At 43.9% G+C, this 56,080-nt stretch carries 63 protein-coding genes, 2 pseudogenes and 1 other annotated feature (1 of these 66 cut by a window edge); of the genes and pseudogenes, 20 read left to right on the plus strand and 45 right to left on the minus strand.

Features of this window, described 5'->3' with window-relative positions:
• The 12 genes and pseudogenes from JV16_RS15910 to JV16_RS04360 form a co-directional block, all read right to left on the minus strand.
• Positions 1-167: pseudogene (locus JV16_RS15910) on the minus strand (ISL3 family transposase); the annotation flags it as partial.
• 293 nt (positions 168-460) lie between these two features.
• Complete coding sequence (locus JV16_RS04310; RefSeq protein ID WP_019418192.1) at positions 461-754, minus strand: hypothetical protein; 294 nt, start codon at positions 752-754, stop codon at positions 461-463.
• A 5-nt stretch (positions 755-759) separates the two neighbouring features.
• Complete coding sequence (locus JV16_RS04315; RefSeq protein WP_019418193.1) at positions 760-987, minus strand: helix-turn-helix transcriptional regulator; 228 nt, start codon at positions 985-987, stop codon at positions 760-762.
• A 295-nt stretch (positions 988-1,282) separates the two neighbouring features.
• Positions 1,283-2,140 (minus strand): DUF421 domain-containing protein, encoded by an 858-nt coding sequence (locus JV16_RS04320; RefSeq protein WP_042534437.1) that lies wholly within the window; start codon positions 2,138-2,140, stop codon positions 1,283-1,285.
• A gap of 2 nt (positions 2,141-2,142) precedes the next feature.
• A complete protein-coding gene (locus tag JV16_RS04325; RefSeq protein WP_003395328.1) occupies positions 2,143-2,349 on the minus strand; it encodes a DUF1657 domain-containing protein in 207 nt (68 codons plus the stop codon).
• A gap of 6 nt (positions 2,350-2,355) precedes the next feature.
• On the minus strand, positions 2,356-2,712 hold the full coding sequence (gene spoVAE, locus JV16_RS04330; RefSeq protein WP_042534439.1) for a stage V sporulation protein AE: 357 nt from the start codon (positions 2,710-2,712) through the stop codon (positions 2,356-2,358).
• Complete coding sequence (gene spoVAD / locus JV16_RS04335) at positions 2,709-3,725, minus strand: stage V sporulation protein AD (protein WP_042534441.1); 1,017 nt, start codon at positions 3,723-3,725, stop codon at positions 2,709-2,711. Before spoVAD ends, spoVAE begins: the two co-directional genes overlap by 4 nt.
• On the minus strand, positions 3,722-4,204 hold the full coding sequence (gene spoVAC, locus JV16_RS04340) for a stage V sporulation protein AC (RefSeq protein WP_042534443.1): 483 nt from the start codon (positions 4,202-4,204) through the stop codon (positions 3,722-3,724). Before spoVAC ends, spoVAD begins: the two co-directional genes overlap by 4 nt.
• 12 nt (positions 4,205-4,216) lie before the next feature.
• Positions 4,217-4,672, minus strand: a complete 456-nt coding sequence (locus JV16_RS04345; RefSeq protein ID WP_042534445.1) for a YhcN/YlaJ family sporulation lipoprotein — start codon at positions 4,670-4,672, stop codon at positions 4,217-4,219.
• A gap of 58 nt (positions 4,673-4,730) precedes the next feature.
• Positions 4,731-4,934, minus strand: a complete 204-nt coding sequence (locus JV16_RS04350) for a DUF1657 domain-containing protein (protein WP_042534447.1) — start codon at positions 4,932-4,934, stop codon at positions 4,731-4,733.
• A gap of 81 nt (positions 4,935-5,015) precedes the next feature.
• Entirely contained in the window at positions 5,016-5,207 is a 192-nt protein-coding gene (locus JV16_RS04355; protein WP_042534449.1) for a phage holin family protein, read from the minus strand.
• A 206-nt stretch (positions 5,208-5,413) separates the two neighbouring features.
• The gene (locus JV16_RS04360) at positions 5,414-5,677 is read right to left on the minus strand and encodes a spore coat protein regulator YlbO (RefSeq protein ID WP_042534451.1); all 264 of its coding nucleotides are present in this window, start codon (positions 5,675-5,677) and stop codon (positions 5,414-5,416) included.
• A 156-nt stretch (positions 5,678-5,833) separates the two neighbouring features.
• Between JV16_RS04360 and JV16_RS04365 the strand changes: the two genes are divergently transcribed.
• The gene (locus JV16_RS04365) at positions 5,834-6,553 is read left to right on the plus strand and encodes a BMQ_0737 family morphogenetic spore coat protein (RefSeq protein WP_042534453.1); all 720 of its coding nucleotides are present in this window, start codon (positions 5,834-5,836) and stop codon (positions 6,551-6,553) included.
• Positions 6,554-6,645: 92 nt separating this feature from the next.
• Entirely contained in the window at positions 6,646-7,320 is a 675-nt protein-coding gene (locus tag JV16_RS04370; RefSeq protein ID WP_021094715.1) for a hypothetical protein, read from the plus strand.
• 21 nt (positions 7,321-7,341) lie between these two features.
• Here JV16_RS04370 and JV16_RS04375 read toward each other — a convergent pair whose 3' ends face one another.
• Positions 7,342-7,674 carry a DUF1360 domain-containing protein gene (locus tag JV16_RS04375; RefSeq protein WP_021094716.1) on the minus strand — a complete coding sequence of 111 codons (333 nt, stop codon included), beginning with the start codon at positions 7,672-7,674 and terminating at the stop codon, positions 7,342-7,344.
• A gap of 93 nt (positions 7,675-7,767) precedes the next feature.
• Here JV16_RS04375 and JV16_RS04380 point away from each other — a divergent pair, with 93 nt between their 5' ends.
• The 4 genes from JV16_RS04380 to JV16_RS04395 are packed head-to-tail and all read left to right on the plus strand — an operon-like array spanning position 7,768 to position 11,462.
• The gene (locus JV16_RS04380) at positions 7,768-8,100 is read left to right on the plus strand and encodes a hypothetical protein (protein WP_021094717.1); all 333 of its coding nucleotides are present in this window, start codon (positions 7,768-7,770) and stop codon (positions 8,098-8,100) included.
• Positions 8,101-8,113: 13 nt separating this feature from the next.
• Positions 8,114-9,385, plus strand: a complete 1,272-nt coding sequence (locus tag JV16_RS04385; protein WP_021094718.1) for a UDP-glucose dehydrogenase family protein — start codon at positions 8,114-8,116, stop codon at positions 9,383-9,385.
• Entirely contained in the window at positions 9,382-10,326 is a 945-nt protein-coding gene (locus tag JV16_RS04390) for an NAD-dependent epimerase/dehydratase family protein (protein ID WP_021094719.1), read from the plus strand. The genes JV16_RS04385 and JV16_RS04390 overlap by 4 nt, the downstream gene beginning before the upstream one ends.
• Positions 10,326-11,462, plus strand: a complete 1,137-nt coding sequence (locus JV16_RS04395; RefSeq protein WP_021094720.1) for a glycosyltransferase family 4 protein — start codon at positions 10,326-10,328, stop codon at positions 11,460-11,462. Before JV16_RS04390 ends, JV16_RS04395 begins: the two co-directional genes overlap by 1 nt.
• Here JV16_RS04395 and JV16_RS04400 read toward each other — a convergent pair.
• The 3 genes from JV16_RS04400 to mgtE form a co-directional block, all read right to left on the minus strand.
• Positions 11,446-11,802 (minus strand): CotO family spore coat protein, encoded by a 357-nt coding sequence (locus tag JV16_RS04400; RefSeq protein WP_021094721.1) that lies wholly within the window; start codon positions 11,800-11,802, stop codon positions 11,446-11,448. The genes JV16_RS04395 and JV16_RS04400 overlap by 17 nt on opposite strands.
• A 93-nt stretch (positions 11,803-11,895) precedes the next feature.
• Positions 11,896-12,672 (minus strand): enoyl-ACP reductase FabI, encoded by a 777-nt coding sequence (gene fabI / locus JV16_RS04405; RefSeq protein ID WP_021094722.1) that lies wholly within the window; start codon positions 12,670-12,672, stop codon positions 11,896-11,898.
• Between the two features lie 90 nt (positions 12,673-12,762).
• The gene (mgtE, locus tag JV16_RS04410; protein WP_042534456.1) at positions 12,763-14,088 is read right to left on the minus strand and encodes a magnesium transporter; all 1,326 of its coding nucleotides are present in this window, start codon (positions 14,086-14,088) and stop codon (positions 12,763-12,765) included.
• A 110-nt stretch (positions 14,089-14,198) separates the two neighbouring features.
• Between mgtE and JV16_RS04415 the strand changes: the two genes are divergently transcribed.
• Complete coding sequence (locus tag JV16_RS04415) at positions 14,199-15,365, plus strand: FtsW/RodA/SpoVE family cell cycle protein (protein ID WP_042534458.1); 1,167 nt, start codon at positions 14,199-14,201, stop codon at positions 15,363-15,365.
• A gap of 38 nt (positions 15,366-15,403) precedes the next feature.
• A complete protein-coding gene (gene prpE / locus JV16_RS04420; RefSeq protein WP_042534460.1) occupies positions 15,404-16,138 on the plus strand; it encodes a bis(5'-nucleosyl)-tetraphosphatase PrpE in 735 nt (244 codons plus the stop codon).
• On the opposite strand, the gene JV16_RS04425 is transcribed toward prpE, so the two are convergent.
• The 4 genes from JV16_RS04425 to JV16_RS04440 are packed head-to-tail and all read right to left on the minus strand — an operon-like array spanning position 16,135 to position 18,831.
• On the minus strand, positions 16,135-17,013 hold the full coding sequence (locus JV16_RS04425; protein ID WP_042534462.1) for an RluA family pseudouridine synthase: 879 nt from the start codon (positions 17,011-17,013) through the stop codon (positions 16,135-16,137). The genes prpE and JV16_RS04425 overlap by 4 nt on opposite strands.
• Before the next feature lie 12 nt (positions 17,014-17,025).
• Positions 17,026-17,817, minus strand: coding sequence for an NAD kinase (locus JV16_RS04430; RefSeq protein WP_042534464.1), 792 nt, complete (start codon positions 17,815-17,817; stop codon positions 17,026-17,028).
• Between the two features lie 6 nt (positions 17,818-17,823).
• Positions 17,824-18,462: a GTP diphosphokinase gene (gene yjbM / locus JV16_RS04435; protein WP_042534466.1), complete on the minus strand. Its 639-nt coding sequence runs from the start codon at positions 18,460-18,462 to the stop codon at positions 17,824-17,826.
• A 12-nt stretch (positions 18,463-18,474) separates the two neighbouring features.
• Entirely contained in the window at positions 18,475-18,831 is a 357-nt protein-coding gene (locus JV16_RS04440) for a UPF0738 family protein (RefSeq protein ID WP_256689421.1), read from the minus strand.
• Positions 18,832-18,958: 127 nt separating this feature from the next.
• On the opposite strand from JV16_RS04440, the gene JV16_RS04445 reads away from it, so the two are divergent.
• The 5 genes from JV16_RS04445 (at position 18,959) to JV16_RS15750 (ending at position 21,828) form a co-directional block, all read left to right on the plus strand.
• Positions 18,959-19,549: a CYTH domain-containing protein gene (locus JV16_RS04445; protein ID WP_042534469.1), complete on the plus strand. Its 591-nt coding sequence runs from the start codon at positions 18,959-18,961 to the stop codon at positions 19,547-19,549.
• The gene (locus JV16_RS04450) at positions 19,546-20,157 is read left to right on the plus strand and encodes a lytic transglycosylase domain-containing protein (protein WP_042534471.1); all 612 of its coding nucleotides are present in this window, start codon (positions 19,546-19,548) and stop codon (positions 20,155-20,157) included. The genes JV16_RS04445 and JV16_RS04450 overlap by 4 nt, the downstream gene beginning before the upstream one ends.
• A gap of 56 nt (positions 20,158-20,213) precedes the next feature.
• Positions 20,214-20,615, plus strand: a complete 402-nt coding sequence (locus JV16_RS04455; RefSeq protein ID WP_009362172.1) for a globin domain-containing protein — start codon at positions 20,214-20,216, stop codon at positions 20,613-20,615.
• On the plus strand, positions 20,602-21,444 hold the full coding sequence (locus JV16_RS04460) for a ClpXP adapter SpxH family protein (protein WP_084220261.1): 843 nt from the start codon (positions 20,602-20,604) through the stop codon (positions 21,442-21,444). Before JV16_RS04455 ends, JV16_RS04460 begins: the two co-directional genes overlap by 14 nt.
• A 219-nt stretch (positions 21,445-21,663) precedes the next feature.
• Positions 21,664-21,828 carry a hypothetical protein gene (locus JV16_RS15750; protein ID WP_042534475.1) on the plus strand — a complete coding sequence of 55 codons (165 nt, stop codon included), beginning with the start codon at positions 21,664-21,666 and terminating at the stop codon, positions 21,826-21,828.
• Positions 21,829-21,858: 30 nt separating this feature from the next.
• Here JV16_RS15750 and pepF read toward each other — a convergent pair whose 3' ends face one another.
• Together pepF and JV16_RS04475 are read right to left on the minus strand one after the other, a co-directional pair.
• Positions 21,859-23,655, minus strand: coding sequence for an oligoendopeptidase F (gene pepF, locus JV16_RS04470; RefSeq protein ID WP_021094734.1), 1,797 nt, complete (start codon positions 23,653-23,655; stop codon positions 21,859-21,861).
• A 37-nt stretch (positions 23,656-23,692) separates the two neighbouring features.
• On the minus strand, positions 23,693-24,877 hold the full coding sequence (locus JV16_RS04475; RefSeq protein WP_021094735.1) for a competence protein CoiA: 1,185 nt from the start codon (positions 24,875-24,877) through the stop codon (positions 23,693-23,695).
• A gap of 223 nt (positions 24,878-25,100) precedes the next feature.
• Between JV16_RS04475 and mecA the strand changes: the two genes are divergently transcribed.
• Both mecA and cls read left to right on the plus strand, forming a co-directional pair.
• On the plus strand, positions 25,101-25,769 hold the full coding sequence (mecA, locus tag JV16_RS04480) for an adaptor protein MecA (protein ID WP_021094736.1): 669 nt from the start codon (positions 25,101-25,103) through the stop codon (positions 25,767-25,769).
• Between the two features lie 57 nt (positions 25,770-25,826).
• The gene (gene cls / locus JV16_RS04485) at positions 25,827-27,332 is read left to right on the plus strand and encodes a cardiolipin synthase (protein WP_042534477.1); all 1,506 of its coding nucleotides are present in this window, start codon (positions 25,827-25,829) and stop codon (positions 27,330-27,332) included.
• 17 nt (positions 27,333-27,349) lie between these two features.
• Here the strand turns inward: cls and spxA are convergent, their stop codons facing one another.
• Positions 27,350-27,760, minus strand: coding sequence for a transcriptional regulator SpxA (gene spxA / locus JV16_RS04490; protein WP_021094738.1), 411 nt, complete (start codon positions 27,758-27,760; stop codon positions 27,350-27,352).
• A gap of 248 nt (positions 27,761-28,008) precedes the next feature.
• On the opposite strand from spxA, the gene JV16_RS04495 reads away from it, so the two are divergent.
• Positions 28,009-28,200, plus strand: coding sequence for a hypothetical protein (locus JV16_RS04495; protein WP_009362180.1), 192 nt, complete (start codon positions 28,009-28,011; stop codon positions 28,198-28,200).
• 100 nt (positions 28,201-28,300) lie between these two features.
• Here the strand turns inward: JV16_RS04495 and JV16_RS04500 are convergent.
• From JV16_RS04500 to JV16_RS04520, 5 genes and pseudogenes are all read right to left on the minus strand, one after another.
• Positions 28,301-29,228, minus strand: a pseudogene (locus JV16_RS04500) (ABC transporter ATP-binding protein).
• Positions 29,225-30,283 carry an ABC transporter ATP-binding protein gene (locus tag JV16_RS04505; RefSeq protein ID WP_042534479.1) on the minus strand — a complete coding sequence of 353 codons (1,059 nt, stop codon included), beginning with the start codon at positions 30,281-30,283 and terminating at the stop codon, positions 29,225-29,227. Before JV16_RS04505 ends, JV16_RS04500 begins: the two are co-directional and overlap by 4 nt.
• A gap of 20 nt (positions 30,284-30,303) precedes the next feature.
• Positions 30,304-31,317, minus strand: coding sequence for an oligopeptide ABC transporter permease (gene opp3C / locus JV16_RS04510; RefSeq protein WP_021094742.1), 1,014 nt, complete (start codon positions 31,315-31,317; stop codon positions 30,304-30,306).
• Positions 31,314-32,243, minus strand: a complete 930-nt coding sequence (opp3b, locus tag JV16_RS04515) for an oligopeptide ABC transporter permease (RefSeq protein ID WP_021094743.1) — start codon at positions 32,241-32,243, stop codon at positions 31,314-31,316. The genes opp3C and opp3b overlap by 4 nt, the downstream gene beginning before the upstream one ends.
• A gap of 104 nt (positions 32,244-32,347) precedes the next feature.
• A complete protein-coding gene (locus JV16_RS04520; RefSeq protein ID WP_021094744.1) occupies positions 32,348-34,000 on the minus strand; it encodes a peptide ABC transporter substrate-binding protein in 1,653 nt (550 codons plus the stop codon).
• A 283-nt stretch (positions 34,001-34,283) separates the two neighbouring features.
• Here JV16_RS04520 and JV16_RS04525 point away from each other — a divergent pair, with 283 nt between their 5' ends.
• Positions 34,284-34,616 (plus strand): DUF3899 domain-containing protein, encoded by a 333-nt coding sequence (locus JV16_RS04525; protein ID WP_216367384.1) that lies wholly within the window; start codon positions 34,284-34,286, stop codon positions 34,614-34,616.
• Between the two features lie 35 nt (positions 34,617-34,651).
• Positions 34,652-34,879 (plus strand) — a binding site (T-box leader).
• 47 nt (positions 34,880-34,926) lie between these two features.
• The gene (gene trpS / locus JV16_RS04530; RefSeq protein WP_009362186.1) at positions 34,927-35,916 is read left to right on the plus strand and encodes a tryptophan--tRNA ligase; all 990 of its coding nucleotides are present in this window, start codon (positions 34,927-34,929) and stop codon (positions 35,914-35,916) included.
• Between the two features lie 29 nt (positions 35,917-35,945).
• Here the strand turns inward: trpS and JV16_RS04535 are convergent, their stop codons facing one another.
• The 7 genes from JV16_RS04535 to JV16_RS04565 form a co-directional block, all read right to left on the minus strand.
• Positions 35,946-36,686 (minus strand): YjbA family protein, encoded by a 741-nt coding sequence (locus JV16_RS04535; protein WP_042534481.1) that lies wholly within the window; start codon positions 36,684-36,686, stop codon positions 35,946-35,948.
• A 76-nt stretch (positions 36,687-36,762) separates the two neighbouring features.
• Positions 36,763-36,969: a YuzI family membrane protein gene (locus JV16_RS04540; RefSeq protein WP_009362188.1), complete on the minus strand. Its 207-nt coding sequence runs from the start codon at positions 36,967-36,969 to the stop codon at positions 36,763-36,765.
• A gap of 55 nt (positions 36,970-37,024) precedes the next feature.
• Entirely contained in the window at positions 37,025-37,747 is a 723-nt protein-coding gene (locus JV16_RS04545) for a DUF2268 domain-containing putative Zn-dependent protease (RefSeq protein WP_021094749.1), read from the minus strand.
• 71 nt (positions 37,748-37,818) lie between these two features.
• A complete protein-coding gene (gene fabF / locus JV16_RS04550; RefSeq protein WP_035063164.1) occupies positions 37,819-39,060 on the minus strand; it encodes a beta-ketoacyl-ACP synthase II in 1,242 nt (413 codons plus the stop codon).
• 33 nt (positions 39,061-39,093) lie between these two features.
• Positions 39,094-40,026 (minus strand): beta-ketoacyl-ACP synthase III, encoded by a 933-nt coding sequence (locus JV16_RS04555; protein WP_021094751.1) that lies wholly within the window; start codon positions 40,024-40,026, stop codon positions 39,094-39,096.
• Between the two features lie 107 nt (positions 40,027-40,133).
• Positions 40,134-41,093 carry a BMP family ABC transporter substrate-binding protein gene (locus JV16_RS04560; RefSeq protein WP_042534484.1) on the minus strand — a complete coding sequence of 320 codons (960 nt, stop codon included), beginning with the start codon at positions 41,091-41,093 and terminating at the stop codon, positions 40,134-40,136.
• An 84-nt stretch (positions 41,094-41,177) separates the two neighbouring features.
• Positions 41,178-41,879: an alpha/beta fold hydrolase gene (locus JV16_RS04565; protein WP_042534486.1), complete on the minus strand. Its 702-nt coding sequence runs from the start codon at positions 41,877-41,879 to the stop codon at positions 41,178-41,180.
• Between the two features lie 138 nt (positions 41,880-42,017).
• Here JV16_RS04565 and JV16_RS04570 point away from each other — a divergent pair, with 138 nt between their 5' ends.
• Positions 42,018-42,197 carry a YjzD family protein gene (locus JV16_RS04570; RefSeq protein ID WP_042534488.1) on the plus strand — a complete coding sequence of 60 codons (180 nt, stop codon included), beginning with the start codon at positions 42,018-42,020 and terminating at the stop codon, positions 42,195-42,197.
• Positions 42,198-42,222: 25 nt separating this feature from the next.
• On the opposite strand, the gene clpB is transcribed toward JV16_RS04570, so the two are convergent.
• From clpB to argC, 9 genes are all read right to left on the minus strand, one after another.
• On the minus strand, positions 42,223-44,805 hold the full coding sequence (gene clpB, locus JV16_RS04575; RefSeq protein WP_042534490.1) for an ATP-dependent chaperone ClpB: 2,583 nt from the start codon (positions 44,803-44,805) through the stop codon (positions 42,223-42,225).
• Positions 44,806-44,890: 85 nt separating this feature from the next.
• Entirely contained in the window at positions 44,891-45,070 is a 180-nt protein-coding gene (locus tag JV16_RS04580; RefSeq protein ID WP_003395421.1) for a YjzC family protein, read from the minus strand.
• An 89-nt stretch (positions 45,071-45,159) separates the two neighbouring features.
• A complete protein-coding gene (argF, locus tag JV16_RS04585; RefSeq protein ID WP_209428832.1) occupies positions 45,160-46,104 on the minus strand; it encodes an ornithine carbamoyltransferase in 945 nt (314 codons plus the stop codon).
• Positions 46,101-49,205 (minus strand): carbamoyl phosphate synthase large subunit, encoded by a 3,105-nt coding sequence (locus JV16_RS04590; protein WP_042534492.1) that lies wholly within the window; start codon positions 49,203-49,205, stop codon positions 46,101-46,103. Before JV16_RS04590 ends, argF begins: the two co-directional genes overlap by 4 nt.
• Positions 49,198-50,265, minus strand: coding sequence for a carbamoyl phosphate synthase small subunit (locus tag JV16_RS04595; RefSeq protein WP_021094758.1), 1,068 nt, complete (start codon positions 50,263-50,265; stop codon positions 49,198-49,200). Before JV16_RS04595 ends, JV16_RS04590 begins: the two co-directional genes overlap by 8 nt.
• A gap of 49 nt (positions 50,266-50,314) precedes the next feature.
• The gene (locus JV16_RS04600; RefSeq protein ID WP_021094759.1) at positions 50,315-51,472 is read right to left on the minus strand and encodes an acetylornithine transaminase; all 1,158 of its coding nucleotides are present in this window, start codon (positions 51,470-51,472) and stop codon (positions 50,315-50,317) included.
• A complete protein-coding gene (argB, locus tag JV16_RS04605) occupies positions 51,469-52,233 on the minus strand; it encodes an acetylglutamate kinase (protein ID WP_035063161.1) in 765 nt (254 codons plus the stop codon). Before argB ends, JV16_RS04600 begins: the two co-directional genes overlap by 4 nt.
• A 7-nt stretch (positions 52,234-52,240) precedes the next feature.
• Positions 52,241-53,467 carry a bifunctional ornithine acetyltransferase/N-acetylglutamate synthase gene (argJ, locus tag JV16_RS04610; RefSeq protein WP_021094761.1) on the minus strand — a complete coding sequence of 409 codons (1,227 nt, stop codon included), beginning with the start codon at positions 53,465-53,467 and terminating at the stop codon, positions 52,241-52,243.
• 14 nt (positions 53,468-53,481) lie between these two features.
• Positions 53,482-54,507, minus strand: a complete 1,026-nt coding sequence (gene argC / locus JV16_RS04615) for an N-acetyl-gamma-glutamyl-phosphate reductase (protein ID WP_021094762.1) — start codon at positions 54,505-54,507, stop codon at positions 53,482-53,484.
• Positions 54,508-54,682: 175 nt separating this feature from the next.
• On the opposite strand from argC, the gene JV16_RS04620 reads away from it, so the two are divergent.
• Positions 54,683-55,366, plus strand: a complete 684-nt coding sequence (locus tag JV16_RS04620) for a Crp/Fnr family transcriptional regulator (protein WP_021094763.1) — start codon at positions 54,683-54,685, stop codon at positions 55,364-55,366.
• A gap of 113 nt (positions 55,367-55,479) precedes the next feature.
• Here JV16_RS04620 and JV16_RS04625 read toward each other — a convergent pair whose 3' ends face one another.
• Positions 55,480-56,080 carry the 3' portion of an alpha/beta fold hydrolase gene (locus tag JV16_RS04625; protein WP_021094764.1) on the minus strand. 167 nt of this gene lie beyond the right edge of the window, so only the last 601 of its 768 coding nucleotides appear in the window; its start codon lies beyond the right edge, outside the window; the stop codon is at positions 55,480-55,482.

A 56,080-nucleotide genomic window follows, 5' to 3' on the forward strand; every position in this document is an offset into this window, starting at 1 on the left:
TGCTTCTTTTTTCCTGTCATTTTGATCGTGCGTTTCAAGCAGACAGGACATAACGGGCATTGTTCAGGTAGAGAAAGTTCGAAAATCCAACGATCTCCTTCTTTTCGCACCTTTTGAATCAAAACATCTGGTAAATCGATGAGTTCTTTGATAAACTGAGAGTACATGCGAATTTTCCTCCAATGGTTTGGTTTGGTCACCTTTACCATACAGGAAAATTCGCATTTTTTGTACCCTCTATTTTCGCTATGCACACCGATCTTAAATCATCAAGTACAACTTGTGGTGAAGAGCCTTTTCAAGGATTTAATAGAATATTTTGGTTCATTATCACAACATGTACTTGACAAATGATACTCTCTCCTGAACAAGAATGTGAAAACATCATTCATTTGCTTATTCTTTCGTATAAATGTCAGTACAACATGTTATAAAAAATGGTGTACAACTTTTATTTTTACTAAGCTGTTTTACTAAGATATATCCAATAAACGAGTCCAACAAAAATGTTCAATGACATTAAAGTAGTGATGCTAACTCTAAGCAAAGTATAATCTATAGTTTTCCACCCTGTCACAATTATAATTAAAGATAGTCCGATCAGCAGGAAAGTAAACAGAAAACTAAACAATTTATAAACCATATATTGTGTTCTTTCATCGTTACCTTCTCGCTTAATCAAAAAAATTAAAACTAAAAAAGCAGCCAGTGCTAATACTGCTAAAATATTAGTAAAATGAACGAAAGTACCCATTATTATCAAACCTCCTCATTTTTTTTAAACTGGAATACATCATTAATGTCCACTCCAAAAGCATTTGCAATTTCAAACGCTAATACTAACGAGGGTGTGTAGTTTCCCTTTTCAATTGAAATAATCGTTTGTCTACTAACCCCTACTTTTTCAGCTAAATCTTTTTGTGTCATTTTCCGTTCGGCTCTTAAAACGTTGATTCGATTGGATAAAGAGCCGTTGTTCTTTGTCATTTATCACACCTCCATTATGCAAAGATTTCTATATACACATAGTAAAGTATTTTTTACAAAATGTAAAGTTTATTTTACATAAAAACGTTACGTTTTTCACCTAGAACTCGTATACTATCCGAAAACAACTTGGCAAAATGAAATGTGCGCATGTGTCAACGTTAAATCGCTTAACCACTACATGCGACAATGACCTATCGTCCACTTTGCTTTCTATTGTAAGCTGAACCATTTCCCCTTAGAAAAACAAAAATACCGCCCCTATGCCTATTCGCATGAGAGCGGTGTTTATCTTTCACATAAGAAACGGCTGCAATTTTTGAATAAGCTGCTGCATATGTTTTGCTTGTTGTTCGTACATTTGTTTCGCTTCTGCATCGTTCGTTTGTAAGGAGAACAGCTCAAAATCAGCTTCTGCCTTTTTCATCGATGCAAGCAATAGTTGCTTTTGTTGCGGCTCTGGTAGTTGAATGCGGTCGTCGTATAGATCGACGGTCAATTGGCCGTACGAATCGACTTGAGCTAAAAAGACGTTTTCAATGGCGACGCCCATTTGATCGAGTTGTTGCTTCAACCAGCCGCGGTTTAAGCGCGCAGTTGCGAGCGGTTCGTCTAAAATTTTGCCGTCCATAATGACCGTTTGGGGTTCTTTTTCTTCTGGCACATACGGTTTGATGTCCCCGATCGTCAGCGGCTGCTTGTCGCGTTTTAATAAAATACTTAAATCACCGTTCGCCTCAAGCGTCGCAAATTCCACATCGGCGACGCGGAACACATCTTTTTTCCGCAACTGTTCAAGCAATTCGTCCGCCGTATATTTCTCTTTTTTCAAATTATCTTCTAAAATTTTTCCGTTTTTAATAAATACGGTTGAATTTCCTTCGACAAAATCACGAAATTTTTTGCTTCGTAACGAAATGTGCGAGATGGCGACGGGGAAAAGCGCCCAAATTAAAATGCTCGTAACCCCTTCCGTTAATCGAATATCTAAATCCATTGACATCGTGCCAGCAATATCCCCGATCGTAATGCCGACGATATATTCGAAAAACGACAGCTTTGACAACTGTTTTTTTCCTAACAATTTCGTAATGATGAACAGTCCGATTAAAATGCAAATGGAGCGAATCGCAACTTCTAACCATGCTGGCATATTTACATCCCCTTATATTGCGGCTCCTCGCGTTCAAGCGTCGATATTCGCCCTTTGAGCGCCGCAATCATTTGTTCCGTTTCAAGCATCGCTTCATGAAACGCCCGTTGCGCTTCCTCGTTTGTCGAAGTGAGCGCCAACTGTTGCAACGTCGCATGAATGGCCTTCATGTTCGCTAAACTTTGCTTTACTTGTGAACCAATGGTCATCTTCCTCTATCCTTTCGGTTTAAATAATAATGCGCCAATAAAACCGAACACGATCGCCGCTGAAATGCCGGCGCTCGTCACTTCAAACATGCCGGTTAACACCCCGACGATGCCATGCTTTTCCGCTTCTTGCATCGCCCCGTGCACGAGCGCGTTACCGAAACTTGTAATCGGAATGGTCGCACCCGCCCCGGCAAAATCAATAAGCGGCTCGTATAAGCCGAAGCCGTCTAAAATCGCTCCGGCGACGACGAGCGAGCTTAACGTATGGGCTGGGGTAAGCTTGAATACATCAAACATCAACTGCCCGATAACACAAATGAGCCCGCCGACGACAAACGCCCAAAAAAACATTGCCATCATCCATGATCGCCTCCATATTCAATCGCCACCGCATGTGCGATGCACGGGATCGTCTCCCCTTGTTGAAACGTGAGCGGCGACAAAAGTGCGCCCGTCGCGACGACGAGCATGCGCCGAATTTCCCCGCGCTTCATTCGGTTAAATAAATGCCCATAGACAACCGTCGCAGAACACCCCGCCCCGCTTCCACCTGACAACACCGGCTGCCCTTCGCGATAAATGATTAACCCGCAATCTTGATATCGCTCTTCTTCAAGCTCCATTCCGTTTTTTCGCAACAAATCGAGCGAGACGGTGCGGCCGATTTTTCCTAAATCGCCTGTGACAATTAAATCGTAATACGACGCATCGACTTGCATATCGCGTAAATGCGCTTCAATCGTATCGACTGCGGCTGGCGCCATCGCCCCGCCCATATTAAACGGGTCGGTCAATCCCATATCGACGACGCGCCCGATCGTTGCGGATGTAATGCGCGGTCCATCACCTTCTTTTCCGACGAGCGCCACCCCTGCCCCTGTCACCGTCCATTGCGCGGTCGGCGGCTTTTGTCCACCGTATTCCGTCGGGTAGCGAAACTGCTTTTCGACCGCTGTATTATGGCTCGCCGCTCCTGTCAATATGTACTTCGCCCCGCTGTAATTGACGATAAATGCGCTTAACGCGAGCGCCTCCATCGATGTCGAACAAGCGCCAAATACACCGAGATATGGGGTGCTAAGCGTGCGCGCCGCAAAGCTTGATGGTGTCATTTGATTAATTAAATCGCCACAAATAATAAACTGCACTTGTTCCTTTTCGATGCGCGCCTTTTTCATCGCTTGAAAAAACGCTTCTTCAAACAGCACTTTATGCGCTTTTTCATACGAATCTTCCCCAAGCCAAAGGTCTTCATGCAATAAGTCAAAATCATCGGCGATCTTTCCGTTCGCTTCAAACGGTCCGCCGACCGTTGCGGTAGCGACGATGACGGGACGGTTTTCAAACACCCATGTGCGATGCCCTTTCATCATCCGAGCCCACCCCATTTCACCGCAATCGTTTTAATAAGCGCCACGACAAACGCCGAAAACGTGCCGAACAAAATGACTGAACCAGCTAGTTTAAACATATTTCCCCCAACGCCAAGCACAAACCCTTCCGTCCGATGTTCAATGGCCGCTGAAATGACGGCGTTGCCAAATCCAGTGACAGGCACAGCGCTTCCTGCCCCTGCAAACTGCGCCAATCGGTCGTACACACCAAACCCTGTCAATAGCATCGCAATAAATACCATTGTCGCCACCGTCGGATTGCCGACCGTTTTTTCCGTAAAGTCGAAAAAATACATGTAAAAATACGAAATCGCTTGTCCGATGGCACAAATCAAACCTCCGACAAAAAAGGCGCGCACGCAATTTTTCAACACCGGACGCTTCGTTTCACGGTCTTGTTCAAATTGATGATACTCTTGTTGGACGGGCGTTAAATTTTTCCGTTTTTCGTTCGCCATCCTCTCACCTCGCTACGTTTGTTCTTCACTTAATTTTTGAATGACTGTCATTTCTTTTTCGATTTCTTTTTCACTTATGTTTTTCGTATCAATTTTTTCTTTCAACGCTTTCGTTTTCCAAAAAATTTTTAAATCGTGCGACGCGATTACTTTTTTGCCAAATGCCTCGTTCAGCGCTTTTCCTACCTCTTTTTCAATTTGTTTCATGCGAAAGCGATGCAAATGTTTCACTTGATACGCAACAAGCAACCGTCCGTTCGCTTCGACTGCGACCGCATCTTTTACATCTTCCCTTTCTTTCAACATGTCGACCGCTCGTTTTGCCTGTTGTTGATCGCTTCGTTTCGCGCTTCCGTCATGGCTCACGTTTGTGATGTTTTCTTGTTGAAGCGATTGTTGTTGTTCTTTTTGTTCATGCGCACAACTCATAAGAAAAAACATACTTATAAGTACAAACCATTTTTTCATGGCGTTCACCTTTCTGTTCATGTAACGAAAGGGCGTCCCGATTGGACACCCAAATGACTTATTGTTTATATTGTGGCTCTTCTTGTTCAATTTCTTGCACGCGCGGAGCAATTAAATCGACGATCGCTTGCGTTTGTTGCGCTGCTTGTTGATACAATTGTTTTGCTTTTTCATTTTCCGTTTGCAAGGCGAACGTTTCAAAACTTGCCTGCGCTGATTTCAATCCCGCTAATGTTTGCTTTACAGAACTTGCAACAGTCATATGAAAACCTCCTTTGTTTTTTCATCCCATAGCATGCGCGGATACGAAAAAGTTATACAAAAAAAATAGCCCCCGAAGGAGCTAACGTTTATCGCGAAATCCGTTTCCAAGCGACGGATTATTTAAAATGCCTGCCATGACTAAAATGCTTAAAAACGCATTCCATAATTGCTCGTATTTCCCTAAATCTAAATCGACGCCAAACGTCTGTAATAAAAGCGGGATAAATGAACCGATCGCTAACCATAGCCCGTAATTTTTAAAGCGCTCCATCTTTTTCCCCTCCCCGCTATTGTTTCAATTTCTTCCCGCATCCGCAACCGCCTGTTTTTTTCACAGGAGCAGGTGACGATGTGTATACTTTCGTTGTTTGTGTTCCGCCAAGAACAACCGGTTTTTTCTTTTCCATAGCAAACCCTCCACACATGTAAGATACAATAGCATATGAAAAAGATGGAGCGAACGACTATGCGTTTTCCCTATTTCTTTTTTTCCGCAAATGAAAACGGCGTCGAAAGTGGCGGTTGCATACCTTGCTTTAACGCTTGTTGGCGTTTGACCGTATGCATAAACCACGAATCCGTCCCTTGTCCAAATAGCTGTTTCGTTAATTGCTCCAGCTGCTTTTTTAGTTCCTCGTTTTCTTTTCTTAATCGTTTAATTTCTTCATAACGTTGTTCGCTTAACGCTGCCAATTCTTTTAACAACACGTTTTCCGCCCGCAATACGTCTATTTCTTGCATATCCCTCCTCCTTTCTACTACATAACAATTCGAAAACGCGCCGATTTATGACAAAAAAATTCCGCACATATCCCTGCACACTTACCTACCTTTCTCATACTATACAGTAGTCCCGATACATGCGACGGGAAAAAATTGAAATAGGAGGAACGAGGCATGACGCATCATAAAGAGCGTAAAGAAAAAGTGTGTATTAAAACACGCAAAGTGTATGACTGGGTTACTCGTCAAGTCGATGTGCCGTTGCGTAGTTTTTCAAATGGGGATTTGGAAGCGATCTTTCCTGAAAGCAAATGTCCACGCCACGGGCAAACGGTTTGTGACTTTTTCGCGTCTAACGGCTTAAGCGCTGGCGACTTCTCGATTCGCTGCTTTTTAACAGACGATGAAGGAAACCGTATTGACCAAACGGTTGACAACAACGCGCTCATCTGCCAAGAAATTTTACAACCAAACGGCCGTCAACCGGTGCACGTCACACTTCCATCCGGAGATACAGTCACATTACAAAAAGTAAAAGCGCTTGTGAAAGGTCACGTCGTCGTGCAAGTCGTCAATGCGAACGGACACGTCGTTTGCGAGTCAAACCCAATTCCATTTGCGACAGCACAAACATTTATTTTATGCGCACCAGAAGGAACGACGCTCGACTGCCACATTTCGTTTTTCGAATGTGACGCAAGCTTAATTTGCACTGACAACTTCTCACAGCTTGATGTATCGATTACATTATGCTTAGAAGTGCAAATGGAAGCAGACGTAAAAATCGAAGTCGAAGCACGCTTCTGCCAACCGCGCGAAGAAATTTTAGAAGCAACACTTTGCCCAACAGACAAATTCCCACCGCAATGCCCAGAAGTATTCCCGGCACATTAATGAATGAAAGGCTGTTGTCGTTCAGCAGCCTTTTTTTATTGATGTTTCCTTCCATGGTTACATATACATGAAATAAAGAAAGGAGGCACAAAATGAACAGCCAACATATTCAACTCCAACAAAAAATTATTCATTACCGCTCGGAAGTGGCAAAATATAAACAGCTATTGCAGCTTGTCGAAACAGAGTTAAAGCGCGAGCAATTGCGCAATCAATATGTGCAAAAAAAACTTGAGCAACTAGACGAATATGAACAAACGATTGAACAGTTAAAACAACAACTTCTTTTTTACGAAGTGGCGCTTGAAGAAGAAAAACGGCGGAAAAAAGAAATTAAACAAGACGTTGTGCGCGCCTATGCTTATTTCACGTACGCTGTCATGATGCCAGAACAAAAAGAGGAAGATGCGACAATTATCGGTGATTTCGTTATCGAAAATAGCGGCAATACACCGCTTAACGATCCGATTATTTGCCTCCGCCTTCGCCCTCCCGATCACGCGCAACTAAGCGGAAAATTTTCATTTCGCCAAATGCAAGAAGAAGGCGGCTGGACGTTCGCGGTCGAACATTGGCGCGAAAAAATGAAAGAAGGGGAATATTGGCTAAAGCCAATCGATGAAACAACGCTTTTACCGAACGAACAACTGCGCTTTCCGTCATTTGAATTACGCATCATCCAAACCGTTGTCGTTGAAGCATTCGTCTATTTTCGCCAACTAAAACAAGGGGTATCATCTTCTAATTATATTGTTGTAAATAAATAAGCAGGCGTTCGCCCGCTTTTTTTATTCGCTCCATTTTTGGACAACCGTTTCCATGAGCGCCGCCACACCTGCAATCGCTAACACCGACACAAGCGGCATAAAGATGCTTGGCGCATAAACCATTCCGACATACAGCCCAGCTGCGCACCATATCCCTGTACACCAATGGCAACTGAGCAACTCCCCGATCCATTTTCTTATTCCTGTCCCTTTTATGACAATATACGTTTCCCCATCTTGTTCAAACTCGTCATGAAACGGAGCCCTCAAAAACGACGTAATGCGATCATATACGATTAAGCGCGTGAAACGAAACGATGCCGCACATAAAAGAAAAAAGTGAAAAACGTCCATCTTCTCCCCTCCTTGCTTTACTTTATGCTTCACCCCTCTTTGTTGTTTCACATATAATGCAATGAGTCAGTTAACGAAAAAGGATGTGAAAACGTGTATAACATTTTTTTCAGCAAACATTTTTTAGCTAAACATCGTCATATGCAACAGTTGTGTGCCGCGCTAGCAAATATAAGCGAAGGAACAGAGCTACATGTGCACACAAACAAAGAGACGTACTACAACGCTCAATTCGTCCAACTAGACGCCGCCACAAAAACATTGACCGTCATCGTCGACCCATTTTACGAAAACGGCGGAAAACGCATGACGATCCACTGCCGTGATGTCGTTGCAGTTGAGTTTCCAGCGGAGGCGCTCGTTGCCGCAACACAACAACAAACGACGACAATCGGAATGACGAAAACAGACGACGAAGACGAATAAAGGAAGTGAAAAGATGAACGTTTGTATCATTGGTGCCGGCTATGTCGGATTAACGACGGCAGCTGTTCTCGCAAAACTTGGGCATACCGTTCATTGCGTAGATGAAAATGAACAAAAAATAGCCGCCTTAAAGCGCGGAGACGTTCCCATTTACGAGCCGGGCTTAGCTGAGCTGTTAACCGACTATGCGAGTCGGCTTTTTTTTCATCACGATAAGCAAACATATGTACAAGAAGCAGAAGTTATTTTTATTTGTGTAGGTACCCCTTCTGATTCGAAAGGGAAACCAGACGTTTCATACGTCAACCGTGCCATTGCCGACCTCACCCCACACGTAAACGATAAGCAAACACTTGTCATAAAAAGCACCGTCCCGATCGGAACGAACGAACGCATATACAACCATTTCAAAAACGAAGGAAAACATATACGTGTCGTATCAAACCCTGAGTTTTTACGCGAAGGCTCCGCCATTTACGACTCTTTGCATCCCGATCGTATCGTCATCGGTTTACGTCACGATGATGATCGCTCACTTTCCGTTATGCAAACGTTATATGCGGGCATTCACGCGCCATATGTCGTGACGAGTTTAAGTGGCGCCGAAATGATTAAATATGCTGCCAACGCCTTTTTAGCAACAAAAATTTCATTTATTAACGAAATCGCCCGCCTTTGTGACGCGTACGGCGTCGACGTTGTCGATGTCGCAAAAGGCATCGGACTTGACGGAAGAATCGGTCCACACTTTTTACAAGCAGGCATCGGGTACGGTGGTTCTTGTTTCCCGAAAGACGTCGCCGCCTTACAACAAATGGCGTATGAACAAAACGTGCGCCCGTATATGTTAGAAGCGACAAAAACAATTAACGATACACAGATCAACTGGTACGTACAAAAAATAAAACGTACGTTAGGACATATGTCTACAAAACGGATTGCGGTGCTCGGCATTGCCTTTAAGCCAAATACAGACGATATTCGCGAATCGCCCGCCGTTTCACTCATTAAAAAATTGCACGCGCATGGGGCAAATGTCATCGCTCATGATCCGAAAGCTGTGCTACCAAATGTCGATGTAAAGCAAGCAAAAACGATAGAAGAAGCGATCGCACAAGCAGATGCGCTTATCGTGGCGACCGATTGGGATGAGTATAAACAATTAAACTGGGCATATGTGAAACAAATGATGAACGGAAACGTCGTCATCGATGGACGAAATAGCTTGCCTCGTGAGGCGATCATGAACGCAGGACTAAACTATATAGGGGTGGGACGCGGATGAACATACTCGTCACAGGCGCAGCTGGATTTATCGGTTCGCACGTATGTGAGGCATTGTTGCCACATCATCACGTCATTGGCATTGACTCTTTGATCGGTCCGACACCAAAAGCAATGAAACAAAAAACGATTGAAACGTTAAACACGTATGACCGTTTCACATGGATCGAAGGGGATTTGTTGTCGTTGCCGCTTGACGATATCGTCCAACAAGCGGATGTCATTTATCATTTTGCCGGCATGCCGGGCGTGCGCACAAGCTGGGGAACATCGTTTGATTTGTATACAACAAACAACATATTAGCGACGCAACGGTTGCTTGAAGCATGTAAACAACATCGGCCAAAACAGTTCATTTATACGTCAACGTCATCCGTATACGGTGAAACGAACGGGCGCGTGCATGAAAACACACCTCCAACCCCTCTTTCACCATACGGCATGACGAAGCTTGCGGGGGAACATTTATGCCGCATATACGAATCAGCATTTCATGTACCGATCACCATTTTGCGCTATTTTACCGTGTACGGTCCACGCCAACGGCCCGATATGGCGTTTCACCGCTTCATTTGGCAAATGTTGTTTGACGAGCCGATCACGATTTTCGGTGACGGCACACAAACGCGCGACTTTACGTACATTTCCGATTGCGTCAACGGCACGCTCGCTGTTCTTGGCAATGAAAAAGCGATTGGCGAAACGTTCAATATCGGCGGAAAAGAGCGCGCATCCGTCAACGACGTCATCGCGATGCTTGAGGCGCTTATCGGAAAACAAGCAAAAAAACAATATGTGAATCAAGCGATCGGCGAGCCGAAGCATACGTGGGCGGACATTTCGAAAGCAGAAAACATGCTTGCCTACGCTCCAAACGTGCCGTTACGGGAAGGATTGCGTCATGAAGTCGAATATATTCGTTCGCTTTACGGGAGGTCATGATGCGCATCGCATTTATTTGTACTGAAAAACTGCCGTCTCCAGCAATAAAAGGGGGCGCCATTCAACTGATGATTGATGGCATCGCCCCGTTTTTTGCTGAAACCCATTCGCTCACCATTTTTTCCATTACCGACCCATCGCTTCCGATGTACGAAATACGTGATGGCATCGAATACGTACGTGTACCAAAAGAACGATACGAACAACATATTGCAAATGAATTAAAAAAACGAACATTTCATGTCATTCACGTCTTTAATCGTCCCGCAAACGTGTTATTTTACAAACAAGCCGCGCCAAACAGCCGCTTCGTCACAAGTTTGCATAACGATATGTTTTCACCGATGAAAATGCCGCCAGACGTTGCAAAACAAGTCATTGCGGAAGTGGACGCAATCACAACCGTGAGCGAATATATGAAACGCACCGTCACAAAACGATACGATGTCCCGAACGATCGTATTCAAGTCGTCTACTCCGGCGTCGATGCAACGCGCTACATGCCGCCATGGACAGACGAAGGAAAACAAATGCGCACCGATATGCGCCAACGGTTTTTTGTTGAAGAAGATGACGTTATTTTATTTATCGGGCGGTTAAGCAAAACAAAAGGGGTACACGTGTTAATTGAAAGCATGAATCACGTATTAGCTAAACATCGAAACGCAAAGCTCGTCATCGTCGGCGGGAAATGGTTTAGCGACAACCGTTTAAACGATTACGTGCGCTTTCTTCATCAACTAGCCAAACCTTACAAAGATCGCATTCAATTTACAAACTACATCCCGTCTGAACATATTCCACACGTATTCACGATAGGCGATGTGTTCGTTTGCAGTTCGCAATGGCACGAGCCGCTCGCCCGCGTGCATTACGAAGCGATGGCAGCAGGCGTGCCAATCATTACGACAAATCGCGGTGGAAATCGCGAAGTGATCGAACATAACAAAAATGGTCTCGTCATTGACGACTATGCGTCACCAAAAGCATTCGCCCATGCGATATGCGAATTGCTAGGGAATAAAGAAAAAGCGCTCGCACTTGCTTACGAAGGACGAAAACGGGCGGAAACGATGTTTTCCTTCGCTAACACAGCCGAGCAGCTAGAACGTGTGTATATTAAGATTTTCCAATAAGCGATACCGATACGATATGTTCGAGCGGGATCGTGATCGTTTTTTCTTCATCGCTTACGATAAAGACGACTTTTTTCTTATCGTACGTTTGAACAATGCCTTCATACGTGCGATTTTTCGTTTTCAATTCACACGTCACCGGCCGAAGTTCATTCGGAAGCGTCGCTAAAAATTCAAGGCGCTCAGCCGTATTCATGTCACGAAAATTCGCAAATGACGGCGGCGGATACGACGGCTTTTCTTTTTTCGTTCGAAACGTCTGTTGCATATAACACGTTTTCGGTCCTAAATTCGGCTGAACAATATACAACAACGGCGCATTTTCCACACGCTTTTTCATTCCCACACCCCTCCTTTTTTACGAATATATGCGCAAAAAGAGAGGGGCATGCCATAATAAAAGCTGTTCGGCAAATGCCAAACAGCTTTTTGATTAGCGCGCTAAAATATGGTAGCCAGAGTCAACGTGGATAATTTCGCCTGTCACGCCGCGCGATAAGTCGCTAAATAAAAACAGTGCCGTATCGCCCACTTCTTCTTGTGTCGTCGTGCGGCGCAGTGGTGCGCGCTCTTCAATTTCTTTTAAAATCGAGTTGAAGTCACCGACACCTTTGGCAGATAACGTACGAATTGGACCTGCCGAAATGGCGTTGACGCGAATACCGTATTTTCCTAGATCGTTCGCTAAATATTTCACGCTCGCTTCTAACGACGCTTTTGCGACACCCATGACGTTATAGTTTTGCACGACGCGCTCGCCGCCTAAATATGTTAACGTGACGATGCTGCCGCCTTCTGTCATTAGCTCTTTCGCCGCTTTTGCCACAGCTGTTAACGAATAAGCGCTAATGTTGTGCGCAAGTAAAAATCCTTCGCGATCGACGTTCATATACTCGCCTTCTAAATGCTCTTTATTCGCAAATGCGATACAATGCGCCACACCGTGAATGACGCCCACCTGCTCTTTGATTTGCGCAAAGCATGAGGAAATTTCTTCATCTTTCGTCACATCGCAAGGCAACACAAGCGCCGTGTCATCTTCTAACGTCGCGACTAATTTTTTTACTTCATTTTCAAATCGCTCGCCAGCATATGTAAAAATTAATCGCGCCCCTGCCGCATGAAGCGAACGGGCAATGCCCCAAGCGATGCTTCGTTTATTTGCCACACCCATAATGACGTACGTTTTCCCTTGTAACGATAATTGCATATTCGTTCATCCCCTTAAATTATGATTTGTTATTAGAACCTAGTATTAATATGATTATAACAAAAAATTCCCTACTTTCAAATAGGGAATTTATAATAAATAGTCCATAAACATTGTCGCTAAGCCAAAATAAATAAGAATGCTAATTAAATCGTTAATTGTCGTAATAAACGGACCAGAAGCAACGGCCGGGTCGATGCGCAGCTTATGCATCGCAAGCGGAATGAGCGCACCAGCGACTGTCGCCACGGTTAATGTCGCAAACAACGCCAATCCGACGAGCACACCTAAGAAAAACTGCTGCTTCCATACGTACACAACAATTGTAATGACGACGCCGCAAGACAAGCCAATTAAAAGCCCCGTTAGCGCCTCGCGCGCAAGCATACGCCATTTCCCTTCTTTTTCTAAATCCCCCATCGCTAAGCGACGCACCGCTACCGCCAATGATTGCGTTCCTGTATTTCCAGACATTCCTGCAATAAGCGGAATAAACACAGCTAAAATGGCGACTTTTTGCAATGTGTCTTCAAAACGGCTAATTAAATTAGCGGTCATCATCCCTAAAAACAACAAAATAATCAGCCATGGCAACCGCTTTTTCGCCGCTTCGAACGGAGTGTATTGAATATCGACATCAGGAACCCCTGCGAGTTTCGAATAGTCGTCTGTCGCTTCTTCGGAAATGACGTCGACAATGTCGTCAACGGTAATAATCCCAAGCAAATGATTGTTCGCATCGACGACAGGAAGCGCTAAAAAATCGTAGTTTTGCATTTTACGCGCCACATCTTCTTGGTCTTCATCAACGAGCACAGAAACGACTTGATCGTTCATGACATCATGAATCATCGCATCGTCATCCGATGTTAACAATTCCCGCAACGACAATACCCCGACGAGCTGCCGTTGTTCGTTGACGACGTACAAATAATAAATCGTCTCCGCATTCGCTGCTTCTCTTTTTAAAATTTGCATCGCCGAACGCACCGTTTGATTCGCATGAATGGCGATATATTCCGTTGTCATAATGCTTCCGGCCGTATATTCTTTATAATGAAGCAACCCTTGAATATCTTTCGCCGCTTCATCATCCATAATCGTTAAATAATTCGCTACTTCGTTTTTATCTAATTCATTCAATACGTCCGCCGCATTGTCAGCATACATGTGCGCAAGCATTTGCGCGACAAACATCGGATCCATTTCCGATAAATAAATTTTATACTCATCTTCTTCAATGTCGAGATGGTCAAAAATTTCCGCCATTTCTGCTGGCGACAAATATTCGTACATGCGCTTTCTAACTTCTGGACTTTGTTCGACGTAAAACTTCGCCCGATCGTACGGATGAAGTTTTAAAAACTGTTTTCGAAATTCTTCCATTTTTTCATCTCGTAATGCTTGTACTAACATGTTTTCCCTCCTCTCGACAAAAATCGCTTTTTTTATTATGCGCGAATCTTTGCCAACTTGCAAGCAACGATGTAAAATGATAATGCACGAAAAAAGCAGGGGGAACTGTGATGGAAAATGAAAAAACCGTTCAATCAAAAATAGATTATCATTTACTATTTATTTTATTTTTAATTGCGATCGTGAGCGCCATCGCCATTGAAAGTGCGCGCGAGACGCTCCCTGCCAAACTGCAACATATTAACTTTGCGCAAAAACAGCTCATGTGGTACGGCGTCGGTGCCGTCGTCATTGCGGTGACGATGCTTGTCGATTATGACCGTCTATTTAAAATTGCTTGGTATTTATATGGTTTCGGGATGATTCTTTTGCTTGGATTAGAATTAAACGTCCCGGGTACATTAACGATTAAAGGGGCAACGAGCTGGTACAACCTACCCGGTGGAAACTTTCAGCCATCTGAACTAATGAAAATTTTTATGATTATCGTCATTAGCCGCATCATCGTCAACCATCGGGAAAAATATCATGACCCGACGTTGCAAGACGACTTGAAATTGCTCGGAAAAATCGCGCTGTCGCTATTGCCGCCGCTTTTTTTACTTGTTCGTCAGCCTGATATGGGCATGTCGATGGTGTTTATGGCGATTGCAGGCTCGCTCATTCTCGTCTCCGGCATTCGCTTGCGCATCATCGCAGCTATTGTCGGTCTCGCCGTCCTCGGAGCGACATCGTTTATCGTGGCGTTTTTATATTTCCCGGATGTGTTAAAAATTCAACAATACCAATTAAACCGTTTTTACGGCTGGCTGAATCCTTACGAATATTCAAGCGACCAAGGATTCCAGCTCATTAAATCGTTGCTCGCGATCGGCTCAGGGGAATTATACGGAAAAGGATATAAAAATTTGGACGTCTATTTACCAGAGTCGCATACCGACTTTATTTTTAGCATTATCGGAGAGCAATTTGGCTTTATCGGGGCAAGCATCGTCGTTTCGCTCTTTTTCTTATTAATTTACCGAATGATTCAAATTGCGTTAGAGTGCCACGATCCGTTTGGCAGCTACTTATGCGCGGGCGTCATCGGCATGATTACGTTCCAAGTATTTCAAAACGTCGGCATGACGATCGGCTTACTACCGATTACCGGCCTTCCGCTTCCGTTCGTCAGCTACGGAGGAAGCTCGCTTGCGACGTACATGCTCGCCATTGGACTTGTCTTAAACGTCCGTTCTCGCACACAAAAATTTATGTTTTCTGCAGAACAATCATAGCCGCTTGCATGCGGCTATTTTTGTAGAAAGGAGCAAAGATGTACGACATTATTGGCGATATTCACGGTTGTTTTCATGAATTGACGTTACTAACAAAAAAGCTTGGCTACGTTTGGGAACACGATATACCGATTCATCCGAACGGGCGAAAGCTTGCATTTGTCGGCGATTTAGCCGATCGCGGTCCCGAGTCATTGCGAGTTATTTATACGGTCATTTCGCTCGTTCAACAAAACAAAGCGGTGTACGTGCCGGGCAATCATTGCGACAAACTGTATCGCTTTTTTCTCGGTCGAAACGTGCAAATTACACACGGACTTGAAACGACAGTTGCCGAATGGGAACAAGCCGATGAGCAAACGAAAACGCGCATTCGTACACAATTTATGAAACTGTACGAAAACGCCCCGCTTTATGCCGTCTTAGACGATGGAAAACTGATCATCGCCCATGCTGGCATTCGCGCCGACTACATTGGGCAATTCCATCAAAAAGTAAAAACGTTCGTCTTATACGGCGACATTACAGGCGAAAAACATCCAGACGGTTCCCCCGTTCGTCGAGATTGGGCAAAACATTATCGAGGAGATGCGCTCATCGTATATGGACATACGCCAGTAAAAGAGCCGCGTTGGTTAAATAACACAGTCAACATCGACACCGGCTGCGTATTCGGTGGACAATTAACAGCGCTTCGCTATCCGGAAATGGAAACCGTCTCCGTCCCATCAACGATGCCATATGTCGCAGAAAAATTTCGCCCGTTTGACTAAAGCAAACGGGCGATGTCGTCAGGAAGCGGCGAATGAAACGTCATCATCCGTTCAACAAACGGATGAAAAAACGTCAGCTCACAGCTATGCAACGCTTGGCGATCGATTCGGGCGCGCGAACCGCCATATAAATCATCGCCAACGAGCGGATGACCGATATGAGAAAAATGGACGCGAATTTGATGCGTTCGCCCCGTTTCTAATTGAATCGACACGTGCGTCATCTCATTTTTCTGTTGCAATACTTCATAATGCGTCACCGCCCGCTGACCGTCTGGCCGCACTTGCCGCTCGATGATGCTATCGCCTTTTCGTCCAATCGGCGCATCAATCGTTCGAACGAGCGGGGTGACATAGCCGTGACAAACGGCTTCGTAGCGCCGTTTCACTTTTCCTTGTTTTTGTTGTTCACTTAGTAAATGATGCACATGGCGATGCTTCGCCACAAGCACAAGCCCTGATGTGTCGCGGTCAAGCCTTGTGACGATATGAACGGTCGTTTGTAACTGTTGCTTTTCGTAATGAAACAATAGCGCATTGGCGATCGTTCCATTCGGATGTTCACGCGACGGAATCGTCGACATATGCGGCGGCTTGTCAAGAACGATGACGTAATCGTCCTCATACACAATCGAAAGCGGAATCGGTTCTGCTGCCATGTCCGCACTTTTTTGTTCCGGTGGAAACGACACGCACACTTCATCGCCTTCTTTCAGCACGTAGCGAACGGTGACCGATGCACCGTTTACTTCGATGTTCCCACCTTTAAATTTAATATCCGTTAACGCCGTTTTTGAAATATGCTTTTCTTTTAAAAATTCACGAACGAGCATCCCATCTTGTTGTGGGGTGACGATCCAACGAAGTTGAAACATACAAATCCCTTTCTATTGAATAAATGATTCGCGCACGCGCTTCCAAAACGGAAACGGACGGAAGCGGGCGAAACGAATTTTTTCATCGGCGACGCGGCATTGAATCGATTTCACATCTTTATGCAATAGCGATAAATGATCGATCGTAATTTGAAAATCGACGTCATTGACCGGCTTTAACATACACGTATGATGCGCGGGCAAAATAAGCGGCGAGCCGATCGTGCGAAACACGCGGTTGTTAATGGACGCCATCTCCGCCACTTGAATCGCCTCTAACGACGGATGTAAAATCGCGCCCCCAAGCGCTTTATTGTATGCCGTGCTTCCCGATGGCGTCGAAATACATAACCCATCCCCTCGAAACGTTTCAAATAAATCGCCACGAATTTCGACGTCCATGACAAGCGTGCCGCTCACGCTTTTGACGGTACATTCATTGAGCGCTAAATATTTTGCCTCGCGCCCCCCACCGACATATCGAATCGTCACTTCTAAAAGCGGATATTCAACGACTTGATATGGCGTTTTCGCAATCGCAATGACGAGCTTTTCAATTTCATCAGGCACCCAATCGGCATAAAATCCTAAATGTCCTGTATGCACGCCGACAAACGCCGTCTGTTCCAGCCGGCTGCGATAACGATGAAACGCATACAATAACGTCCCATCCCCTCCGACAGAAATGACGATATTTGGCTCATCTTCATCATACGTGAAACGAAAATCCGTTAAATATGTACGAATTTTATACATACATTCGTTTGATATCGCATCCCCTTTTGATATGACCGCAAATTTCACGCGCCCTCACTCCTCGTTATCTTTTACCTCTTGCTTGCGCGAAAACACAGCTTGCGCCTCTTGAATTTCAAAACGAATTTTCGACATTTCTTCGTCTAACAAATACGCGGCTTCCGCTGCCCGCTGCAATCGTTGTTTAATATCTTCCGGAAATTTGCCACTATACTTATAGTTTAACGAATGTTCAATCGTCGCCCAAAAGTTCATCGCAAGCGTGCGAATTTGAATTTCGACTAAAATGTTTTTCTCGCCATAAATCATTTGCACCGGATAACGAATGACGACATGATACGAACGATAGCCGCTCTCTTTTTTTTGCGTAATATAATCCCGTTCTTCGACAATTGTAAAATCGTTTCGTTGCCGAAGCAGGTGAACGACCGTTTTAATGTCATCAACGAACTGACACATCATGCGCAATCCCGCAATGTCTTGCATTTGTTGTTCTAGTTGATCGAGCGGAATATTTTTCTTTTGCGCTTTATCTAAAATGCTCGCAATCGGCTTCACTCTTCCTGTCACAAATTCAATCGGAGAGTGCACCCCTTGCATTTCAAATTGGGCGCGCATCCCTTTTAACTTGACTTTTAACTCTTCGACCGCCTGTTTGTACGGAGCTAAAAAAAATTCCCAATGTTTCTCCATGAAACCACCTACTTATGCGAAAAATGCCGTTACCGCCTGTTCCATTTTTTCACCGTAGTTTGCATTCTCTTTAATATTGTCAATTAAGTATGCCACTTCTTCGTGAATGCCTTCTAATTCGATCGTCGCATCACGCCCAACGAGAAAGATCGGCTCATTTGTCGCGAGCGCTTCTTTTAACGCTCCCCACACCGCTTTTGGCATGACGACATAAACGAACGCATCGCTTGCCTCTAATATGTATACGAACGCACACGCATCGGAATCGACAAGCATATGCCGTTTTGGTTTCAAACCTTGAAGCGATTCGTCACATGACATAACCAAGCCGTTTTCTTTTTTCTCTGCTGAATGTACATATATTTTCATGTTCTTTCCTCCGTCATCCATGATGTCCGCCTTTATTTTACCACATTTCGCCTACCGATGTTCACTAGTTGCACTTTTTCACGTATATGTCGATAATAAAAGTAGAATGACGTAAGGAGAAGAAAAAATGAGGCACGAATTAGAAATTGAATTTAAAAATATGTTGACCGCTGAAGAGTTTGCTCGTTTAACGACGGCGTTTGCGGTGCGCGATGATGAATGGAGCGTGCAACAAAATTATTATTTTGACACCCCAGACTTTCAATTAAAACGACAAAAAAGCGCATTGCGCATTCGCATGAAAAACGACACATATACATTAACATTAAAACAACCATATGAAGACGGACTGTTAGAAACGCACGAACGATTAACAAAACAAACAGCCAACGCGCTCATTTCAGGCACGCAACGACTTGGAGGCGAGATGGCAAACACGTTGCAGTCGCTTCATATTGACCCGACAGCTGTCGTTTGCTTTGGTGCGCTGACGACACGCCGCGTCGAACGCCCGTATAAAAACGGCACGCTCGTTTTCGACTTTAGCGAATATATGAACGTGTCGGACTATGAAGTCGAATACGAAGCAACAGATCGAACAGAAGGCGAAAAAACGTTTACGGAGCTATTGCAGTCGTTTCATATTCCAAGACGAAAAACGAAAAATAAAATTGAACGATTTTACGAAGCAAAATACGAAACGGAGCGATCGTCATGAACGTGCAACAATTAAAATTGCTTTTTGAACTGAAAGCGTTACAAAATTTACAAGGGAAAAAAGAAGCGCCGACAACATCGTTTCACGACTTATTTCATGAGCTGCTAACAACGGAAACGAACGAAGAAACAGAAACGATACGCCCATCACTTCCGCTCATGACGACGGAAGAAACGCATGCGCCAACATATGAGAAAGGAAATACACCACTTTCTTCGAACAGCATGCAGCAATGGATTGACGAAGCCGCTACAAAATATGATGTCGATCCGAAGCTCATTTATGCGGTCATTCGTCACGAATCAAACTTTAACCCGCAAGCAAAAAGCCGCGCAGGCGCGATGGGGCTTATGCAGTTAATGCCGAGCACGGCGCGCATGCTAGGGGTACAAGACGCATTCGATCCGAAACAAAACATTGAAGGCGGGACAAAATATTTACGCCAACTTCTCGATCGGTATGACGGGAACATGGCGCTTGCGCTCGCCGCATACAATGCTGGACCGAGAAATGTCGATAAGCACGGAGGCATTCCACCTTTTCGCGAAACGATGAACTATGTGAAAAAAGTAATGCAAACGTACTATGCTACAAGTCGCATCGTTTGAGATTCAACAAAGTCGTTGTTACAATATTGATATATTTCGGCAAAGGAGTTTTCTGTATGTTTCAATCCCCTTACGAAGCGCTTGGAGGCGAACAAGTTGTCGCAAAGCTCGTCGATGCCTTTTATGAACGAGTCGCAAAACATCCTGACTTGGCGCCTATTTTTCCGAAAGACTTAACAGAAACAGCGCGAAAACAAAAACAATTTTTAACGCAATATTTAGGCGGCCCTCCGCTATATACAGCCGAACATGGACATCCGATGTTGCGCGCTCGCCATTTGCCGTTTCCGATTACGCCTACGCGCGCGAAAGCATGGCTTGCGTGTATGCATGAAGCGATGGATGCGATCGGATTAAAAGGACCGGTGCGTGATGAATTGTATCAACGGCTTATTTTAACTGCCCAACATATGATTAACACCCCAGAAGATGAGCGAAAGGAGCATGAAGGTGAATGAAAAACGAATCGATAAGCAAGAAGGAACGACAAAACAATTAGAAATTTACTTATTTGTCGATCCTCTTTGTCCGGACTGTTGGGCGCTCGAACCTGTTTTAAAAAAGCTTTGGATCGAATATGGGCAATATTTTACGTTGCGCCACGTCTTAACAGGGCAACTCGATCGGCTTAACGGCGTGACGTATAAACGAATTGATCGGCATGCGACGCGCACAGGCATCGCATGTGATGATCGGGTGCTACTTGAAGCACCGCTACCTATTCCGTATGTCGCCTCGCTCGCCGTCAAAGCAGCAGAATTGCAAGGACGGCAAGCAAGCATCCGTTTTTTACGTCAACTTCAAGAAATTGTATTTATTCAAGAAAAAACAATGACAGACACGAGCACGCTTATCCAATGCGCCATCGATGCCGGTTTAGACGTGCAAGAATTTATAAACGATTTATCTTCACCGACCGCTGTCAAAGCGTTTCAATGCGATTTAAAAATTAGTGCGGAAATGGACGTTCGCGACGTCCCTACGCTCGTCTTTTTCAATGAAAATATTGAAGAGGAAGGCATTAAAATTTCAGGCTGTTATCCGTACGACGTATATGTCGATGTAATCCATGAAATGCTCGGATTTCATCCTCAACCATCTCCGCTTCCACCAATCGAGCAGTTTTTACATCACGCTCAGTTCGTGACGATCGATGACATTGCGATGGTGTATAACATTCCGCGCTGCAAAGCGGAATGGGAACTAAAAAAGCTACGTTTAAAACAAAAAGTGGAACAAATCGGCTCGTTTTGGCGCTGGATTGACAAAGAAAAAAGACTCGGCTAACACCGAGTCTTTTTTCTTTGTCATAAAGACAACAAAGGGGATGGGAGAAATTTTTCACGGTCAAACAAAGGGGTATAAGTTTGTTTGATTGTGATTCACTTCACGTTTATATATTAACAAACTCCTTCATGTCTTGACAAGTGTTTTATTCATTTGTCACATATTTGTCATATTTCTTTTTCAACTTCCCTATATAAATAAAGAAGAAGGAGGGATTCGATGCTTATTGTATATATCATCTGGATCGTCGTTGCGCTCATTATTCACTTTTTTGCATTAATGCGGTTATTTCCGCTATTCATATCGATTCCGTTTTTATTCCTTTCTTTCTTTTCTTTTTTTACTTATCTCAACAACCGCCACCGCTTTCGTGGGTTTCGGTAATCAGAAAAAAGGCGACCATTCCGTCGCCTTTTATAATAGTTGCTCCAGTTGTTGCAGTTTTTGTTCGAACACTTGGCACGCTTGTTCAATTGGCTCTGGAGATGTCATATCGACACCTGCTTTTTTCAATACTTCAATCGGATAATCGGAGCTTCCAGCTTTTAAAAACGCAATGTATCGCTCGACAGCTGGTGTGCCTTCTTCTAAAATTTGTTTGCTTAACGCTGTTGCGGCGCTAAACCCTGTCGCATATTGATATACATAATAGTTGTAATAAAAATGCGGAATGCGTGCCCATTCTAAGCCGATTTCTTCATCGATGACGATGCCGTCTCCAAAATATGTTTTATTTAAGTCGTAATATTTTTCCGTTAACGTTTGTGCGGTGAGCGCCTCGCCGTTTTGTGCCATTTGATGAATCATATGTTCAAACTCCGCAAACATCGTTTGACGGAACACCGTACCACGGAACGTTTCTAAATAATGATTTAATAAATATAACTTTTTCTTCTCATCATCGATCGTCTGTAATAAATAATTGTTGAGTAGCGCCTCGTTGCACGTCGATGCCACTTCCGCTACGAAAATCGAATAGTTTCCGTACGGATACGGTTGATATTTGCGCGTATAATAGCTATGCACCGAATGGCCAAACTCGTGCGCAAGCGTAAATAAGTTATTGACATTATCTTGCCAGTTCATTAAAATGTACGGATTCGTGCCGTACGAACCAGACGAGTATGCGCCACTTCGTTTGCCGCGCGTTTCATGCACATCGACCCAACGATTGTCAAATCCTTCTTTCACGATCGCAATATATTGTTCGCCAAGCGGAGCGAGCCCTTTTAATAATAACTCTTTCGCTTCTTCATACGTCACTTTCATATCGACTTGTTTCACAAGCGGCGTATATAAATCGTACATATGTAACTCATCTAATCCGAGGACGCGCTTGCGCAGCTGAACGTAACGATGCAACAGCGGCAAATAGCGATGAATCGTTTCGATTAAATTATCGTACACCGTTTCCGGAATTTGATTTTTGCTTAATGCCGCCTCACGCGCCGAACGATAGTTGCGAACGCGCGCAAAAAAGTTGTTGCGCTTCACCGCCCCGTTTAACGTGCTAGCGAACGTATTTTCATATTTACGATATGTATCGTATACCGCTTTAAACGCATCATGCCGCACGCGACGATCTTCGCTTTCAAGAAAACGAATGTAACGACCGTGCGTAACTTCCACTTCTTCCCCGTTCTCATCTTGAATCGTCGGAAAACGCAAATCGGCATTGTTTAGCGCTCCAAACGTATTGCTCGACGCGTTCATGACATCCGCTGCTTGCGCAAGTAACGCTTCTTCTTTTTCCGATAACACGTGCGGACGTTGACGATTCATTTCATCTAGTTCATGCTCATACAGTCGAAGCGGTTCGTATTGTTGTAAAAACGCGCGCACGACCGATTCATCGAGCGCTAAAATTTCGGGCACGATAAACGCCATCGCATTGCCCGCTTCCGCATACAATCCTTCCGCTCTCGACTCAAATCCTTGATACAGCGAGTTTGTCGTATCTTCATCATGGCGCATATGAGCATACGCATATAACTTCCCTAATCGCAACAACACATGGTCGCGATATTGCAACGCTTCATATAACGTTTCTGCGCTTTCCCCTAGCTTTCCTTTATACTCCGAAAATTTCGGAAGAAGCGCGGCAATCGCCTGAAATTCCTCTTCCCATTGTTCATCAGTCGCAAAAATATCTTCAAGACGCCACGTATACTCTGTCGGAACGTCTTTACGTGTCGGCAACGATTTTGCCATATGGATCACCTCTTCACTCAAAATGTTTACTTATATATTATTCTCGTTTTACGAAAAAATCCTCTTTTTTGCTTACAATTCGTCGCAACACTTGCTCATCCCCGCGAATCGCTTCTTCAACGTTGTGCGGAAGCGACCATGACCGAATGCGCTGAAACGAGCTTTTTCCGACTTTTTTTAAAAAGCGAAGCGAAACGAGCGCATGGAAATAGTCCATGAGCGCATATGAATAATGCGTCTTTGTGACGAGCGGAAGCGAGCGAATACGAATTACATTTTGACGAATGAAACGCTGCAGTCGATCATATAATTGATGAAACGAAAACGTCACATGAAGCGGAATATTCATCATTTCGATTAACATATACGTTTGCCAAATAAACGGTGGCGTCTCAAACCAATATGAATGGCGAAGGGGGATGCCTGCTTCATGCGGAAATAACGATGGAGTCATATGCGCTTCATACACAATGCGACAAAACGGGCGATTCGTTCGGTAGTAGAGAGGTGACATGCGCCACTGTTTCTTTTTTATGTTCCACGCATGAAAAAGGGCGTCTTGTTGTCCGTGAGGTGTTTTATGCAAAGAAGAAAACGAAATCATATGAAGCGGAACGGTCGTCCACTCCCCATACGCAATCGTTGCGGATAGCGGAATAAGATGATGAAGAAACGACATGGTGCGTTGCGTTGAGCAATAAAATGGAATGATCTCTTGGTCGTTGAAAAAAAGCCACGAAAACGAGGACAATTGAAAAAACAATCCGCGACGCTGCACGTGTGACGAATGAAGAAGCCAAATTGGGACAATGTTTGCGTGCATATATGCTTTCGTTCGCTTCGTAAATAAAGAGGATGAAATCGTGGAGCATTGATACTCTAACGCATACATCTTTTCATGATGGACGACAAATATGTCTGGCCGTTGTTGAATGTGTGGTAAATATGTTTCCACTTTTACTTTCAGTCGTTCATTTGTCAACCATTCGTACAGCTGTTGTTTTCCTTGTAAATGGGCGAGCGTTTCTCGCTCTGTTTCAATAATACATTTTGCTTCATGGGCAAAATGCGGCATGCGTTTTTTTCCGATTTTCAACTGTACTCGCTGTCGACAAACGGGACAAAAAAACGACTCGTTCGCTCGCCATACATGCAGCTGTTCAACCGTCCAATCGTCTAATAACGAACATACTTCCCCATTTTTAAACAACGCAACAAACATATAACCTCCCCTTTCTCCATACATTTTTTCAACAAAGCGAACGATTCTCCTGCAAGAAATACAAAAAATAGGGGAACAACTAAATTTATTGAATTAGGCGTTTTTTATTTCCCTTCTTTCACATTTTATCATACAATAGAAGTACAAGATGTGGGAGGATGGGCGAATGCTCAGGGGTGAATTCCCTTCCTGAATGGATAATCGTAGAAGGGAGCTGAGGAACATGGAAATCGAACGCATCAATGAATATACGTTAAAGCTATATATGTCGTACGGAGACATTGAAGAACGCGGATTTGATCGCGAAGAAATTTGGTACAATCGCGAACGAAGCGAAGAATTATTTTGGGAAATGATTGATGAAATTCATCAAGAAGCGGAACTTTATTTAGAAGGTCCTCTTTGGATTCAAGTGCATGCGCTTGAAAAAGGCATTGAAGTGCTCGTCACAAAAGCGCAAATTTCAAAAGACGGAACGAAATTAGAACTGCCAATTAACGATGAACGATTTAGAGACTTACCTGTCGATGAAAAAATCGAACAAATATTAGATCAACATTTTAACATCATTAAAGCAGCATCATCGGCAGCGCCTGAAAATCCGCTTCAGTTCGTCATCCGCTTTAAAAATATCGAAGACGTCATCGCCCTTGCTCATCGTCGCGATTTTTCAACATTAAACAATCGCCTATTCGCATTTGAAAACAACTATTATTTATACGTCGAATTTACAGAAGAAGATGCCGATCGCGACATTGACAATATGTTAAGCATATTGCTTGAATACGGGCAAGATTCCGAAATGACGATTCATCGTCTTGAAGAATACGGAAAAATCGTCATTGCACAACAAGCGCTAACGATGATCGCAAAACATTTTCCAAACGCATAACGCCGATTTCAATTGCTTGAAATCGGCTTTTTTTCCGTAAGGTTAGGTGAATGATACATGAGAAATGCTTTAAAGGTTGCACTATTTATCCTTGTTTTCATCGGCTTTTTAACGATCACGAAAGATTATTGGGAAGGCTGGCTGCTCGGAACGTTCAGCTTATTTGTCACCTTGTCCGTCATTTTTATTTCATTCGTCATCTTTTTAGAAAACCGCCATCCGACAAAAACGCTCACATGGCTCGTTTTGTTCGGCAGTTTTCCGCTCATCGGCTTTATTTTTTATTTGTTCTTCGGGCAAAATTATCGCAAGAAACGACTTTTCCGAAAAAAGGCGCTACTCGATGAGCAAACGTTTCGCAAACTCGAAACAAATCGTGCTGATCATGAACGAAAACTGTATATGAAACCCCATCAACAACCGTTGTTACAGCTCGCGAAACGGTTGACGAAAGAGTCGATTTCAACGGCGACAAAAACACGAGTGTTAACGAATGGAGAAGAAACGTTTGCCGCCATTTTTGCAGAATTAGAAAAAGCGGAACACCACATTCATCTTGAATATTACATCGTGCGCGATGATGACATCGGCCAGCGCTTGAAGCACATATTAATCCATAAAGCAAAAAAAGGGGTACACGTCCGCTTTTTGTACGATGCTGTCGGAAGTTGGAAACTATCGAAAACGTACATACAGGAAATGCGCGAAGCAGGCGTCGATATGATTCCTTTCTCTCCTGTTCGCTTGCCGTTTTTAAACAATACGATCAACTTCCGCAACCATCGCAAAATTATCGTCATTGATGGAAAAATCGGTTTTGTCGGCGGGTTAAATATTGGCGATGAATATTTAGGGAAAAACGAATATTTTGGCTTTTGGCGCGATACGCATTTACTCGTCTATGGTGAAGCGGTTCGCACGTTACAACTCATTTTTTTGCAAGATTGGTATTACATGACAGGGCAACAATTATTGACGCTTAACTATTTAAACGCTCCAACCGTTGATGAGGCACTCGGAGGCGTCCAACTTGTCGCTGGTGGACCGGATACGAAGTGGGAAGTCATTAAACATTTATTTTTTGCGATGATTACATCGGCTCAGCGTTCCATTTGGATCGCCTCTCCGTATTTTATTCCAGATGAAGATATTTTCACGGCGCTCAAAGTCGCTGCATTAAGCGGCATCGACGTCCGGCTTCTTGTGCCGAAGCGACCCGATAAAAAAATTGTGTTTTACGCTTCCCGCTCTTATTTTCCAGAATTATTAGAGGCAGGAGCGACCATTTACGAATACGAAAAAGGGTTTATGCACAGCAAAATTATTGTCGTAGACGGGGAACTTGCTTCGATCGGCACAGCGAATATGGATATGCGCAGCTTTCATTTAAACTTTGAGGTGAACGCGTTTTTATATCAAACGCCAAGCGTACAAAAGCTAGTCGATGACTTTATCGATGACTTCCATCACTCAACCAAAATAAATATGAAACAATTTCAGCAGCGTCCGCTTTGGATGCGCATCGCGGAGTCAACTGCCCGTCTTCTTTCTCCATTACTATAAAAGGCTTAGCGTGTATGTTACGCTAAGCCTTTGCTGTTGACGAGCTGTTGTGCTTGACGCAATTGATACGTGCGCACTTTTCTCGGTAAAAAGCGGCGAATTTCATCTTCGTTGTATCCAACTTGCAGACGCTTTTCGTCCATAATGATCGGACGGCGCAACAATCCTGGATGTTGGCGAATAATTTCATACAAATCTTGTAACGGCAACGAGTCGACTTGAATGTTTAGCTTTTGAAAAATTTTTGATCTTGTTGAAATAATTTCGTCCGTTCCGTTTTCTGTCATGCGCAAAATGCCTTTAATTTCTTCAATCGTTAACGGCTCCGCGAAAATGTTGCGCTCTTTATACGGAATGTGATGCTCTTCTAACCATGCTTTCGCTTTTCGGCAAGACGTACAACTTGGCGATGAATACACGATAACCATATATATCACTCCCTTAAAAATGGGTTGCTGGAATACATTTCTGTATTAAAACACATCTTATTTTAAAATGACTTTAAAAAACTCTACAACGTACATTATACAACAAAAAAGTTTAGAAAGATACACCTTTTTTAACTTCCACACATATTTATACGCTTGTCCAATACGAACGGTTTCATTTTTCGTTGCTTTCATTTGAAATTTTCTCTACAATAAAAATAGACATGGCAAACAAAGGGGGAAATGACATGGCACAATTTTTTATCGACTTTACGATTGTTGCCATTTTAGTCATCGGTATCACCGCACTTATGGGCGTCATTTTAAACGGCATCGGTGAAAACATATTTGGCGGACAGAAAAAGCGGCTACATACAGCGATGAGCGAACATATTCAAACCGGCTGGAAAACAGTTGGCGGGAAAAAAGCTTCGAGATAATCTCGGAGCTTTTTTTAAAAACAAAATAGTCAAACGAATCAAAATATTGTATAATTCTTTAGTACAGCAAATGAAAAAAGCTAATCTCTCGAACGAGAGATTAGCTGTGCATCGCTTTATATTTTTCATACTCTGCTTCTGAGCAGTAGACGAAATGACCTGGCGTAATTTCGCGCATGCGCACGTCTTCGCCTTCTTTATAGTTATGTTGCGACGGATCGTAAATAATACGTTTACGCGTCCGCTCTGTTTCTGGATCTGGATGCGGGATCGCAGATAAAAGCGACTTCGTATACGGATGAATCGGGTTGCGATACAATTCTTCCGCATCGGCAAGCTCAACCATTTTCCCGAAATACATGACGCCAATTCGGTCGCTAATGTATTTTACCATCGACAAGTCGTGGGCGATAAATAAATACGTCAATCCTTTTTCGCGTTGCAACTTTTTCATTAAGTTGACAACTTGCGCTTGAATCGATACGTCTAACGCGGAAATAGGCTCATCGGCAATAATAAACTCTGGTTCAACCGCAAGCGCGCGCAATGCCGATCCGCTGACGCTGACCGCCTGAAAACTCATGCGGATAACGGTTCGCATGTTCACGGTTTAATCCGACCGTCTCAAGCAGTTCATATACGCGGTTCATGCGCTCTTCTTTCGACGACGCTAAGCCGTGAATATCGATTCCTTCCGCAATAATATCCGCAACAGTCATCCGCGGGTTCAATGACGCATACGGATCTTGGAAAATCATTTGCATTTTCCGTTTTAATTCTTTCGCTTCTTTCGCTGATTTTTTCCGATGCACGCTTAATCCGTTAAACAACACTTCGCCGCCTGTGGCTTCATATAATCCAATAATTGTGCGTCCTGTCGTTGACTTTCCGCAACCCGACTCACCGACGAGACCGAGCGTTTCTCCTTTATAAATATCGAACGTGACATCGTCAACAGCTTTAACGACTTGACCTTTCCCGACTTTAAAATATTGTTTTAAGTTTTTCACTTCAACGAGTTTGTTCATCGCTTCTCCCCTCCTCGATCTTTCGTTAATGCTTCGAACTTTTTCATCCGTTCACGAACGACTTTCGGAGGTTCGACTTTCGGTGCGTTCGGGTGAAGCAACCATGTCGCGGCATAGTGCGTATCAGACACTTGAAACATCGGCGGCTCCATTTCGTAATCAATTTTTAACGCATATGCATTACGAGGCGCAAACGCATCTCCTTTTGGCGGATTTAATAAATCTGGAGGCGTTCCCGGAATTGAGTACAATTCCTCGTCACCGTGTTCTAAGCTTGGCATTGATGCAAGTAGCCCCCATGTATACGGATGTTTCGGATTGTAGAAAATTTCATCGACTGTTCCTTTCTCTACAATTTTCCCGGCATACATGACCGCAACACGATCCGCCACATTTGCGACAACACCTAAATCGTGCGTAATGAAAATAATCGACGTTCCCGTCTTTTTCTGAATGTCTTTAATGAGCTCTAAAATTTGTGCTTGAATCGTCACGTCTAGCGCAGTTGTCGGCTCGTCCGCAATTAACACTTTCGGATTGCACGCGAGCGCGATCGCAATGACGATCCGTTGACGCATACCGCCTGATAATTGATGCGGATATTGTTTAAAACGAAGCGCTGGCTCTTTAATGCCAACAAGGTCAAGCAATTCAATGGCGCGCGCTTTCGCTTCTGCTTTGGACATTTGTTGATGTTTTAACAATACTTCTGTAATTTGTTTTCCGATCGTCATCGTTGGGTTTAACGCTGTCATCGGGTCTTGGAAAATCATTGAAATTTCTGCTCCGCGCACCCGTTGCATTTCTTTTTCCGACAGCTTTGTCAAATCGCGACCTTCTAATAAAATTTGACCTTGCTTAATGCGCGCTGGTGGCATCGGAAGTAGACGCATAAGCGCTTTTGACGTCACCGATTTTCCTGAACCAGACTCCCCAACGATCGCAAGCGTTTCTCCTTTGTACAAGTCAAACGATACACCGCGTACAGCTTGTACTTCCCCACCGTACACATCAAACGAAATATGCAAATCTTTTACCTCTAGTACCTTTTCCATTGTTCCACCCCTTTCATCCGTTATTTACGCATTTTCGGATCAAGCGCATCGCGCAAACCGTCCGCTAATAAGTTAAAGCTTAAAATGAGCAAGCTGATCACAAACGCTGGAATCATCATAAGATGAGGGTACGTTTGGATCGATTTATAGCCATCATTAACGAGTGAACCGAGCGACGCTTCAGGAGGACGAATACCAAGTCCGATGAAACTTAAAAACGCCTCTGTAAAAATCGCACTCGGAATCGTAAACATCGTTGTAATAATAATTGGTCCGATGACGTTCGGAAGTAAATGTTTTCCGATAATACGTGCATCAGATGCTCCGAGCGTACGCGCTGCTAAAACGTATTCCATATTTTTTAGCTTTAAAATTTGTCCGCGCACAATACGTGCCATCGTGACCCAACCGGTGATGACCATCGCCATCGTAATCGAAATAATTCCCGGCTCAAATACGAGAATAAATAAGATGACAACAATTAAGTTTGGAATACCGACGAGCACTTCAATAATACGCTGCATGACGTTATCGACACGACCGCCGTAAAATCCTGAGACGCCACCGTAAATAATTCCAATTAATAAGTCAATCGCTGCTGCTAATACACCGATATATAACGAAATGCGGGCACCGTACCATGTCCGTGTCCATAAGTCGCGACCGAGGTCGTCTGTACCGAACCAATAATATTCTTTTACCCCACGTTTTTCGTACACATCAATGCCGTTCATATCTTTTCCGTTAAACGGAAGCCAGTCTATATGTTCTAACACCGGAATGCGCGGTGGTAATTTCGCGTGTTGTATTTTTTGGTCTTTATACGTATGCTCACTCATCATTGGTGCAAAAATGGCCATGAGTGCAATAATAATAATCATCACTAATCCAAAGACAGCACCTTTATTTTTTCTTAATCGAATCCAAGCGTCTTGTAAAAACGTTAAGCTTGGACGATTAATTTTTTCCATATCACCTTGACGTTCTGTCGCTAGCTCAAACAACTCAGGAGATAATTGCTTTTCATTCATCATTTTTTCCCTCCCGCTAAACGAATTCGCGGATCAATTAAGCCGTAAAGCAAGTCCACAATAAAAATAACAAAAATAAATAACGCACTATAGAAAATGGTCGTGCCCATAATGACTGGATAGTCATTTAAGTTAATGGAACGAACGAACTGCTCCCCTAATCCAGGAACCGCAAAAATTTGCTCAATCACAAGCGTTCCTGTCATTAAGTTTACAGCCATCGGGCCGAGAATTGTAATAATTGGAATCATTGCATTTCGCAATCCATGTTTAAAAATGACGCCAAAGCCGCTAATTCCTTTTGCACGCGCTGTTAAAATATAGTCCGAACCGAGCACTTCTAACATTTCTGTACGCATAAAGCGCGCGATGCTCGCGATAACGAATACCGACAACGCTAGCGTCGGCATAATGGTATACTCAAATCCTTCCCAAAACGCAACAGGAAGTAATTTTAATTTTACACCGATGTAATATTGCAACAATCCACCGAATACAAATGATGGAATGGAAATACCTAAAACAGCTAACACCGTTGCTCCATAGTCAATCGCTGTATTGTGACGAACAGCAGCAATCACACCGAGCAAAATGCCGACAATTGTTCCGAATACAAGCGCTTGAAAACCAAGTTGCGCAGATGGACCAATACGATCAGCAATGAGTGTGGAAACTGGGCGATTGTCATATTGGAACGAAACCCCTAAATCACCTTTTGCCAAATTGCCTAAATAACGAACGTATTGAACTGGAATTGGATCATTTAATCCGTACTTATCTAAAATAATTTTTTGTTGCTCTGGCGTTAACTTCTCTTGATTTTGCAGAGGGGAACCAGGGAGAAGCTTCATTAAAAAGAACGTTGCTGTTGCAATAATGAATAGTGTAATTAACATATAAATAAAACGTTGCAACGTATAACGTGCCATATCGCACACCTCCTTACAAAATTAAAAACTTTTTGAAATTTTTTTGACTAGCAGGCAAAAGGAGAGTATATGCTCATCGCACATATACTCTCCTTTCTTTTCGATTACTCGATATAAGCCCACTTGTAGCTGTTGTCTGCACCGAATGAATGATCAACGACGCCTTTTACGTATTCACGCTCTAAGTACGCTGAACCACGTTGGTACATTGGCGCGATAACTGCCTCATCTAACAAGATTTTCTCAGCTTTTAACATCGCATCCCAACGAGCTTGTAAGTCAGAAAGAAGCGTTGTTTTCGCATCTTGTACAAGTTTGTCGTACTCAACATTTGACCAACCTGTTTCGTTGTGAGCACCGTTTGTGACAAACATGTCGATGAATGTCATTGCGTCTTTATAGTCTGGACCCCAACCACCAAATGATAACTCATATTGCATTTTGCTTTCAAGTTCAAGTTTTTGCTTAAATGGTTGTTGTTTAATATTCACTGTTAAACCTGGTAAGTTTGTTTCTAACTGCGCTTTCACATACTCACTAATTTTCTTCGCTACTTCAGTATCTGTATTTAACAACTCAAGCGTTACTTTGTCTTTGCCAAGCTCTTTTTTCGCTTGTTCCCAATATTTTTTCGCTTCTTCAGCGTTAAATGTGACTAAGTCGCCATTTTCTTCACGGAAGTCTTTTCCGTTCGGTCCTTTAACAAATCCTTCTGGAACGAAGTAGTTTGCTGCTTTTGAACCGTTATTTAAAATTGTTGCAACCATCGCTTCTTTGTCGATCGCCATCGCAATCGCTTTACGAGCGTTTACGTTTTTCAACACTTCGTTCTTTTGGTTCATACGAATGAAGAACATTACAGGCTCTGATTTTGTTTTAAAGTTTTTGTCGCTTTTATATTTGTCAACAAACTCAGCGCTTAAACCTGTGCGGTCTGCTTTGTTTGTTTCATATAAGTTTACAGCTGTCGCAACGTCTTTCACGATGTTGAAGTTAATTGTTTCAAGCTTTACAGTTTGTGCATCCCAATATTGTTCGTTTTTCTTTAATTGGAAGCTTTGTTCATGTTTCCACTCGCTTAATACGAACGGACCATTGTAAATTGTTGTGTTTGCTTCAAGACCGTATTTGTCCCCTTGTTCTTTTACAAACTTTTCGTTTTGTGGATAGAATGTTGGGAACGCTAATAAGCTTAAGAAATATGGAATTGGGTTTTTCAATTCAACTTGTAACGTTTTGTCGTCAATTGCTTTGACACCTAATTGGTCAACAGGTACTTTTCCTGTGTTTACTTCTTCAGCGTTTTTAATGTCGTACATAATGTACGCATACTCAGAACCTGTGTTTGGATCAAGCGCTTTTCTCCAAGCAAATACGAAATCGTTTGCCGTCACAGGATCTCCGTTTGACCATTTTGCATCGCGAAGCTTGAATGTGTACACTTTTCCATCTTCGCTTACTTCGTAGCTTTCAGCCATTCCTGGCGTAGGCTCGTCGTTTTGGTCTAAACGGTATAACCCTTCAAATACGTTGTTCATGACGCGGAATGACACGCTGTCAGTCGCTAACGTAGAGTCTAATGAAGGAATTTCAGCGCTCTCAAGCAAGTTTAATACTTGCTCTTTTGCCGGCGCTTCTTGCGCTGGCTTTTCGCCTTCATTGGCAGTCTTGTCCTCTTCTTTTTTGCCGCCACACGCTGCTAAAAACGTGGACAAAGCAAGAAGAAGAGCGAAAAAGATAGATAACTTTTTCTTCATGCGAGTTTCCCCCTCATCTGTTTATTGTATTTATTTCCATCTTCTGATTTATCAGAAGATTTGAAACACAAGGACATTATATAACGAATTAATATATTTGAAAAGATTTTTTAAAAACTTTTTTTAAATTTTCTAACATTTTAACTAAGTGTAAGGTTTTTTAACATATGTGATAAAATCAGCTTGATGACTATTTTATTTGTTTTTTATTCGTTTGTAAATAGAAAATTTACACTTTTTTTAGTATAATACTTCACAGCGATTAAGCGCGAAAGGTGGATGAATGGTGAAAAAAGCAGTCGTGACAAGCTTTCTCGTATTTTTCATTGCGCTAACGGTTGCACTTTTTTCAAGCAATTGGTGGCTCACATTTATTAATATTTCTTTTTATATCGCTCAACCTCTTGTTATTATTGGCGGATTTCGGTTCATATATGAAAAAGGTTTTTTTGATGTGACGATTTCTAGTTTTAAACGATTGTTTCGTCCCCCTGTTGAAATTGATGATGAAAATGAGCAAGAAAACGATGAAGAGAAAAAACAGTGGGGAGCACCATTTTTCTTTGCTGGTTTGATCATTACATTGCTCACGCTCATTTTTTCGTACGTTCGTTGACAATAAAAAACAAATATTATAAAATGTCTAGAAAAAACGATGCGATGACAAAGAGTAGTACATATAACGAGGCGTTCAGAGAGCTTGTGGACGGTGCGAACAAGCCGCTAGTTGTATGGAATGGGCTTTCGAGCATTCAAGTTGAAAAAAAGTAGGCTTGAACGTTTGCCTTACGTTACAAAGGCGCCATGCATACCGCATGGGCAAAGTGATTGTCGCAATGACAATAACTAGGGTGGCACCACGGTTCTATCGTCCCTAAAGATGATAGGACTTTTTTTATTGTTAAAAAATGAAAAGGAGTGATTCGATGAAGACGATTTTTTCAGGTATTCAACCAAGCGGCGTCATTACGCTCGGCAACTATATTGGAGCGATGAAACAGTTTGTTGAACTACAAGACGATTACAACTGCTATTTTTGTATCGTCGATCAACATGCGATTACCGTTCCGCAAGATCGGCTAGCGCTTCGGAAAAACATTCGCAGCTTAGCTGCCTTTTATTTAGCGGTCGGCATTGATCCGAACAAATCAACGTTATTTATTCAGTCCGAAGTGCCTGCGCATGCGCAAGCGGGCTGGATTTTACAATGCATCGCCTACATTGGCGAATTAGAGCGCATGACGCAGTTTAAAGATAAATCTGCTGGAAAAGAAGCCGTAAGTGCTGGGTTGTTAACGTATCCGCCACTTATGGCAGCCGACATTTTACTTTACTCGACAGACATCGTTCCTGTCGGTGAAGATCAAAAACAACATATTGAGCTCACGCGCGATTTAGCGGAGCGATTTAATAAACGATATGGAGACATTTTCACGATCCCAGAAGCGCGCATTCCGAAAATCGGCGCTCGTATTATGTCGCTCACTGACCCAACGAAAAAAATGAGCAAATCCGATCCGAACCAAAAATCGTACATTACGTTGCTTGATGATGCGAAAACGATCGAGAAAAAAGTAAAAAGCGCCGTCACAGACTCAGAAGGCGTCATTCGCTATGATAAAGAAAATAAACCGGGCGTATCGAACTTATTAACGATTTACTCCATTTTAGCAAACGAACCGATCGAGCGATTAGAAGAACGATATGCTGGAAAAGGGTACGGGGAGTTTAAAGCCGATGTCGCTCAAGTTATTATTGACGCATTAACGCCAATTCAAGAAAAATATTACGAGCTCATGGAAAGCTCAAAACTAGATGACATTTTAGACGAAGGAGCCGAAAAAGCAAACCGCGTCGCAAGTAAAATGTTAAAGAAAATGGAAAACGCCATCGGTTTAGGAAGAAAAAGACGATAAAAAACTCAGCTCCACGCGGGCTGAGTTTTTTAATTCACTTTCGGCTCTTGTTCCATTTCCCATAGTTTCTCAAAAAACGGTTGTCCTTTGACGAGCCGTTCGCATAAATGAACGTGCCGCTCTGACCATCCGTATTTCGCTTCTTCATACAAACCGTTCCACGCTTCTTCAAACGACATTTGTTGAATGTATGCATACTTTTCTGGCGCCCATTCGGTATACCAATAGCGCACTTCAGCGACATTTTTCGTTCCGTACAACTGGTCAAGCGCCATAAATAATAGTTGCTTCAATTGCCGCTCTTTGCGCGTTAATCCGCTCATCAATGCAGGATGCGGCGATAAAATATGATATTCTTTTTCACTTTGTTGAAATGGATATATGCGCACATCTTGTTCTTTGACCATCTCATAAACGAGCTGTTCTTGGCGTGGAATGAGCCGGCTTTTTCGAATCGGAATATGATAGCCAATCGTATCAATTGCCACAATGCCACAACCATCTGTCGCAATAAAACAATAATCAAGCTGGATGCGCTCATGATTTTTGCGCACGTACGCTTTTTGATATACATCTTCAAGCAGCGGCTTCGGAATTTCCGACAAACTATTTTCTAAGTAACGAAACAGTTGTGGGCTCACTTTTAATACAGGCACTTGATCTAACAGCTCAATCGCATCATCTTTTCTCCACTCATAAAAGTGGCAAACGTTATACCCGTTTTCTTCCCCTTCAAACCAATTCACCCAAACATCGTGAAGATATAACATGCATAACCCCTCACTTCGAACGATTTGTTCACAGTATGGTCAGAGGTCGTTCATTTTATTCCATTTCACCCTAAATTTAACCATCATCATGAGACGGAAAATAAATGCTTAACCACGTCATAAACAAACCGATCGGCAAAAAGTAACATTCCACTTTTGTGCTAATAAACACGAGATATTCTTTCCAATCTGAACGTGATGCCATAATATTTAAATACGCAATCATCGTCGTCCCACCAATGACCGACATCCCAAACCCAAGCAAATAAAAAAAGAAACGCATTCGCCAGTCCCCCTTGTCCACTACTATATGTATGAACAAGCATGCAAACGATGCGTTACGTAAAAAAAATTTCTTCAGCTTTCATCGAAAGTAGCTCTATCATCGTCTTTTTTTCTAGCGCCTGCTTCACAACCGCATATCCGACCGCATAGCCGAGCATGCGCGGATAAAAGGCAGAACCGTACAAAAGCGAACGATAACGAGCATCGTCTGGTCGAGTAGAGAGGTTTGGGATTATCCATTTTTTCATCCATTGCTTTAGTTGTTCTTCTGTATAATATGTCGTCCATGTTGCGACATATTCACTTCCGAGCCGCTCGTACACCGCATGTTCTGCTAATCCTTCCATCACGATGCGATCAAGAAGCGTATAGTCGCGCTCATCTTTCGGATCAGCATGCAAACGACAAACGTGGTTATATTCGTGAATGAGGAGGGCATAAATATGTTCGTTCGATACGTGAGGAAGCAAAAATAAAAATAGTTGATCGCGAAAAGCGACGCCTGATTTTCCACCAAATTCACGTTGCAGCGAACGGTTCGTAGCATCAGCAGGGAAAATAAATATAGGCACGTCTGGGCCATCCCACTCTTTTTGGAGTTCTGTAAACTTTTTTGCGACAAACGCCCATACGTTTTTTTCTGCGAGCTGTTTCATCGTATCATGTTGGTTATGTCGCGCCATGCCGTGCGCAAATAAATGACGTTGCACATCTTCTTTTATTTTTTTTCGCCACATATCGTCCACAAACCAATGTTTCGTATTTATTACTCCCATGACATTCCCTCCTTTCGTTATCGCATTGTACGATAAACGAAAGGAAAATGTGAAAAAGGATGAGGCGAACCTCATCCTTCATATTTTTTGAAAATAATCGTTGCATTATGTCCACCGAAGCCGAGCGAGTTGCTTAATACCGCACGCACGTCTTGTTTGCGTGCCACGTTCGGCACGTAATCTAAGTCGCATTCTGGGTCTGGTGTTTCGTAATTAATCGTTGGCGGAATGACGCCATCGTGGATCGATAAAACGGAGAAAATGGCTTCGATTGCACCCGCTGCACCAAGCAAATGTCCCGTCATCGATTTCGTCGAGCTGACGGCTAGTTTGTATGCGTGCTCGCCAAATACTTCTTTAATCGCCATCGTTTCATATTTATCATTATACTCTGTGCTCGTGCCGTGCGCGTTAATGTAGTCGATGTCCTCTGGCTGCATATTCGCATCATAGAGCGCTTGACGCATCGCACGCACGCCGCCTTCCCCACCCGGCGCTGGAGCGGTAATATGATACGCATCGCCTGTCGCACCGTAGCCAACGATTTCCGCATAAATGCGGGCACCGCGTTTTAACGCATGTTCTAGTTCTTCTAAAATAATAATGCCAGCCCCTTCGCCCATAATAAATCCGTCGCGATGTTGATCAAATGGACGGCACGCTGTTTTTGGGTCTGGGTTAAACGAGAGCGCTTTCGCTGCGCTAAATCCGGCAAACGCCATATGTGTAATTGGCGCTTCTGTTCCACCTGTAATCATCACATCGGCATCGCCACGTTCAATGACTTTAAACGCATCGCCAATCGAGTTCGTTCCTGTCGCACAAGCGGTGACCGTACATGAGTTGATTCCTTTTGCCCCAAGCATAATCGACACTTGCCCTGCCGCCATATCCGGAATCATCATCGGAACGAAAAACGGGCTGACGCGACGATATCCTTTTTCTAAAAACGTCTTCAGCTGTTCTTCGTACGTTTCCATCCCGCCGATGCCTGAACCGATCCAGACGCCAATGCGCGGCGCGTTTTCCTCTGTAATTTGTAAATTCGCATCTTTGACTGCCATCATCGATGCAGCGACCGCATATTGCGTAAATCGGTCCATTTTGCGCGCTTCTTTTTTATCGATAAATTGTTCCACTTGAAAATCTTTCACTTCCGCTGCTACTTTCGCAGGAAAATCGTCCGCATTTAACCGTGTGAGCGGACCGATGCCGGATTGTCCAGCAACGATGTTTTTCCATGTCGTTTCAACATCATTTCCTACCGGTGTGACAGCCCCTAATCCCGTGACGACGACTCGTCTTTTGTTCACCACTCATCACTCCTTTGTTTCATCATACCATCGTTATTTGCCCCAGCGCAATGCAATAGCGCCCCACGTTAATCCACCGCCAAAGCCAACCATAATGATAAGGTCATCATCTTGAATGCGTCCGGCTTCCACTTCTTCTACAAGTGAAATCGGAATGGATGCAGCGGATGTATTTCCGTATTTATTCACTGTAATCGACATGCGCTCAACAGGCAGTTCGAGCCGTTCGCGCGCCGCCTCCATAATGCGAATGTTCGCCTGATGCGGAATTAAAAAGTCGACGTCCGCTTTCGTCAATCCTGCTTTTTCTAATACGCGAATGCATGACTCGCCCATTTGGCGCACCGCAAACTTAAACACTTCCCGTCCGTTCATGACAATATGGTCGTCTTGATATAAATATTTTCCCCCCGTACCGTCTGCCCCAAGTTCAAACGATACGATGCCGCGCCCTTCTGCAACTTTCCCCATGACAACTGCTCCTGCGCCGTCTCCAAACAACACCGCTGTATTTCGATCGCTCCAATCGACGATTTTTGATAACTTTTCTACACCAACGACAAGCACGTATTTGTACGTATTTGTTTCAATAAATTGTTTCGCGGTTACCATCGCATACATAAATCCTGCACATGCCGCGCTTACGTCAAGTGCCGCTGCATGCACCGCCCCGAGCTTTTCTTGCAACATACATGCGACGGACGGAAAAGGGCGATCAGGCGTCACCGTCGCTACTAAAATGAGATCAATTTGTTCAGGAGAAATGCCCGCATTATCAAGGGCGCGCTTCGCTGCGATATAACCCATATCGGACGTATCTATATCGTCTGAAGCAATACGACGTTCTTCAATCCCTGTGCGCGTCCGAATCCATTCATCTGACGTATCCATTCGTTGTTCTAATTCTTTATTCGTCACAATACGTTCCGGCACATATCGTCCAATTCCAATAATTCCTGCACTCACGGAAATATCGTCTCCTTTTATTATCAAACTTTATTACTTGGTACTAATTTTACTTTCTTTTTTCGTTTCATGCAATAAAAAAATGAGGCGTTTACTCGACACCTCATTTACTCATTCGGCAATTTTCCTGTTGCTTTATATCGTTCAATCGCTTTTGTTATTTTTTGTCGGAACGGTTTGTCGACAAGCGGGCTAAACGTGCCGAGTTCGACGACGCCGTCTTGAAAATCGACATATGTCGTTCCAGACGTTAATTCTCCATCGATGAACTTTTTCGCCACAAGTTCATATAGCGCATCGACATGTTGGACGGTGCTCGTTAGCACCGTTCGTTCTCCTAAATCTGCTTGATCCGTTACGTAACCAATCGCATAAAGACCGTGTTCTTTCATTTTTTCAATCACTGGTACACTAAATTTATCGCCGGCTGGATATATGACATCCACCCCTTCAGCAATCATTCGTTCGGCAATGGCTATGGCCGTATCGACGTCGTCCCAATGTTGTACATATTCCACGTCGACATTCGCATTTTCGTTCTCATGTAAAGCCCCTTCAAAAAAACCGTCCACTTCCGGCTGCCATTCAAATGCGGCAATGACGCCAATTTTGTTCGTCTTCGTCATATGCCCCGCCACCATGCCGCCAAAAAAGCCCATCGCATGCCCTGCGAAATTAAAACTTGTCACATTTTTCTTTTTCGCTTCTCCGTTAAAAAATACAAAATGAATGTTCGGATATTGATCTGCGATGTCATCAAAATACTCCCCGTACTCACTTCCATGACCAAAAATTAAATGGACTCCTTTTTGGTGAAATTGTTTTACCGCTTGTGCCGTCGCTGCTTTTGAGTTTACCCCTTCGCGATAAAACACTTCCGCATCAAATTTCGCTTGAATGCGAAGCAATCCTTTATACCCTTTCGTTCCCCACACTTGATCATCAATTGTATCTGAAACGAGCAAACCAACTTTTTGTACATTTCCCGATGATAATTTTGCAGGAGCGCAAGAAGATAAAATAAAAAGTAGTGCAAAAATAAAATACGTATATCGCCTCATCAACATGCAACACTCCTTTTTCGGTCTCATTTTTTATTTTACTTGCTTCCTTTCCTATCGGTAAAGAAAAAATCCCCATGGGTATGGGGACTATACATCGCTATATTGTTCATAAAACGCATGAATGGCTTGCGCAAACGTATATGTTTTTTCAGGCAAATGATATGAAACAGGCACGCCAAACGCTTGCGCATACGCTCTTGCATGAATCGTTGGAGGATATGGATTCACTCCTGACACTTGCCAAATTTTTATCGGCACAACCGGTGCGGAAAGCGGAGGGAGGTCCAATTCCTCTTCCGTTGTTCCGTACGCTTGCTTTAATTGACGTAACATCCGCTTATAAAAAAATTTATGCTCTTTTTCATGTTGGAGTTGCGCCTGTAAATGCAAACAAGGATTTAATAGCGCAATCGCCCGTATTTGATCGCGTAAATCGTTCATCAACTGCAAGGCGACAAGCGCCCCCATTCCTTCTGCGAATACGTAAATGCGCTCATTTAAAATTTCCGTTTTCAGCACATAATAAATGAGCTGTTTCGCTAGTTTGACCGCTTTTGGACTTCCCCAATTCGCCCCGTACAAATGCGAGTAAAAAATCGTATATCCATGTTGTAACAAATCGTTTAACAGCTTGTTTTTCCCAACATGTTGCATCCATAAACTCGTTTTGTCATCGACGAAGTGGGAGACGTCTCCTAAAAGAAGTAAACCAAATCCGTTTGGCCGATCTGGAACATGAATCGCACACCATTGCTCGCTAAATTGGAAAAATCGTTGCTTCTCTGTCATCATCGTCCACCTTACGCACATCATTGTACAATATATCGTATGCGATTTTCTTTTGCGTGTACTAGGCGTTGCAATTTTTCGTTTTCGTCTATTCACCATTTATGTTAAGATAAAAAAGAGTGTAAAGGAGGGAATGGCATGCGTATTTTTTGGACGTTTTTCTGGACGTTTTTATTAGTAAACATGGTGACATACGTCGTCAGCTCGATGATCGGCGCGGCTTACCATTTCGAAACAGGCACAACGTTGGCAGTCATTGCAACCGTTCTCATTTTATTGATTGCACAACTCATTCCGAACGACCCTGTGCATCATTAAAAAAGGATAAACGGCATACGTCCGTTTATCCTTTTTTTACGACGAATTCGTCGCCTTCAATATCAATCGTGACGGTGTCGTAGTCTCCAATACGTCCGGCAATGATTTCACGGGCAAGCTTCGTTTCAATATGTTTTTGAATAAAACGTTTGAGCGGGCGGGCACCGTATACAGCATCAAACCCATGTGTCGCAATGTACGTCTTCGCTTCTTCCGTTAACGTAATCGTCATATGGCGCTCTGCTAGTCGCTCCTCCAATTGTTTCATAAACTTATCCACAATGCTTTTCACTTCGCGGGCGGTTAACGGTTTAAATAGTACAATGTCGTCCACTCGGTTTAAAAACTCTGGTCTAAAATGCGCTCGCAATTGTTTCAACACTTGTTCACGTGCTTCTTCGTTTATGTCTCCGTGCGCATCGACCGCTTCTAACAACGTATGCGAGCCAATATTTGACGTCATAATGACGACCGTATTTTTAAAATCGACCGTTCTTCCTTGCGAATCCGTCATCCGACCGTCATCTAACATTTGCAGTAAAATGTTAAACACTTCCGGATGCGCTTTTTCGATTTCATCAAGCAAAATCACAGCGTACGGCTTTCTGCGCACCGCTTCCGTCAGCTGCCCACCTTCTTCGTAGCCAACATATCCTGGAGGCGCCCCGATCAAACGAGAAACTGCGTGTTTCTCCATATATTCCGACATATCGATGCGAATGATCTGTTCTTCGCTATCGAAAAGCGCTTCCGCTAACGCCTTCGCCAATTCTGTTTTTCCGACACCTGTCGGACCGAGGAAAAGAAATGAACCGATCGGACGATTCGGATCTTTCATGCCTGCACGTGCGCGCAACACTGCATCGCTCACGAATTGTACCGCCTCGTCTTGCCCGATGACGCGCTCATGTAAAATGTCGGTTAACCGCAACAACTTTTCGCGTTCACCTTCAACAAGTTTTGTCACCGGAATGCCCGTCCATTTTGACACGATTGTCGCGATTTCTTCCTCCGTTACTTCCTCGCGCAACAACCGTCTCTCTTTTTCCGTTTCTTCTAGCTGTTTTAATTGTTTTTCGAGTTGTGGAATGCGTCCGTGGCGCAATTCTGCCGCTTTATTTAAATCGTAATTGTTTTCCGCTTCTTCTAACTCGCGCTTCGCTTTTTCTAACTGCTCACGCAACGCGCGCACATGTTGAATCGCTTCTTTTTCTTTTTCCCATTGCGCTTTCATCGCATTTGCTTTTTCGCGCAAATTCGCAAGCTCTTGCGACAACGCTTGCAAGCGCTGTTTGCTCGCTTCATCTTGCTCTTTTTTCAACGCCGCTTCTTCAATTTCAAGCTGCATCATTTTTCGCATCACTTCATCTAACTCTGTCGGCATTGAATCGATTTCCGTTCGAATCATCGCGCACGCTTCATCAACAAGGTCAATTGCTTTATCAGGCAAAAAGCGATCAGAAATGTAACGATCGGACAACGTCGCCGCCGCAACGAGCGCACCGTCATGAATGTTCACGCCGTGATGAATTTCAAATCGCTCTTTTAAGCCGCGCAAAATTGAAATCGTATCTTCTACCGTCGGCTCTTCTACGAGCACTTGTTGGAAACGGCGTTCGAGCGCAGGGTCTTTTTCAATATATTGTCGATATTCATCAAGCGTCGTTGCTCCAATGCAATGCAATTCTCCGCGCGCAAGCATCGGCTTTAACATATTTCCTGCATCAAGCGCCCCATCCGTCCGTCCCGCACCGACGATCGTATGCAGTTCATCAATAAATAAAATGATGCGCCCTTCGCTTTTCTTTACCTCATTTAATACCGCTTTTAACCGTTCCTCAAACTCTCCGCGAAACTTTGCCCCTGCAATAAGCGCACTCATATCTAGCGCAAAAATCGTTTTATCTTTTAACCCTTCTGGCACGTCTTTGCGCACGATACGTTGGGCGAGCCCTTCAACGATCGCCGTTTTTCCAACGCCCGGCTCTCCAATTAAAACAGGATTGTTTTTCGTCTTGCGCGATAAAATGCGAATGACGCGGCGAATTTCGCTATCGCGGCCGATGACTGGATCAATTTTTCCTGCTTTCACTTCCGCCACTAAATCGCGACCGTATTTTTGCAATGCTTCATATGTCGCTTCCGGATTTGGACTAACCACGCGTTGATTCCCCCTTATGTCCATAATCGTTTGCAATAGCTTTTCTCGCTCGATTCCATAGCGTGACAATATATGTTTCGCTTCTTTGTCGTCAACGAGCGCAAGCAACAAGTGCTCAACGGATATATATTCATCTTTCATTTGTTTCGCTTCTTGTTCCGCCCGAACAACCCATTGTTGCAAACGGCTTGTGACATATATTTTTCCGGCCTCCGAACTAGAAATGACTTGCGGTTTTTTGTTGAGTTGTTTGTTCCACTCATCTAACAAACTTGAAACGGAAACAGACATTTTTTCATAAATGCGCCTTGCAAGCCCATCTTCTTGTTCGAGAAGCGCCACACAAACGTGTTCAACGTCCACTTCTTGATGTTGTTTCTCTATGGCCAACGATTGCGCTCGCATGAACGCCTCTTGCACTTTTTCCGTCATTTGTTGCATATTCATCGCACTCACCCCTTTGACTTTGACTTTTTTTGACCTTTATCTATTACGTATTATAACGAGAAAGCCACCCTTATGCAAGGATGGCTTACGGTTTTGGAAAGTACGTCCATATACGATTATGATTCGACGTTTCTGGGAAACGGTCACCTGCTTTTAGTTTTAATTTTTTCGGATTTTTCACTTGGTCGCCTGTCTCGCCAATTTCAATATATATCCCGTTGTTTGGCGCTTTTTGTCCGGGGCGAAAATGTCGGCTTTGTCCCATCCGTATCCCTCCTCATCGTCTGATCATTTCATAATATGTCCGTTTTGTTTCAAAACGATGATGAGAAATAACGGATCGATATCCAAATGCTACAGCAACGAAACGAGCAATGCTTTTTGTGCATGAAGGCGGTTGCCGGCTTGTTGGAAAATGTATGAACGCACTCCATCAATCACCCCTTCTGTCACTTCTTCGCCGCGGTGAGCGGGCAAGCAATGTAAAAACATAAAATCGCTTTTCGCTTGTTGGACGAGCGTTTCATTGACTTGAAACGGCGCAAAGACGTGCATCCGTTCGTTCGCTTCCGCCTCTTGCCCCATGCTTGCCCATACGTCTGTGTATACAACGTCTGCATCCGCAATCGCCTCATACGGATCGTTTGTTACAACGATCGTTGCACCGCTTTCGTTTGCGCTGCTTTTCGCTTCGTTAACAACCGCTTCTTTCGGTTCATATCCTTTCGGTGAAGCGACTGCACAATGCATGCCGACTTTTGCCGCCGCAAGCATTAACGCATGCGCCATATTGTTTCCGTCACCGATGTAGGCAAGCTTTAGCCCTTGAAGTTTTCCTTTCACTTCATAAATCGTTAGTAAATCGGCAAGCGCTTGACACGGATGATCGTCATCGGTCAACCCATTAATGACAGGAATCGTCGCATAATGGGCAAGCTCCTCTACTTTCTCATGCTCGAATGTGCGAATCATAATCGCATCGACATATTCCGATAATACGCGCGCCGTATCTGCAATCGTTTCTCCACGTCCAATTTGCAAATCGCGGCTGCTTAAATGAAGTGCATGACCGCCTAATTGAACCATGCCGACTTCAAATGAGACGCGTGTTCTCGTTGACGGCTTTTCAAAAATCATCGCCAACGTTTTGCCGCTTAGCGGCGTGTACCGTTCGCCGTTTTGTTGCTTCTCCTTTAATTCAAGCGCCAAATGAAGCAAATATTCGATTTCTTCCTTCGAATAGTCCGCTAACGTTAAAAAATCTTTTCCTTTTAACTGAATCGTTGCTGTCATATTCATTTTCTCACCACTTCACGTAAATTTTTTAACCAATCTTGAATCGAACAAACGGAAAAATGTTTTGTCGACCACGCTTGAACAAACAAATGTGCAGTTTCTTCTTCCGTCAATACGAGCACATGGCGAGCGAGCGCTTGTTTTCTTCGCGATGCACTTTGTTCATCACGCATGAAACTAACAAATGCGAGCGCTTCTTTTTTCTCGACCCATCGTTCGAACGGTTCATCTGTTACGATCGTTAACCCTTGTTGTTTTGCATGCTCGATTAACACCTTCGCCTCATCTCGTGCATCGACATATATTTCATACGCCTCTTTTTTCTTTACGAGATATGGATAAAATGCTTTATATGCCGCTTCTTGCACTGTTTTTGCAATGCTAATTCCTTCCCCTGTCGACTTCATTTCCGGACCGACAAGCGGATCGACACCCGGCAATTTATATGTCGAAAACACCGGATACTTTAAGACAACATATGGGATAGAAACCGATTGTTTGACGTCTTCCGACAAATATTTCCCAAGCAATACGTTTGTCGCGAGTTGAACCATCGGCACACCTGTCACTTTACTTACAATTGGAACGGTGCGGCTTGCGCGCGGATTGACTTCTAATACGTACACATCCCCATCTCGCACAATAAACTGCACGTTCATTAACCCTTTGAAATGAAGTTTATTTGTGATCCGCTTCGTATAATCGATCATTTTCGCTTTTTCTTCTTCCGTAAACGATTGGGCAGGCAACCATGCATAACTATCACCGGAATGGACGCCTGTTTTTTCGACATGTTCAATAATTGTCGGAACGAACACATTATGTCCGTCACAAATCGCATCAAACTCTCCTTCTTTTGCGCGTACATATTCATCAATTAACATCGGATATACCATTTCTTGTTGGATTAGTGAAGCAAGCTGTTGTTCATCATAAACAATATGCATTCCACGCCCGCCAATGACGTACGATGGGCGAAGCAAAAGCGGATAACCGATACGTTCCACTTTTTCCATTAATTCCGCTTCATCGTTTGCCATCGTTCCTTTCACATGTGGAATGTCGAGCGACTGAAGGAGCGCATAAAAACGTTCCCGATCTTCTAGTTGGTCAATGATCTCACTATTCATGCCGATGATTGACACACCGTACGATTCAAGCTTGTTCGCTAAGTTAATGGCCGTTTGACCGCCAAACTGCACGATGACCGCTTCGACGTTTTCCGCTTCCACGACATTTAACACATCTTCTACCGTCAGCGGCTCAAAATATAAACGATCGGCAACGGTAAAGTCGGTGCTGACTGTTTCAGGGTTATTGTTCATTAAAATCGCTTCATATCCCGCTTGCTGCAAAGCGTACACGCAATGAACAGAGCTATAATCAAATTCAACCCCTTGCCCAATGCGAATCGGACCTGAGCCGAGAATAAGCATTTTCCGCTGATCGCTCGTCTGTATTTCACTTTCCCCAAAATATGTCGAATAATAATACGATGTTTCAGCCGAAAATTCAGCAGCACACGTATCGACCATTTTATAAGACGGAACGATGCCATATGCTTTTCTTTTTTCTCGCACATCTTTTTCATCCACGTTCCATATATAAGCTAAATACGCATCGGAAAATCCTTTTTCTTTTAGCATGCGAAACGTTTGTTCATCAATCGAATGAAGCGTCGTTTCTTTCGCTTGTTGTTCAAGCGCAATAAGCTGAGCAAAACGAGTTAAAAAATATAAGTCGATTTTCGTCCATTCGTGTATTTGTTCTGTCGCTATACCGCGACGAAGCAGCTCGAGTATAGCGAAAAAGCGGCGATCGTCTCCCGCTTTGACGATATCTACTAACACCTTCGTCGGCTGTTTCGCAAGCGCTGGTGAATGTAAACCGATATGATCTAACTCAAGCGAATGAAGCGCCTTTTGCAACGCACGCTCGAAATTACGGTCGATCGCCATCACTTCTCCTGTCGCTTTCATTTGCGTGCCGAGGCGACGATCGGCAAACGAAAATTTGTCAAACGGAAAGCGCGGAAATTTCACGACGACATAATCAAGCGCAGGCTCAAAGCTCGCATACGTATGTCCTGTCACTGGATTCACTAGTTCCGCAAGCGTATAGCCGACCGCTAATTTTGCCGCCATTCTTGCGATCGGATACCCTGTCGCTTTTGATGCAAGAGCGGATGATCGGCTGACGCGCGGATTCACTTCAATTAAATAATACTTTTTACTTTTTGGATCGAGTGCAAATTGAATGTTGCATCCTCCGACAACACCGAGCGCCGAAATAATTTTAATGGCAGCTGAGCGCAACATATGATATTCGACATCTGTCAACGTTTGCGACGGAGCAACGACGATCGAATCACCGGTATGAATGCCAACCGGATCGATGTTTTCCATATTACAAATCGTAATGCACGTATTCGTATGGTCGCGCATCACTTCATACTCAATTTCTTTAAATCCCGCGACACTCCGTTCCACTAAACATTGCGTGATCGGGCTTTCTTGCAATCCTTTTGTAACGATGTCGACAAGCTCCTCCATCGTCTGTGCGATGCCGCCACCCGTTCCCCCGAGCGTATACGCTGGGCGAACGATGATCGGAAACCCGATTCGTTTCGCAAATTGCACCGCTTCTTCAACTGTCGTCACAATTTCGCTTTCTGGCACCGGCTCGTTTAATTCATACATTAACGCCCGAAACGCTTCACGGTCTTCGCCACGTTTAATCGATTCAATCGGTGTGCCGAGCAAGCGAACGTTATACTTTTGTAAAATGCCTTGTTCGTGTAAAGCGAACGCTAAATTCAGTCCCGTCTGTCCGCCAAGCGTCGCTAATAGCCCATCGGGTCGCTCTTTTGCGATAATTTTTTCCATACTTTCTACCGTCAGCGGTTCAAAATATACCGCATCCGCATGCACTTCATCCGTCATAATTGTCGCGGGATTGTTGTTTGCTAAAATGACGCGGTATCCTTCTTCTTTTAATGCTAAGCAACCTTGCGTTCCCGAATAGTCAAACTCTGCCGCTTGCCCGATGACGATCGGACCAGAACCGATCACAAGAATCGAACGAAGCGTTGAATCTTTAGGCATATACTTTCTCCTTTCTTGCTGCTTTCATCATGTCAACAAATTCAGCAAAAATAAATTGTGTATCGTTTGGTCCAGGATGCGCTTCCGGATGATATTGCACACATAAAATCGGCTTCGTTTCATGGGCGACACCTTCCACCGAACCGTCATTGACGTTAATAAAACGAATGGAAAGCGGCGTATGCGCTAAACTTTCTGCCTTCACCACATAGCCGTGATTTTGCGAAGTCATCAACACTTTTTTCGTTTTCGCATCATATACCGGCTGATTTGCTCCACGATGCCCGAACGGCAATTTTTCCGTATCCCCGCCGTAAGCGAGCGAAACGAGTTGATGCCCAAGGCAAATCGCAAGCGTTGGATACCGTTCGATGACCGCTAAAATATTTGGCAAATAGTAAGACAATTGTTTCGGATCCCCCGGTCCGTTCGATAATAATACTCCGTCTGGCTCAAGTTGTTCGACCGTTTGTAACGTCGTATTGTACGGAACGACCGTCACGCGACAGCCGTACGCCATTAACGAATGAACGATTGACTTTTTATATCCGAAATCAAACAAAACAACGTGCATATGACCGTTTCCGTACGTTTGTATGTCCGATGTGCTCACGAGCGGCACGGGCGCTTGTTCTTCCACTTGCACGACCGCCTGCCGGCTCGTTGAAATAACCGCAGGCATCGCCCCGTGCTCACGAATTTGTTTCACGACCGCTCGCGTATCGACATGGGTGAGAAGCGGAACGTTCCATTTTTGCAAATATTGTTTCAAACTATACGTCGCTTCGTAATGATACCCTGTCTCCTCCGCTTCATAAACGATGACCGCCTTTACATGCGGCTGTTTGCTTTCAAAATCGACTTCGTTAATCCCGTAATTTCCAATAAGCGGATACGTAAATACGACGATTTGATTTTTATACGACGGATCTGTTAACACTTCTTGATATCCTGTCATCCCTGTAAAAAAGACAACTTCCCCCGCAATATCTCCCGTCCATGCCGTTTCCAATTTTCCGGCAAACATTTTGCCGTTTTGTAAATGTAAATACGCCTCCATGTTCACACCCCAAACGAATGTTTATTAAACAAACAGAATTTTTATTCATTCATACGTATAAAAAATCACGTTCATATGACGTTAACGCTTCTTGTAATATATTTATCGCTTCATCAAGTTCCTCTTTCGTCACGATGAGCGGTGGCAATAAACGAATGACGTTCGGCCCCGCTGCTAAAGCAAGAAGCCCACGCTCATGAATATGCGGCAATATATTCGCAACAGGTTCACTGCATGCGATGCCGATCATGAGCCCTAAACCGCGCACATCTTGCACGATTTGAACGTTGTTTAACTGTTCGGCTAATTTTTGTTTAAAATACGTCCCTTTTTCTTGTACTTCCCGTAAAAATGACGGTTGTGTCACGATGTGAAGCGTCGCTTTCGCCGCCGCCATCGCCAAAGCGTTTCCGCCAAACGTTGAGCCGTGCACTCCGGCGCTAAACGTCGATATGACATGTTTCTTTCCGATCATCGCCCCGACAGGAAAGCCGCTTCCTAATCCTTTTGCGACGGTAATGATATCAGGGGAAAGATCGAACTGCTCATAAGCAAACAACGTGCCTGTTCGTCCGATGCCTGTTTGCACTTCATCGACGATCAACAATGCTCCGTACGTTTGGCAAAGCTGCTCGGCTGCCTGTAAAAATGACTTTTCTCCGACAACAACACCGCCTTCGCCTTGCACGACTTCAACCATGACAGCTGCCACCGTTTCATCCATTTCTCGTTCTAACGCAGCGATATCATTAAACGGCACGTACGTAAACGTCGGCAACAACGGGCCGAATCCATCGTGAATTTTCGCTTGCCCGGTCGCTGTCATCGTCGCAAACGTTCTACCGTGAAACGACTGTTCGCACGTAATGATTTTAGAACGTCCCGTATGTTTGCGTGCAAGCTTGATTGCCGCCTCGTTCGCTTCCGCTCCGCTATTGCAAAAAAACACCGCATCGCCAACGGAATGTTGCACAAGAAGGGAAGCGACTTCTTCTTGAATAGGGAGATGAAATAAATTAGATACGTGCCATACTTCGTTTAGCTGCGCCTCGAGCGCCTGCTGTACAGCAGGGTGGCGATGGCCGAGATTACATACCGCAATGCCTGCGACAAAATCAAGATATTGTTTTCCGTCTGTGGCGATGAGTTTCGTTCCTTCCGCTTTAGCAACCGTAATCGGAAACCGTTGATACGTTGGGAAAATCATACGTACACCTCTTTCTTCATCATCGTTCCATGCCACGTTCCTTCTTTATAAAATGGGACTTTTCCGCTCACAATAGCGACTTCATTGACCGAGTTGAGCGCATGAAGAGCCGCTTTCACTTTCGGAATCATTCCTCCTGAAATCGTTCCATCTGCAATCATCGCTTCAATCATATGAGCGGTTGCTTCTTTGACAACTTCTCCGTTGCTTAAAATGCCAGCGACGTCTGTCACAAAAACGAGTTTGTCAGCTGAAAGCGCCTGTGCAATCGCCGCCGCCGCTGTATCTGCGTTAATGTTATACGTCTGGCCATGCTCATCCATTCCGATCGGTGCAATGACGGGCACGTATCCGTGACGCAACAACGTATGCACAATCTTCGCATGAACGTGTACGACTTCTCCTACATAGCCGAGCGTTTGTACGTCGATTGGTTTCGCTTGCAACAAACAATCATCGACACCGGACAAACCGACGGCGCGAATGTCGTTTGCTTGTAAAAGCGAGACGAGCGTTTTGTTCACCTTTCCGTTTAATACCATTTCGACAACGTCTAACACGTCTTTTGTCGTTTTTCGCAATCCATTTACAAATTCAGACGGAATGTCGAGCGCATGTAACAATTGTCCAATATCTGGCCCCCCGCCATGCACGATAACAACATCAAGCCCGCTGTTTCTTAATTGTTGCACGCTTGTAAAAAACGATGGGGATAACTCATGAAGCACGCTGCCCCCGCATTTGATGACAATCACATTCATCCCCTCCTTACGTGCGATAACTTGCATTAATTTTAATGTAGTCGTACGTTAAATCACAGCCCCACGCAATGCCTTCCCCGTTGCCGACATGTAAATCGACTGTAATCACGACGACATCTTCCATTAAAGCCGCTTTCGCCTCTTCTTCCGAAAACGGCACCGGTTGACTTTGTTTTAACATTTGAATCGAACCGATCCATACGTCCACGCAATTCGGGTTTATGAATGCTCCGCTATGTCCAATTGCACCAATAATGCGTCCCCAGTTTGCGTCCGCTCCGTACACTGCTGTTTTCACTAAGTTGGAACCGACAATATGTTTCGCTGCCCATTTTGCTTCTTCGTCCGTTCGCGCTCCTTTGACGCGCGCTTCAATTAATTTCGTTGCCCCTTCTCCGTCGCGAGCAATTTGCTTCGCTAAATGTTCACACGTTTGACGGAGCGCTTCATAAAAGTTTGCCCAATCTGGATGTTGTGGAGAAAGTGGCTCGTTGCCAGCTAACCCGCTCGCCATGACGATGACCATATCGTTCGTTGACGTTTCCCCATCGACCGTAATTTGATTAAACGATACGTTCGTAATGGAACGAAGCGCATCTTGCAATACGTCTGATGGGACGTTTGCATCCGTCGTAATAAAAGCAAGCATCGTTGCCATATTTGGATGAATCATTCCCGATCCTTTTGCCGCTCCTGCAACCGTCACGACTTGACCGTCTATAACCGTTTCATAACACGTTTTTTTCATGACGAGATCCGTCGTTAAAATCGCTGTTTGAAAATCAACGGCTCCATCTAATTGTGCCGTCGGTTTCAATTTTGGGATGCTCGCGCGAATGTTTTCCATCGGTAAACATTCACCGATCACTCCTGTCGATGCAACAGCAACGAGATGTTCTGGAAGCCCAAACGCCTCCGCGCACAACTTTCGCATTTCGTATGCGTCTTTTAATCCTTGTTCCCCTGTACATGCGTTCGCATATGCGCTGTTGACAATGACCGCTTGAAGCTTTTGTTCGACCGCAATGCTTTGTTTCGTCACTTGAAGCGGTGCGGCTTGAAACACGTTTTGCGTATAAACGGCCGCACACGATGCCGGCACGTCGCAAACGATTACCCCTAAATCTTTTTTCGTATAGCGTAACCCTGCATGCACACCAGCAGCTTGAAATCCTTTTGGTGTGACAATCGTTCCATCTGCGACATATTTCACTTTTTCTTCGATCAACTTCATCTTCTCCACCCCATTTACGGATACATCGGCATCGATGTTAGTCCGGTTTGTTCCTCTAATCCAAGCATCACATTGGCGTTTTGAACGGCTTGCCCCGCCGCCCCTTTCACTAAGTTGTCGATCACGCTCACAACCGTGATGCGATTCGTTCGTTCATCGTAACTGACTCCAATATCGCAATAGTTTGAACCGTACACGTCTTTCGTGCATGGGAAAGACCCTGCTTCCCGAACACGAACGAACGGGCAATGTTTATACGTTTCTTTATATAACTCTATCATTCTATCAAGCGATACGATGCATGCCGCTTCCGCATATATCGTCGCCATAATGCCGCGCGTCATCGGGATTAAATGCGTGCTAAACGTCATCGGCCCCATTTGTTCGTTCCAATCGCGCAACATTTGTTCAATTTCCGGAATATGTTGATGTGTATTTACTTTGTATATTTTTACGTTTTCATTCGTTTCCGCAAAATGAACGCCAAGCGATACCCCACGTCCTGCACCTGATACACCCGATTTCGCATCAACGATAACAGAATGAGGCACGATCCATTTTTGAATGACAAGCGGCGCTAATCCGAGCAACGTCGCTGTCGGATAACAGCCGGGATTGGCGATTAAACTGGCGTTTGCAATGTGCTCGCGATTCCATTCCGTTAAACCGTATACCGCCTGTTTGAGCACTTCTTCGTTCGGCGGCGTTTTTTTATACCACTTCGCATATACGTTCCCATCGCGCAAACGAAAGTCTCCAGATAAATCAATGACTTTATGTCCCGCCGCAAGCAATTTCGGCGTCCATTCGCTCGATACGCCGGGTGGCGTCGCTAAAAAAACAAGATCGCCTTCAATATCGTCGCTTTGAATATCGCGCAAGACGAAACGCCCCCCAATATGCGGATACACATCTTGCAGCGAAACACCTGCTTGTGAAGATGAATGAACAGAAGCGACGCGCATGTGCGGATGATGTTGCAATAAGCGAATGAGCTCAATGCCCCCATAGCCTGTCGCTCCGATAATGGAGACTTTCATGAAACAGCTCCCCACTTTCTGTATATTGTTATAAATTTAGTTATCATTATAATACTGCATAAAAATAAAATCAAATGTATATTTAAATATTTTTTCATTTTTCTCATTCATTTATTGACCGAATATGTATTTTTCTTTTTAATGGAAGTAGACAATAATTAAAGGTGGTTAGTGTATGACAATTCAACCGATCTCCTTATCCGATCTTCTTTCCCTTCCTCACCATATGATTGATATGCAAAAAGGAGAATATATATTTCGCGAAGGAGAAGCGGCAAACGAGCTATATATTGTATGTGAAGGGAAAGTGCAATTAAGCAAAACGACGGAGGAAGGGCGCGAACTATTGCTTCGCATTTGTGAACAAGGCGATGCGTTTGGGGAGGTCGTTCCGTTTCAATTGACGTGTATCTGTACGGTAAGTGCAAAAATGATGGAAGGAGGAACGTTAGCTGTTATTCACAAACAGCAACTTGAAGAAAAGCTGTTGACGGATCATGCGTTTTCGTTACAGTTTATGCAATGGGTTCATTTGCAATTGCAACGAATGCAAACGAAAATACGCGATTTAATTTTGCACGGAAAAAAAGGGGCGTTGTATTCGACGCTTATTCGCTTAGCGAATAGCTACGGTGTCGAAACAGAAGACGGCATTTTCATTGATATGCCGATGACCAATCAAGAGCTCGCCAATTTTTGCGGCAGCGCACGCGAAGTCGTCAGCCGTCTGTTAAAAGAATTAAAAGAACTCGGCATCGTTTCTGTCGAGAAAGGAAAAATCACGATTCACGATGTGCAATTTTTAAAAGATGAAATTCGCTGTGAAGGCTGCCCCATCGATATATGCAACATGAAATAAGCCGACACATTTGTCGGCTTAATAAACGATTATAATGACAAGCGCAAAATAAACAGCATTCACAATTTCATAAATCCCTACTTTTTTAATCGACAGCGATTTTCCATTTATTATTATTTGCACGACGATAAATGTGTGACAAACCATTGAACCGTTTGTAAAAATGCCTCGCGCGTCACTTTATGTCCCGCATGTTCATCAACTAGCATCATAAGCGGCTGATGGAACGGCTCGATTTGTTTGTAAAACGCGTATGTATAATCAAACGGGACGACATCATCTTGTTTTCCGTGCCAAATGAAAAGCGGACGGCCGTTTAATTTTTCAGGCTGCAACGATAAATCGTACGCCATTAACGTGTTGCGCAACGTTTCAATTTGTTCGTTAGAAAGCGGCAACGTCATTCCTTTTCGCTCAGCAAATTGCAGCTGTAAATCAAAAAACGTTTGATAGCATGGGCTGCCCATGAGCGAACCAGCGACGCGAATCCAATCATATTGCGTTAACGCCCCAAACGTCACGATGCCTCCCATCGATGTACCAACGACACCGATACGCTCAGGGTCAACAAGTTTTCGCTCGACTAGTTCATTTTTTATCTCTTCTAATTCACGTATAGTCGTTAACACAATATCCCAAAACGACAAATATAATTTATCGTCAGAAAGCGGATTTGGACGTTCCCCGTGATAAAGCGCATCCGGCAGCACGACA

This window comes from Anoxybacillus ayderensis (assembly GCF_000833605.1).
Taxonomy (GTDB): Bacteria; Bacillota; Bacilli; order Bacillales; family Anoxybacillaceae; genus Anoxybacillus; species Anoxybacillus ayderensis.

Excerpts from the sequence above, each read along its gene's own strand:
- JV16_RS04310 (WP_019418192.1), bottom strand. The coding sequence starts at position 754 with ATGGGTACTTTCGTTCATTTTACTAATATTTTAGCAGTATTAGCACTG.
- JV16_RS04315 (WP_019418193.1), bottom strand. The coding sequence starts at position 987 with ATGACAAAGAACAACGGCTCTTTATCCAATCGAATCAACGTTTTAAGA.
- JV16_RS04320 (WP_042534437.1), bottom strand. The coding sequence starts at position 2,140 with ATGCCAGCATGGTTAGAAGTTGCGATTCGCTCCATTTGCATTTTAATC.
- JV16_RS04325 (WP_003395328.1), bottom strand. The coding sequence starts at position 2,349 with ATGACCATTGGTTCACAAGTAAAGCAAAGTTTAGCGAACATGAAGGCC.
- spoVAE (WP_042534439.1), bottom strand. The coding sequence starts at position 2,712 with ATGATGGCAATGTTTTTTTGGGCGTTTGTCGTCGGCGGGCTCATTTGT.
- spoVAD (WP_042534441.1), bottom strand. The coding sequence starts at position 3,725 with ATGATGAAAGGGCATCGCACATGGGTGTTTGAAAACCGTCCCGTCATC.
- spoVAC (WP_042534443.1), bottom strand. The coding sequence starts at position 4,204 with ATGGCGAACGAAAAACGGAAAAATTTAACGCCCGTCCAACAAGAGTAT.
- JV16_RS04345 (WP_042534445.1), bottom strand. The coding sequence starts at position 4,672 with ATGAAAAAATGGTTTGTACTTATAAGTATGTTTTTTCTTATGAGTTGT.
- JV16_RS04350 (WP_042534447.1), bottom strand. The coding sequence starts at position 4,934 with ATGACTGTTGCAAGTTCTGTAAAGCAAACATTAGCGGGATTGAAATCA.
- JV16_RS04355 (WP_042534449.1), bottom strand. The coding sequence starts at position 5,207 with ATGGAGCGCTTTAAAAATTACGGGCTATGGTTAGCGATCGGTTCATTT.
- JV16_RS04360 (WP_042534451.1), bottom strand. The coding sequence starts at position 5,677 with ATGCAAGAAATAGACGTATTGCGGGCGGAAAACGTGTTGTTAAAAGAA.
- JV16_RS04365 (WP_042534453.1), top strand. The coding sequence starts at position 5,834 with ATGACGCATCATAAAGAGCGTAAAGAAAAAGTGTGTATTAAAACACGC.
- JV16_RS04370 (WP_021094715.1), top strand. The coding sequence starts at position 6,646 with ATGAACAGCCAACATATTCAACTCCAACAAAAAATTATTCATTACCGC.
- JV16_RS04375 (WP_021094716.1), bottom strand. The coding sequence starts at position 7,674 with ATGGACGTTTTTCACTTTTTTCTTTTATGTGCGGCATCGTTTCGTTTC.
- JV16_RS04385 (WP_021094718.1), top strand. The coding sequence starts at position 8,114 with ATGAACGTTTGTATCATTGGTGCCGGCTATGTCGGATTAACGACGGCA.
- JV16_RS04390 (WP_021094719.1), top strand. The coding sequence starts at position 9,382 with ATGAACATACTCGTCACAGGCGCAGCTGGATTTATCGGTTCGCACGTA.
- JV16_RS04395 (WP_021094720.1), top strand. The coding sequence starts at position 10,326 with ATGCGCATCGCATTTATTTGTACTGAAAAACTGCCGTCTCCAGCAATA.
- JV16_RS04400 (WP_021094721.1), bottom strand. The coding sequence starts at position 11,802 with ATGAAAAAGCGTGTGGAAAATGCGCCGTTGTTGTATATTGTTCAGCCG.
- fabI (WP_021094722.1), bottom strand. The coding sequence starts at position 12,672 with ATGCAATTATCGTTACAAGGGAAAACGTACGTCATTATGGGTGTGGCA.
- mgtE (WP_042534456.1), bottom strand. The coding sequence starts at position 14,088 with ATGTTAGTACAAGCATTACGAGATGAAAAAATGGAAGAATTTCGAAAA.
- JV16_RS04415 (WP_042534458.1), top strand. The coding sequence starts at position 14,199 with ATGGAAAATGAAAAAACCGTTCAATCAAAAATAGATTATCATTTACTA.
- prpE (WP_042534460.1), top strand. The coding sequence starts at position 15,404 with ATGTACGACATTATTGGCGATATTCACGGTTGTTTTCATGAATTGACG.
- JV16_RS04425 (WP_042534462.1), bottom strand. The coding sequence starts at position 17,013 with ATGTTTCAACTTCGTTGGATCGTCACCCCACAACAAGATGGGATGCTC.
- yjbM (WP_042534466.1), bottom strand. The coding sequence starts at position 18,462 with ATGGAGAAACATTGGGAATTTTTTTTAGCTCCGTACAAACAGGCGGTC.
- JV16_RS04440 (WP_256689421.1), bottom strand. The coding sequence starts at position 18,831 with ATGAAAATATATGTACATTCAGCAGAGAAAAAAGAAAACGGCTTGGTT.
- JV16_RS04445 (WP_042534469.1), top strand. The coding sequence starts at position 18,959 with ATGAGGCACGAATTAGAAATTGAATTTAAAAATATGTTGACCGCTGAA.
- JV16_RS04450 (WP_042534471.1), top strand. The coding sequence starts at position 19,546 with ATGAACGTGCAACAATTAAAATTGCTTTTTGAACTGAAAGCGTTACAA.
- JV16_RS04455 (WP_009362172.1), top strand. The coding sequence starts at position 20,214 with ATGTTTCAATCCCCTTACGAAGCGCTTGGAGGCGAACAAGTTGTCGCA.
- JV16_RS04460 (WP_084220261.1), top strand. The coding sequence starts at position 20,602 with ATGAAGGTGAATGAAAAACGAATCGATAAGCAAGAAGGAACGACAAAA.
- JV16_RS15750 (WP_042534475.1), top strand. The coding sequence starts at position 21,664 with ATGCTTATTGTATATATCATCTGGATCGTCGTTGCGCTCATTATTCAC.
- pepF (WP_021094734.1), bottom strand. The coding sequence starts at position 23,655 with ATGGCAAAATCGTTGCCGACACGTAAAGACGTTCCGACAGAGTATACG.
- JV16_RS04475 (WP_021094735.1), bottom strand. The coding sequence starts at position 24,877 with ATGTTTGTTGCGTTGTTTAAAAATGGGGAAGTATGTTCGTTATTAGAC.
- mecA (WP_021094736.1), top strand. The coding sequence starts at position 25,101 with ATGGAAATCGAACGCATCAATGAATATACGTTAAAGCTATATATGTCG.
- cls (WP_042534477.1), top strand. The coding sequence starts at position 25,827 with ATGAGAAATGCTTTAAAGGTTGCACTATTTATCCTTGTTTTCATCGGC.
- spxA (WP_021094738.1), bottom strand. The coding sequence starts at position 27,760 with ATGGTTATCGTGTATTCATCGCCAAGTTGTACGTCTTGCCGAAAAGCG.
- JV16_RS04495 (WP_009362180.1), top strand. The coding sequence starts at position 28,009 with ATGGCACAATTTTTTATCGACTTTACGATTGTTGCCATTTTAGTCATC.
- JV16_RS04505 (WP_042534479.1), bottom strand. The coding sequence starts at position 30,283 with ATGGAAAAGGTACTAGAGGTAAAAGATTTGCATATTTCGTTTGATGTG.
- opp3C (WP_021094742.1), bottom strand. The coding sequence starts at position 31,317 with ATGATGAATGAAAAGCAATTATCTCCTGAGTTGTTTGAGCTAGCGACA.
- opp3b (WP_021094743.1), bottom strand. The coding sequence starts at position 32,243 with ATGGCACGTTATACGTTGCAACGTTTTATTTATATGTTAATTACACTA.
- JV16_RS04520 (WP_021094744.1), bottom strand. The coding sequence starts at position 34,000 with ATGAAGAAAAAGTTATCTATCTTTTTCGCTCTTCTTCTTGCTTTGTCC.
- JV16_RS04525 (WP_216367384.1), top strand. The coding sequence starts at position 34,284 with ATGGTGAAAAAAGCAGTCGTGACAAGCTTTCTCGTATTTTTCATTGCG.
- trpS (WP_009362186.1), top strand. The coding sequence starts at position 34,927 with ATGAAGACGATTTTTTCAGGTATTCAACCAAGCGGCGTCATTACGCTC.
- JV16_RS04535 (WP_042534481.1), bottom strand. The coding sequence starts at position 36,686 with ATGTTATATCTTCACGATGTTTGGGTGAATTGGTTTGAAGGGGAAGAA.
- JV16_RS04540 (WP_009362188.1), bottom strand. The coding sequence starts at position 36,969 with ATGCGTTTCTTTTTTTATTTGCTTGGGTTTGGGATGTCGGTCATTGGT.
- JV16_RS04545 (WP_021094749.1), bottom strand. The coding sequence starts at position 37,747 with ATGGGAGTAATAAATACGAAACATTGGTTTGTGGACGATATGTGGCGA.
- JV16_RS04560 (WP_042534484.1), bottom strand. The coding sequence starts at position 41,093 with ATGTTGATGAGGCGATATACGTATTTTATTTTTGCACTACTTTTTATT.
- JV16_RS04565 (WP_042534486.1), bottom strand. The coding sequence starts at position 41,879 with ATGACAGAGAAGCAACGATTTTTCCAATTTAGCGAGCAATGGTGTGCG.
- JV16_RS04570 (WP_042534488.1), top strand. The coding sequence starts at position 42,018 with ATGCGTATTTTTTGGACGTTTTTCTGGACGTTTTTATTAGTAAACATG.
- clpB (WP_042534490.1), bottom strand. The coding sequence starts at position 44,805 with ATGAATATGCAACAAATGACGGAAAAAGTGCAAGAGGCGTTCATGCGA.
- JV16_RS04580 (WP_003395421.1), bottom strand. The coding sequence starts at position 45,070 with ATGGGACAAAGCCGACATTTTCGCCCCGGACAAAAAGCGCCAAACAAC.
- argF (WP_209428832.1), bottom strand. The coding sequence starts at position 46,104 with ATGAATATGACAGCAACGATTCAGTTAAAAGGAAAAGATTTTTTAACG.
- JV16_RS04590 (WP_042534492.1), bottom strand. The coding sequence starts at position 49,205 with ATGCCTAAAGATTCAACGCTTCGTTCGATTCTTGTGATCGGTTCTGGT.
- JV16_RS04595 (WP_021094758.1), bottom strand. The coding sequence starts at position 50,265 with ATGGAGGCGTATTTACATTTACAAAACGGCAAAATGTTTGCCGGAAAA.
- JV16_RS04600 (WP_021094759.1), bottom strand. The coding sequence starts at position 51,472 with ATGATTTTCCCAACGTATCAACGGTTTCCGATTACGGTTGCTAAAGCG.
- argB (WP_035063161.1), bottom strand. The coding sequence starts at position 52,233 with ATGAATGTGATTGTCATCAAATGCGGGGGCAGCGTGCTTCATGAGTTA.
- argJ (WP_021094761.1), bottom strand. The coding sequence starts at position 53,467 with ATGAAGTTGATCGAAGAAAAAGTGAAATATGTCGCAGATGGAACGATT.
- argC (WP_021094762.1), bottom strand. The coding sequence starts at position 54,507 with ATGAAAGTCTCCATTATCGGAGCGACAGGCTATGGGGGCATTGAGCTC.
- JV16_RS04620 (WP_021094763.1), top strand. The coding sequence starts at position 54,683 with ATGACAATTCAACCGATCTCCTTATCCGATCTTCTTTCCCTTCCTCAC.